Below are 57671 nucleotides of genomic sequence, written 5' to 3' on the forward strand. Positions count from 1 at the left end.
CTCACGCGCGATACCGCGGTCGCGAGCATATTGACCGAGAGAGCGCACACTCACAAAGCTATATTCGCCTACTTCCTTTTCCTCTTTCGGATGATCGCTAAAGGATACATTTTCCTTGAATAGGGCACCAAAAAGGGATTCCAGGAAATAGATCCTGATTTTTGTTCCCTTGAAACCATTTTCCTTCAAAAAGACTTGCGCGTCGGCTCGTGAACTGATCTGAAGACCTCTTAGCTTTGCCTCCGCGCTCGCCATAACCTCCAAAATGAACTGGTTGGAGTTAATGAATCGGGTGGAAAATGGATAAGCGATCATGCTGTAATTCTTGTCAGCAAAGGCTAGATACGCCTTATTCACCATTTGCTGCCTAAACGCGTCTTCATAGGCCGCATGAAAAGTCAAAATGCTGGTATCATAACTAAACGGATCATCCAGAAAGAACTTCAACAAGCCCTCATCATAAACGGCCGCGGTGTCTTTACCACAATGATTCAGCATATGGGTGAATTGCCATTTATCAGTCTTGGTATTCTTCCAGACTATACCAGCGTGAGTGTATTTGAGCCCTTTTCCACTTATGTCACTACCAACCCGACCAACCACCGCAAGTTTAATCTGCTTGGTTTCCAGTTCTTGGAGCAAACGCGCAGCCTGCTTTCCTCCGTTTGTGAGTTGAGCTGAAGATAAGATTTTCTTCTCACACCGCCCGCTGCCATCAGCTTGCACAGGTGCGATATACATTAGCCCAGCCATTGCGACTGTGATGAGGGTTCTAAACATCATACCCTCCTAACTTTCCGCATCCAGAATAAGTTGTTTACCAAGCGAATTTGGTGCAATGGCAATTGCAATTTCGTCTTTTTCGAGCACATGCCCAAACTCGGTCGCCTTTGCCAGAATTCTATCACCAGGCTGCAAGTTTAGTTTTTCCGCGAGCTTTTTTGGAACGGCGACGCCCCACTTCAAAGACTTGTCTAAATCTTCAATCATTAATTCACTCACTTCACCTGAGGCTTCCACACTGGCAACAATAAGTTCAGCAGTTCCGGTTGACATAAACAATGCCGCCCCAACAGGCGCTGATACCACCGCCAGAGATAAGATAGACATTTCAGATGAATTTCTTTGATCCGCATTACTGATTGATAAACAAGACATTAACAATCCGCTTGTCACCAACACACCCATCAAACCGTTTGCAATTTTATTTCTCATCTCTTTTCTCCTTGAAGTTTTCGAAAGCCCTCTGGCCACGTTTGATAAAACCTAAGCACAATTCTGGTTTCTCGACGTTGTAAGCCGCATCAAAAGTCACCCCGACCTTCTTATTCTTTTGTTGTTTCCGCATAATATTTTCTGCCAAATCAACAAGATCTTCACTGGCAACATCCAATTCGATTTCCAGATAATATGCAATGGCACTACTATTGGCTTTGCGCGCCATGAAATCCTGAACATTCGTAGATTCTGCCATTAGATAAATGGTAACTTCCAAACAGTTCAGTGCACCTGCCTTGTCACCCGTGACCGTTATCTGCTTGGGCTCAGCCAAAGCAAAGTTCGACAAAACCGAAATCACCAACGCAATTACAGAAATCTTCGGGATTTTCTCGCTGACACTCTGCATTGTGCATTCCAATTATTCGAATGATGCCGTCTCAATGCCGCGACCTTCGAACATGTATCCGATAACCGCGTCCTCAAATGCAGAAGTCAGCATGTAAATGCCTTCCTGAAACATCTGATTCATATGTGACAAAAACCCCTGCACGCCGATCGTATGGGCGAGTGCAATGCCACCTAAACCTATCACCGCTGTAATTGTTGCCGTTTTAATTTTTTCACTGGTAAACATCTGGGTCACCTTTTTTCAAGATTTGAACTTTACCAACAAATGATCATTGATTAATTAAAGTATGGACAAGCTCCATATTTGTCAACAAATTAATTGATCATTGATTATTTGAATGCGTAAACGGCTAATTTCCAACAAACTCAAAATTAAAATTTCCCGATATGCGATTGAATTATCTAAACTATTTACGCTGTATTTTTTAATTACCAGAGGTACAAATTTCAAAATTGGCAAAAACAAGCTCTTTGAAATTAAAATTATAAAGTATTATTGCATGATCTAATCTACCCAGATTTTACAATTCCAAATTCAAAACTGTATGTAGAACCCCCTAGTGAACATCGATCAATTGATGTACAAACATTTACAAATCCCCCAACAGAGGTTTTCTCATGGCAAGAAGATACGACCACAGCCGAGACGAACTGCGCCAAATGATTTTGGATGAAACCGCCAACCAGATTAAATTGGTCGGTGTTCAAAAAATCTCAGCACGGAAAATCGCTAAAGAAATCGGTTATACGATTGGGACACTGTATAATTTTTTTAGGGATCTTGATGACTTGATCATGCAGCTGAACGGCATCACGTTAGACCGGTTGCACACACATCTTAATAACGTTGAACTCAACGGCACAGTCGAAGAACAGCTGACAGAACTTGCTGATGCCTATATTGCCTTCACTCGTAACAACTTGAACCTTTGGAACAGCGTTTTTGAATACCGCTTGGTCCCAGGGAAAGAGCAGCCTGACTGGTACCAAGAGAAAATCGAACTCCTACTCCGCTTGATCGAACAAGTCATTTCACCCCTTTTCACACATTTAGACCCCAAAGAATGTCATCAATCTGCGTGGGTATTATGGTGCTCATTTCACGGAATTTGCACATTATCGAACGCAGAAAAAAATAACGAAATTGCAATGGAGCAAGCGCGAACCCTGAGCCGTATGTTGATTGAAAACTATTTAAGTGGCTTAAAGCCAAGGATAGGTGAGGCAGACAGTGAACCACACTGATTTAGCGTTTTTTGCTAAAATAAATTCACCCTACTATCAAAAAATACTATTGTTAGATACTAAGCGATACCGTTCAAAGTTGGATTACATTGATAGAGTTATTTTTTATCGTAAAAACCCTCCATATCCTGAGCGCTTCAATTCTCTTTGGAACAGGGATAGGAATTGCCTTTTTCCTCTTTGCATCACACGTAAAAGGGGCTAGCCAGGAAAAATTTTTCAATGCAAAGATTACAGTGCTCGCAGATTTTGTCTTCACGCTACCTGCAGTATTACTCCAACCCTTAACCGGGTTATGGCTTATTTATGAAGGAGGTTACAATTACACGGAATTATGGCTGCTAATAACATATGGCCTCTATTTTCTAATGGTCATAAGCTGGATACCTGTCGTGTTCATTCAGATTAAACTCAAGAACATTCTACAAGAAGCGCAGGCTAATAACTCAACACCGCACCCCTCTTATGACCGACTTATAAAAATATGGTTTTTTCTTGGGTGGCCAGCATTCGTTTCCATTTTTGTAATATTCTATTTGATGATAGCTAGACCGGTATGAGCGATAAAAAGTTCAAAGAATCAGAACAAGCAGTCTGGTTTATCTACGATGGCGAATGTCCTATTTGCAATATTGCTGCGAATGGATTTGCGATAAAGAAAGCAGTTGGGAACCTGAAACTCTTAAATGCGAGAGAGAACATGGATCACCCATTAATCCAAGAAATCAGCGATCGCAATCTAGACTTGGATGAAAGTATGGTGATCAAGATGGGCAAACAGTTTTATCAAGGTCCCGACGCTCTCCAATTAATGGCATTGTTGGGTACAAACAAAGGATGGTTTAATCAACTAATTTATATCCTTTTCAGAAGCCCCTCTCTTTCCCAAATTGGCTACCCCCTTTTAAGGAATGTCCGAAACCTTCTCATTCGATTGAAAAATCAAAACAAAATTCAAAACCTGAAACATGCTCAAACGGATGGAATTATTTTTAGAAGCATTCTTGGAGCGGATTGGGAGCAACTACCACCAGCTTTAAAACTACATTATAAAAACAAAGCCTTCAGTTCTGAAGTCACCAAGATGCAGGGACACCTAACTGTTCACACCTCTTTATACTCAAAATTTCTTTCACCGGCATTCCGCATTGTAGGCGCATTAGTTCCGAAAAGTGGTACTAAAATACCGGTTACGGTTTACGCTAGGAGTAACCCACATAACGCCAATTACATTTTAGATCGCGAATTTAATTATTTAGATGGAACAAAACTTCGTTTTCGATCCTCATTAGAAGCAAGTGGACACAATCAGCTCACCGAATTTATGCGTTTTGGTATCGGCTGGCGATCTTCGTTTTCTTGGGATGGCGAGCATATTCGATTGTTACATCTTGGCTATGTTTTGCGCCTCTTCCGACTAAACATACCGCTTCCTGTGTCTTGGGTCATAGGAAAAGGCTATGCCTACGAGAAACCGATATCCGACACCGAATTCAAAATGTATATGGAAATCAGGCATTTTCTTTTTGGTAAAATCTACGGGTATGATGGTCGCTTTAGGGTGGCAGCCAAATGACGCGCATCCTCATCATCGGTGGATATGGAAATTTCGGAACTTACATATCCAAGAAGCTGGCTACTCAAGTAAATTTTCAAGTAATTGTTGCCGGCAGAAATGAGACAAAAGCCAAAGAATTAGCCACCCAAATTAACGCCGAATGGGCGGTGCTGGACATCACTAAGAATTTGGATGAAATCCTTATACATTTCGCTCCAAATATTGTTATTCACACCTCAGGCCCCTATCAGGGTCAGAGTTATCATGTTGCAGAAGCCTGTATTAAGCATGGCTGCCATTACCTTGACCTCGCTGACGCCAGAGGCTTTGTATCCCAGATCACCCAACTTGATGCGAAGGCTAAAGCTGCAAACATTTCAATTATTTCGGGAGCCAGTTCGGTACCGTGTTTATCTTCGGCAGTAATTAACAAGTTCAAACCACTATTCAAAAGCCTGAATGCCATCGACTATGGCATCGCTACCGCGCAGCAAACTAATCAGGGTCTCGCAACAACAAGCTCAATACTAACATATACTGGCAAACCTTTTCAGACACTCCAGAATGGCACCTCGAAAACAATATATGGTTGGCAGGATCTACATTTGGAAAAATACCCAAGCTTAGGGAAAAGATGGCTCAGCAACTGTGACGTCCCCGACTTATCCATATTCCCGGAAATCTATCCCGAAATCAAAACAATCCGTTTTTTTGCCGGCGCAGAAATACCACTAGCTCATATTGGGTTATGGGTCCTATCCTGGCTACCAAGATTAAAAATAATCAAGACGCTGTCTTCATTCGACCGCTTTTTATTATTCTTGGCAAAAAAGCTGGACATCCTGGGAACCGGTAACAGTGCTTTTCACATGCATATGAATGGAAAAAGCAGCGAGGGAAAACCCTTGAAAAAGTCATTCTATATCTTGGCTTTTGATGGAGATGGTCCCTTAATCCCTTGTATCCCGGCAATTCTTCTAACTAAGAAACTGGCAACCGAAAAAAACATACCAACTGGAGCTTTCTCAAGCGCAGGCCTACTTACACTCCAGGAATATATAGAAGGTTTAGAAGGGCTCAAAATTAGGTACATTGAGAGCTAGAAAGCCTGCTGATGAATTTCTCATTGGAAATCTTTCCATTTGTTGAACTCCGCAATGAGTTTAGGGATGCGCTTCATAGCTTTATCAAAAAATAGCTTAACAATTAGCCAGACACACTTCACAGATAGATACAAAGAATGTGTCCAAACAGTCTCTTTATGAAAGGCAAATTACCCAAAACTGGACTCACCTATAGACCAAATTGCAAGTAAACATTTGACCGCAATAATTAGAAAACAGCCTTCAATCAAATAAAAGGTACCAGCTTTTATATTTATAAAACAATCACCACAAACACCTTATGTATAATGTTTTCAACAATGTCATAAAATGCAGTATTTACGTTCTGGTTCATATTTCAAAGGAAGAGGGCGTCACAACTCAAACGCGATAAAATCAAAGAACTCAGCTAATGTTTGTCAAGTTAACTCCATTCCGGGAAATTTTCTTCTTTCATGATTTTTTGGAAATATGCGATCAAGTCGGTCATAAAAGTCTTCTCGGACTTGTAGTAACTCAGATAATCACCGACAACAACATCACAACAAAATGGCAGCGGTATCCGCGCTCCCTTAGGAAAATTTTCCCAATCCGTGTAGCAACACCGGGTAAACACGCAAATTTTGCCGTTTCTCGGCTAAAATTTGGACTCCACGCTTGAATTCGCCCAACCCTTTTTCAGGTTCTCCACGACTACCTTCAGGAAATAAAATCAAAATATCACCACTATCAATTGCTTCAAAACACCCCTCCAAAGGACTACCTGATTCCCCGTTACGATGAATTGGAATAATACCAATGATGTTGGTCGCAAACCATTTTGTGAAAAAGTTTGCAAAGAAATAATCTGCAGCAGCAACAGGCCGCAATCTAGGTAGAGACGAAAGCGGGAACAATGACATCAGTACCAATGTATCTAAATGTGAATTGTGATTTGCAACAAGAATAGCAGGGCCATTGCGAGGCAATTTTTGCCAATCCCTAACATTTAGACCTAGTAGTACGTATACGACCGGCCTTACGATAATGGCAAAAAAGAGCCTTTGAAGGATTCTATTCATCACTTGACGGTCCTCATCTTCTGCGCCGCAAACGCCTCACACAACCGAAATTGATTTAGCAAATCAAGTGCAATAGTCATATAGGGGCGCTTTACCCTGTGACTCCTGACTGCATCTATTGTTTCTAAGGCCTGATCCTTAGTGTAATTGTTTGCCATGAGCCATGCACTTACAGCCAATACGCTTCGAGACATACCAAGAGCACAGTGAACATATACGTTCCCGTGCTGGCGAAGCGTTTCTATATGCATCGCAATCTCATGTAATTTTGATGGTTCTGGAATCGTCATATCAAGCAACGGAATGTGCGAGTATAGAATACCTTCCGGACAATCAGTTGACAGCTCAGGAGCCAAATCGAGAACGACAGCAATTTCGTTGTTTCTTAGTATTTGCCAGTCAGCAGCGCCAGGTTTCAGCCCTAACCAGACACCAGGAACAATTTCATCCATAAGGTTCAATTTTTTTCGCCAATAAAGCCAATTGAGCCAGCTACCTATTAAATATGGCCAAAAGAGTGCCCATGTTAGCAATCCGTGTTTTCCATCTGTTTTTTTTAAGAAATCACTCAAGCCCAAGCAATAGCTTGCAGCGACAAAAAGAAGGCTAACAGCTATCCAGGCTGTCAAAACTGATGCTTCCGGTATATTAAATGCAGCCACAGTAAAGATGACAGCCAAAATCATGTAGCGTAAAGCTAAATGTAGGTGCCTTGGTGTAACAAAATTCAGCTTAAGCAAACCTGAACCATGACTTGGCACGAGTTTATGAACAATATATACAACCAATATACCACCAACGATGTCTATTGAATGATGTTGAAAAACCAAAACAGTCGAAGCTGCAATTAGTAGGAACCAGATGGTAACGAGAAACTGCCAGAATTGCCCCACTTGAGAGTGTATGACCCGCCAACAAATATATCCCAAACTGATGTGCAATGAGGGTAGTTGGTTGTAAGGCTGGTCTAGACTTAACACATCAAACCACATCGCCGTCCAACCTGAAACTATCGGTCGCTCAAAGTCAAACTGTAGAGGGAAAATTAAGAAAACAATAGAAGAAATCACGATGGCCAATGCGCATCTGACCCCAAGTTTCTGTATAGAAATCCTGGTCGGCGCCATCAAAAAGGCTACGACAAAAATAATATCAGAGGACATATAAGGAACAATAAGTTCTGGCACAAAAGGAATATGCTTTTCCCAATCCAAATAAAGACTTGGATGTGGTCCTGTTAAAAAACTGATGTGGTTTGTACTTCCGTAGACCAGAAAGAAAAAACCTCCGATCAGGGTCGTCCATAGCACACGCTCTTTAAACAATGGTTTTGCTTCAGGAGCTGCATTAAACTGCCTATTGGGAAAGGTGTCGGTCATGACAGAATATGGCCACCATAACAGAAATAGAAAACATAGTGAAAAAAGACAGGTGCGCTGTAGGTCATACTATCCACACGATCCAAGATACCTCCATGACCCGGTATTAAATTACTGCTATTTTTGACCCCCATATCTCTTTTGAATGCGGATACTGTGATATCACCCAAAAACCCGGATATCGCGATGACAACTCCAACCACATATACATGAATTCCTTCAAATGGTGTCAGATATGGCGCGATGAAATACCCTGCGACAGCGGTCGTTGCCACCCCACCAAGGAATCCTGCCCAGGTCTTACCAGGACTTACTTTAGGGACAATCTTCGGACCACCTAGACTGCGCCCCCAAATATACTGGGCAACATCATTTACCTGCGTAAGTATGACGAGAAACATTAACAAACCCACGCTGCCGGCTGCCGGGTTATTAAATTTCGGCAAGGACAACATATAAGCCGCATGGCTGAGACTAAAGACGGTTAGCATTAATCCCCAGTGTAGTGTACCCGTTGCTCTCAAAAAACCATCCGTACTCCCCGCAAAAAGCGTGCGCACAGGCAATATCAAAAAGCTCCATACGGGAATAAAGACAATGAACACCCCATACCAATATTCATAAACCCAGAAAAATTGGAGCGGAATTGTAAGATAGGCATAAAATAGAACTGGCCGATCAATACGGCGGGTTGGAACGAGAGAAATAAACTCTTTAAAGGCGAGAAAGCTGACAAAACCTAAAAAAATGATTGCGGCAGGTCGGTCGAGAAAAACCGCGAAAGAGAATAACGTAATGATCAACCACCATGACTTGACCCGCCGTACCAGTTCTTCATGGTCATCCGCTTTAAAAAATACACCTTTTAAGATTACTGAGATCGTTGCGGCAAAAAGAACAGCATAAATTGCTATAACGGTCGTGAAGACGTTTGACGGAATGTTTTCAAACCACATCATTCTTCTCGGCCAAAGCGCTCTTTGCGCGATTGAAGATCGTTACTAAAGAGAGCAAAATCAGAAGCCCAAAAATCCAGGGTAAAAAATTCTGAATAGGTATCTCAAACCCCAAAAACATCGCTAGCAAACCAAAGACAAACGCTCTATCACTCTTACCGAAAGGACCATCATACCGACGTGATGCCCCTATTTGAACGGCAACGACTCCTATCATTTCAATCATTATAGCCAGCATTACAACACTCATGACGCCCCACACAGGCACACCCGGCAGCAAATAAAATGGCGCATATAACGCTATATCAGAGATCACATCCCCAAGTTCGTTCAACACCGCGCCAAGATCACTCTCCATACTGTACTCGCGCGCCAACATCCCATCGATAGCATTCAAAGCCATTCGAACAAATAAGATCAAAGGAACAAGCAACAAAGGCCACAACTTTGTCGGAAATAAGGCAATAAATGTGCCACCAAGCAAAGATATAACTATGGCAAATATCGTCACTTGATTAGCCGTGACGCCTATTTTAGCAAGTCTATCGACAACTGGACGCAGTAAATTTTGAAATTTCGTCTTTAACTCATAAACGCTTGGCAAATTCTCCCCCTACCTGATTTCGCCCCGCACACCCTAATCTAATTCTTCATGAAATTCAGACCCCTAATTTGGTCAGCCGCCAAATAACCCTTAGTTAGCTTTTCTTTTAATTGATCGTGGATAGTGCCCTTATTTTTCTATTTTCAAGCTAACTGTATAAATACCTCGCAAACTTGACTTCACCAAGAGAATAACTTCGACAAAGTTTTACTCATTCACTTTCTCAGCACCTTTTTTAAAGACAGACATTTCACCATTTTAACGTGATTACCTATAGAAAAATGGCAGAAGCAACTCTTCTTCCCGAAGAACACCATTAGCCTTAAGATAGACTGGCTCATCGGTTCCAAGATTTACCTTGCGAAGACAGATTGTGAGGATGCCCTATGTACAGATTGTGATTGCCTCTAGAAATTTTGGAACGCCCGCGTAAACTTTTACTATAAAAAGTGCTTTTTCGGGCCACATGCAGTAATCGTCTAATTTTGGAAAGGCTCACTATACAACCCTCAGCCAATCTTGGAGAAAACTTTCACGATGTTATTTCTCACATACATCTAATGCTAGAATTCACACCATAAATTTTTCGTCACCACCTAAGATAAACGAAAACTCTAAAATCTATTTTTGCGCTCTACTTCGAATTCCCTGAAAATAGTTTAAAATAAGATTGTTTGTGAATTCCTCGGCTGTCTCGATAGCGATCTTGTCATTCCGCTCAACATAGGCAATCGAACAGATCCCGTGAAAAGATGACCATAAAACCCACGCTGAAGCCATTTTGGCCTTGTCTCCATGATCACCAAACAATGGCTCAATAATATTAGCGATAAGTGACAATAAAAGTGCTATCTTTTCCCGATACCAATCCGGTCGTTTATTTTCATCTGGAAGCCTAAACTCAAACACACAGTTCCAAAGATTCTGATTTTTTCTGGTATAGAGAATATAAGCATGAGCTAACATTTCAAGCCTCTGCTCAGGTGTTTCAATGTTCGCTAGGTCGACTCTTTGCAAATTCTCCAGCAACGCATTCATTGTTTGGGCATTTAGATGCATAATCAAATCATCAAAATCCTTGAAGAAATTGTACAATGTACCCACGGAGTAACCTATCTCCCGAGCAATTTTACGGGCAGAAACGGATCTGATACCCACCTCAATAACTTGTTTTCTCGCCTCCTGAAGAATCATCTTGTGAAGCTCTTCCCTACTATGATCATATCGTCTCGCCATACTACACCTGGAAATTTATTTAAACACTGATCAATTAATTATTGACAACTGAATTTTCACCCTATATTACAATTGAACATCGCTCAATAAAAAAATTTGCATACCCCGATAAGGTACAGGATTTTTTTGAACAACTTAATGAACATTGTTCATTTAATACATGGGAGAGAAAAATGATTGCGAAGAAACATCTATTGGTCGCACTGACAATTTTAGGGCTGATTGCAGCACATGCTCTTGGCTCTATGCAACTTGTTCAACAAGTCATTCACATCGCTCAAACTACATACAATTCAATAGCGAACAATTTCGAGGAAGCAATACTTGGCTACCTCTACGATGGCCGTAGTATCTTGCGGGCTTCATTCTAGCTTATATTAATGGGGGACTGGAAAATGGAAATTCTGGAACAGCACTTCACAAGCCATGACGGCGCAGAATTATTCTATCGCCATTGGCAGCCTGATTATAAATCAGAAAAAGCTGTAATCCTGTTTCATCGCGGACATGAACATTCAGCCAGATGGCAAGACCTAATAGAAAAACTCAACCTGAAGGGCTTTAACTTCTTCGCTTGGGATGCAAGAGGACATGGTCACTCACCGGGAGAACGAGGTTACGCTGAATCATTTGATGTGCTGGTTCAGGATGTTGATTGTTTCGTTCGCCATATTAGTGAAACATACGAAATTGACCCGCAAAATATCGTTATCCTAGCACATAGCGTTGGCAGTGTTCTGACCAGCACTTGGGTGCATGATTATGCCCCTAAGATCCGCGGACTTGTATTAGGAAGCCCTGCGCTTCGAGTGCGCCTATATGCCCCATTCGCGATACCGGCGCTCAGGCTGCTGAACAAAATCCGCAAAAAATCGTTCATCTCTAGCTATGTAAAAGGACGGCTTCTCACTCGTGACCCTGCTAAAATTGATGATTACAATAATGACCCGCTCATTACACCGCAAATTGCAGTCAACATATTGCTAGGTCTATATGATGCGGGGACTCGTTTGATAAAGGATGCCGCCGCGATAACAACTCCCACCTTAATTCTGACATCAGGCAACGACTTTGTTGTTAAGCAGTCTGCACAAAAAAAATTCTATGATCGCCTCTCAAACCCAAGAAAAGAAATGCAGACTTATGAAGCTTCCTACACGACACCTTTAATGAAGCCGAAAACCATCTTCCAATTGCCAAAGCGCGAATGTTCATTACTGATCTATTTGAAAGAGAGTTCCAATCCGCCAAACTGATAAATGCTGATAAGAAGGGCTTTACTAAGAAAGAACATGAAGAGCTTTCCAAGACTTTACCCTGGTGGTCGCCGAAAAAATGGCAGTTTGCCATCGCCCGTTTTGGGTTATCTACATTTGGCAGGTTGAGCAAAGGTATCCGCGTTGGTTGGAAGGAAGGTTTTGATTCTGGGTCTATGCTGGATTATGTCTACGAAAATGAAGCTAAGGGCTTTTCACCCATTGGCAAGTTCATCGACAGGCAGTTCTTAAACAGTCCAGGCTGGAGAGGCATTCGCAAACGTAAGGCCAATCTGCAAAAACTTTTAAGTGAACAGATAGAAGACAGGCTTGATAACGCTGAACATGTACGTGTAGTAGATATTGCTGCGGGTCATGGGCGATATGTTCTGGATACGTTGCAAAGATACGACAACAATAAAATTTCTGCAGTTCTACGCGACTACAGCGATATTAATATTCGGGCCGGCGAGGCGTTCGCCGCAAAAAAACATCTGAAAAACGTGACTTATGTAAAAGGTAACGCCTTTGACCTCACAAGCCTCGCAGAGATTAGTAACGCACCAAATATCGCTATCGTGTCAGGGCTATATGAACTATTTTGCGATAATGACATGATACTGACCTCTTTAAAGGGGCTCTTTGAAGCCTTGGAGCCAGGCGCTTCGTTGATCTACACAAATCAACCTTGGCATCCACAGCTTGAATTCATTGCGCGTGTCTTAACTAGCCATCGTGATGGTAATGCTTGGATTATGCGTCGCAGGACTCAACAGGAAATGGATCAACTGGTCGAAGCAGCAGGCTTTATCAAAGAAACCCAAGAAATTGACGATCAAGGTATCTTCACCGTCTCTCTCGCCAGGAAACCGCGTACCTAATTTCAAATTTTAGAGGGAATAAAAAGCGAGAAGAGTACTGCCTGTCTGCCAGCTCCTATACCAAACGAAAATTTCAAACGTACCAACAGATAGCTCAAGCAAGATTGCTTAGCCTTAACTTCAGTCAACCACTCTTCAGTTTGTTTTCCGTAACTGGACCTTTGTTTCGGTGTTTCAAAGGGCCAAGATCCAAGGCAAATCTGGAGCGGCCCAGATCATCATATTGCGGATAGGCAATCCGCGAATCTCGGAAACTTTTTAGTGGCTGCCCCAACCCCATAAGCCCTTCTTCGCGAGTGCGCCTAACAAGCCCCAGATCCAAGACAACGGGAATACATTCAGCGCCCCTTCCTGCTTGATAGATTACATTCCCTTCGGGGCCAAAAACGGCGGACTGGCCATATCCTAATTTCCCCGTATTGTTAATATCGACAAAATATGACTGGTTGATTCCGGCTGTTGCCCGTCCTATCGACATTTCAAATTCCCGATCAATGGTATTTGTAAGGTTGGATGCAGGATCACTTCAGCACCAAGGCTTACGAGAGCTCTCGACGTTTCGGGAAACCAGCTATCATAACATATAGATACGCCAAACCGACCGACATTCGGCACATCAAATACAGTATGCTCAAGGCCTCCTTCAACCCCCTCTTCATAAGGTTGAAACGGATATATCTTTCTATGTCTGGTGACTACGTTCCCACTCGGATCAATAACAGGTGACGTATTATAAATCTTATCATCTAAAAGCTCATACATGGAGCCGGGGATCAACCAGATTCCATGTTTTCGCGCCAAAGAGCAAAAATGCTCTTCTGCTGGCCCTGGCATCGACTGAGCGGCCTGAAGGCTCGGACCAAATGCACAAAGCTCACCAAACATAATCATTTCAACCCAAGGAAAGCGAGCCATGACAATGTCGATTTCGCGGCTCATTGCATCGAGATTATCCCCAAAAGGAGCTTCCATCTGAATGCCGGCGACGGCGAATGTTGTCATTGTGTTATCTCCCCAGAATTCGGATGATGACAGGATACTTTTCTCGAGCTGTCAAAGTCTGTTAGTTTTGGTTTTGTTGTCAGGCAGGTTTGGGATTTCTTATCACAGCGGCCTGCAAAAGCGCATCCCACTGGCAGATTGATGGGGCTGGGAACTTCTCCGACAGGAGCGGTCAGTCTATCCCTATCATCTGGATCAAGAGAGGGGATCGCATCTAGCAAGGTCATCGTGTAAGGATGCCTCGGTGCCCTGAAAACTGCTGAAACCTGACCTGCTTCAACTATTCTACCCAAATACATTACCATCACGCGATCCGCGATATATTCCACCGTTGCAAGGTCATGAGAAATAAACAGGAAACTTAACTTGTGTTTGGCCTGTAACTTCTTAAGCAGATTTAACACCTGTGCCTGAACGGAGACATCCAACGCAGCAGTCGGTTCGTCCAATATCAGCATCTTCGGCTCTAGCGCCAAGGCCCTCGCGATAGCAATTCTCTGTCGCTGTCCACCTGAAAATTCATGAGGATAACGGCGCAGATGCTCAGGCCCCAACCCAACATCCTTTAAATGCTGTTCTACACGCTCATTCAGTTCTCTTCCTTTAAGCCCTGCGATAGTTTTTAAGGGCTCCCCCACAATGTCACGAACTTGCATTTTGGGGTTGAGTGACGAATAGGGGTTTTGGAATACAATGCTCAGGTTTCTGCGGATCGCCTTGCGTTCACGATCAGACATATCAGTAAAGTCATGCCCATCGAAAATGACTTTACCGCCATTCGTTTCGATCAACTGCAGTAGTGATAGAGCTATAGTGCTTTTCCCGCAGCCGCTTTCGCCAACCAGCGCCACCGTCTCGCCTGGCAAAATGTCAAAGGAAACGTCATCAACAGCCTGAACTAGCCCTGCCTTGGTTGAGAAAGTTTTGGTGAGTTTTTGGACTGAAAGCAACGCCATCATGCCGCCCCCTCACTGTTTGCTTCAACTAGCGCCAAATCCCCTTCAACATGATGACATATCGCAAAATGTGTATCGGTCGAGCGTCTCATCGCAGGCATCTGATCCCGGCATATATCTGTGGCATTGTCACATCTTGAAGCAAATGCGCATCCCTTGATCGAAACCGACATATCCGGCACCTGACCTGGAATGTAATTTAGGTGAACATCAGTTCTTCCGACCTCTGGTACAGTTTGCATCAAGTTACGTGTGTAAGGATGCATAGGTTGTTTCAAAACTTGCCGCACATCTCCAGTTTCAATAATCTGCCCGGCATACATGACTGCTACGCGATCGCAAAGAGATGCAATTACTCCCAAATCATGAGTGATGAAAAGGATGCTGAGCTTCTTCTTCACCGCGAGCTCTCTCAACAGAAGTATGATCTGTGCCTGAACCGTGACATCAAGTGCAGTCGTCGGTTCATCTGCGATAAGAAGATCGGGGCCACAGGAAAGCGCCATGGCGATCATCACTCTTTGGAGCTGCCCTCCAGACATCTGATGCGGATATTTTTCAAACGCAATTTCAGGATCAGGCAATCTTACGTCTTCAAATGATTTAAGGGCGATTATTTTCGCTTCTCGCTTGCAGCAGTGCTGATTAATCACAATGGCATCAGTTAACTGCCGGCCAACTTTCAGGAAAGGGTTAAGGGCTGTAAGCGGGTTTTGAAAAATCATGGCGGCGCTTGATCCCCTAATACCTTCCAACTCCGCATCGGTGCGCCCGACCACTTCGCGACCACTTAAGAGAATACTTCCGCTAATGAGGGTACTCTTTTCAAGTAAGCCAAGTGCAGCCATACTCGTGACCGATTTCCCGCTCCCTGATTCACCAACCAGTCCTAAAATTTCTCCCTGCCTAATATTGAAGCTGCACCCTCGGATCGCATGCACAACTTTGTCCAGCGACGGGAAGGCAATATTCAAATTTGTGATCGAAAGAACATTCTCGGTCATCGATCACTCCTGTGTTTTGGGTCTAGAATATCCCGAATGCCATCACCCAACAGGTTCACAGCAAGAACCGTAAGGAAGATTGCAAGGCCCGGAAATGCCGCTGTCCACCAGAAGTCCAGAAATTTTGAGCGGGATAAAGCTACCATTAGACCCCATTCGATAGTTGGTGGCTTTGCCCCTATACCAATAAAGCTCAGAGAAGCTGCAGCCAGGATCGTATAACCAAAATCCATAGACGCCTGGACAATGGCTGGCGTCCAGCTATTTGGCAAAGCATGCCTAAACATAATGCGAATGGATCCCACACCCATGGCACGGGCAGCATCAATATAAAGCTCTTCGCGAATTGCCATAACGGACCCTCGTACAATTCGCGCATACCAAGGGAACCAGGATATTGCGAGGGCCAGCATTGCATTAAACAAACCAGCACCCAACGCTGCTGTAATGGTGATAGGAAGCAACAATGGAGGGAAGGCCAGAAAAACATCTGATATCCGCATCAAAAACATGTCGATACGACCACCGAAATATCCTGCGGCAAGTCCGATCGGCACCCCAATCGCCATCGCGATCGCAAGAACGGTAAAGCCAATAACGAGCGACGTTTGAGCACCATAAACGACACGGGAAAATATATCTCTGCCTAAGGCATCGGTACCCATAAGATGCTCAAGGCTTGGCGCTTCCAACTTGTCGCTGAAGTTCATTTTGTTTGGTTCAAACGGTACTATCCAGGGCGCTAACACAGCCACCAGAACGATCGCTAGAAAAATACCACCACCAACCACCAGCAATGTGTTAGCCGACATAAATGCGCTGATTTTTGCTGTAATGCTTGGCTTGATTTGGGCGGCCTGTATCTTAAAAAGATTACTCATACTGCCCTCAAGCGTGGGTCTGCCACATAATATAAGAGATCAATTATGAAATTGATGAGCAGATATGCCGTAGACAGGAAAAGTGTCACTCCCATTACAGCGGGAAAATCGTTCTTCACTATTGCTCCAACCACATATCCGCCTAACCCGGGCCAGTCGAATACATACTCGACAATCACCGAATTCCCGAGCATAAATCCATAGGTCAAGCCAACCACTGTCATCATCGGGATCAGCGTCGCCCTTAAGGCATAGCCAAAGTAGATTTTGTTTTTGGGAAGACCGTATGCCTTTGCTGTACGGACAAAATCTTCCCCTAGTGCTTCGACCATTGTATTGCGTGTGATACGCGTAACCACGGCCATAGCAGCCAGCGTTAATGTCAAAACTGGTAGCACTAAATGAGCAGCGGCACTTTTGAATGCCACCCATTCACCAGCCAGCAATGTGTCGATCAAGTAGAAGCCGGTTACGCGAGCAAACTCATAATCAAGAAGCACTTCGCTATTCATGCGCCCTTGTAAAGGAAACCAGGCAAGCTTCCCATAGAAAAGCATCTGCAACATCATTCCGACCAGAAACACTGGTAAAGCCATACCAGCAATAGAAAAGCTTCGAGCTCCATGATCTGAAATCGAATTTTGTTTTACTGCGGATATCACGCCAATCGGGATACCAATCAGAATTATCAAGATGACTGCGATCGTTGTGAGTTCCAGCGTTGCAGTCATACGTTCAACAACATCGTCCAATACTGGCTGACCAGTTCTAAGGCTCTTTCCAAAGTCACCCTGAACCATATCCCCGACATAATAGGCAAACTGGATTGGGATCGACTTATCAAGGTGTAGTTCCGCCTTCGCCAAATCGATTTGCTCCTGAGTGGGGCGATGTCCCAACATCATCTCGACAGGTGATCCGGGAAGGATGCGACTCAACGCAAATGTAATGACAAGCACACCGCAAAGGATAACAATCATCATTAAAAGTCGTTGAGCCACATATTTTACCATCTTCTAATCCTAATTCCGCCTATTTACGAGACAACTTATGGAAGAAGACGGCGGCATATGCAGGGTTGGTTTCCAGCCCTTCAATATTAGAACGACGTGCTGTCCGTCCTTTGATATCTGCATAGAAGATGGCAACAGCATCATCCATCAGTATCTGCTGAGCTTCCGCATATTTGGTAATTGCTTTTTTGCGATCCATCCCTTCCAAAGCAACACCTTCGTCCAGAACTTTGTCATAAGCCGGATTTGTATAGTGAGACAGATTGAAAAGCGCTTTCTCTTCAGTTCTGAAAAGGCCTATCATCCAATCATTTGGTGTTGGATATGTTGGCCACCAAGTCATAGACTGCATATTCGGAGCTGTTTCCAGGTTTTTAGCTTTATCCCAGATAACACCCCACTCACCTGGCATCAGTTCAACCTCAATGCCTACCTGTCGAGCATTTTCCTGAAACAGAAGTACTGAGTTTTTGTAGGCTTCAGAAGTACCGATATAAGCAATAGAGATTTTTCTCTGATCCACAGGCACGCCGGACTCTTCGATAAGCTTTTTCGCCATATCCAAATCGAACTTTGGTGCCTTGATAGAGGAGTCATGCCCCCACATAGTCGCAGGAATAACACCACGCGCTACATCTGCATAACCAGCATAAATATCATTTACAACAGTATCATAATCCCAAATATGGGTCAGTGCCTGACGAAATTTCTTGTTATCCGTAGGCGCTTTCTGGGTGTTGATCAGGAACTGAGAGTTTTTCCATGAAGGCACCGCATAGGCGCTGATACCTTCTTCTTTATTCAGACTATCCACGACATCAGCTGGTACCAACGAAATAAAGTCTGCCTCACCCGCTTTTAGCATCTGAACCTGAGTTGCATTTTCAGTAACAACTTTCAAAATGACGCGATCAAAATTCTTATCGCTCCATCCACCGTGGAAATCGGCATTTTTTTCAAGTACAATCTGTTGTCCCTTCGCCCATTGGCGTACCTTGTATGGTCCTGTACCAGCAGCATTTCCCTGATTGAACCAATCAGTACCCTTCTCAGCGGCTTTGGGTGAAAACATATATGCACCATACTGCGAAGAGGCAATTAGATCGATTGGCTGGGGGGATTTAGTCTTGATCACTAAAGTCGTGTCATCCAAAGCTTCAATGCTGTCTACAGATGCCCAAATGTACCATGCTCCTTTTTTCATGCTCTTAGTGCGCTCGATGGCTGCCTTTGCCGCCGCAGCATTAAAAGATTCACCGTCATGGAACTTAACACCTTCACGCAACTTAAATGTCCAGCTAAGGCCATCTTCACTAACAGACCAACTGGTAGCCAAAGCTGGTGTGAATTGCTCTTCACTACCTGGCGGGTTATACCAAAGAAGTGGCTCATACACATTCGCGAGCATCATAACTTCCAGTGAAAAAGCAATGGAAGGGTCCCAATCCTTTACATCGCCATACATAGCATAGGTCACAGTGTTTGATTTGGCTTGTACCCCCGGTGCTGTAGCTACCAAAGAAACAACCGCTATCATAATAACTGCCCACACCATCTTCATGAGTGACTTCATTTTACTACCTCCTTGCAGTCGCGGTTTAGTTTGTACTTATTCGCGCCTATATGGCTCAGCAAATGTCATGCCAATTAATCAATTTTATTTTTATTTTACTTTTCAAAAACTTAATCACAATTTTGGATTTGAAGAATTATTCAAAACTGAATAAATCGGAAAAAATATTCACAAATGAATAGAACTTGGTGTCAACCCATGTCGCTTAAGTAGCCTTTGCACAGTCGGTTGAGATACCCCTAAGTCCGCCGCAATATCTACCTGACGGTGGTGCCGAGCACAGGATTTTTTGAGGTAATGATATTCAACTTCGGCCAAAGCCGCCTGCAATGTCAGTGGCGTGTCTGCCACGTGTCTAACAGGCACCGTTTGATTAAGCACTTCCTCAGGCAAATGCTGAGCTGCGATTACGTCACTGCCGGCACTTAATACAAAGGCACGCTCCAATATATTCTCGAGCTCCCTGACATTGCCAGGAAAAGCATAACGCCCAAGCAAATTTACTGCTTCGGAGTCCAAACGACGGCTTGATCCGTGACGATCATTTAGTCGGCCAACAAATTGTTGAACCAACTGTGGCAAGTCTTCCCGCCTTTCTGTTAGTGAAGGCATTCTGAGAGGCACAATGTTTAGACGAAACCATAAATCTTCACGAAACTTCCCTTCGTCCACCAAGGCTCTTAGATCCTTGTTCGTTGCAACAACCAACCTCACATCAACTTGACGTACACGTCGATCCCCTACAGCAATGAATCCTTTTGTATCAAGGAATGTCAGTAATTTAACCTGCGCTTCCAGTGGAAACGCATCTATTTCATCTAGAAACAGAGTACCTTCATGGGCTGCCTCGATCAGCCCGGTTTTTCCTTTCTCCAAGGCTCCTGTAAAAGCCCCCCCCACATAGCCAAACAATTCCGCTTCTAGCAGCGTGGGTGGAATCGCACCACAATTCAAGGAGAGAAATGATTTCTCCCGCCGGGGGGAGCCATCGTGAATAACGCGGGCAATCATACTCTTACCTGAACCCGAGGCCCATTCAGTAGCACGGTCGTGTCAAAGTCTGCCACTCGAAAGACCGTGTCCATTACTTGTTTCATAGCGTCACTAACGGCGATAATTTCCTGGGTTTTAAGATCACGGAGTTTCATAGCCAGAAGTTCAGTGTGGATTCGTGAATGAAGCTGTTGCTTCTTCTCCAGTTCACCTCGAAGCAGATTAAGTTCAGTCAGATCCCTCTCGCTCCCCACCACAAGAGAGACTTCGCCTGACTCATCAAAAACAGGCACACCATTCACGAGCAACACTCTACCAGACTTTACTTTTTGAATAATCGCGACCGGCTTTTTGGTTCTGAGAACTTCATGGGTTACGTCATTGTCGAAATTTCCCTGACCAAACAATTCCTGTACGGTTTTTCCGCACACGTCTTCCCGCCTGATATCATTGAGCTCTTCGCACGCACTGTTAATCCACAATAATTTCGGAGTCGCATCACATACCCAAACGCCATCTGTCATTGCTTCCAACACCGACGGCCACTGCTTTTCAAACATTAAACACCCAATTCAGCTATATTATTCATTCTTGAATAATATAGCTGAATTATCTGGGTGTGAATATACGTTGAATTACCAATACAATTGGGAAGCCGATTTACGTAAAGTACTTAAAGCTAACGACACTGAAAATTTCCCAGAAAAAGCACCCAGAATATATGGATGCTTATTGAGCAACGCTTTAATTTTGCGGATGCTCCCCATAAATATCCCAGCAATCACCACGGCTTATAGCCCAATTAGACGCTTCAGTTGGATAAAGACAAAGCAAGTGTCTAAACAGACTCTATTTAAGAACACCTGAATACTAACCTAAATTATTGATATATTTAGAAAAAATGGTGCCGCTGGCGTGACTCGAACACGCGACCTACGCATTACGAATGCAAACGGATATCAATAATTTCAATAGCTTAGAGTGTCTAAAAATCGGAAAATGGCCCAAATTTACCCATTTTGGGGCCGGAATTGTCTAAATTCTAAACGATGACAATAGTGCTAAGCTATATGGGCTCACTCAATTGTACTCTGCAACCCCCTGTTTAAAGTGCGGGCCCAGGCATTCAGTTTTTGGGCGATTAAGCGCGATGATTTCAACGGCATCACGCCGTTCGGTCAGAACTTCGGTGTATGTCATGTTTCTCTCTTTATTATTATTATGAGAGCCTAATTTGATCCCATATTCCCACACGGGTTAAGAGAAATCCCCAAAAACCAGCCAAACGAGAAAAGGAGCCCCTTACAGAGCTCCTTTTTCGAGTTCATATACAATGTCGAATATCTATTGCCAGTTTGCTGTGAGAACTGAATCTAGGCTGTCATATTGTGGATCGGACAGATCTGTTTCCGACCCGGATGGTGGACTGAATGAAGCCATTGCCTCCACCAGATTAAAGACATCTGCATTGCTAAGCGTTTTACCATCGCCAGACTGAATGGTTTCAATCTGATTATCAACACCTAAATACCAGTTTTCTACGGTGACGCTATCGCTGGTTCCAATCACACTAATCAATAGATCATCACCGCTTTGCTGCAGCCACAACTGATCATGCGCAATATCTGAAGCTAAGACTAGCTTATCATCAGACCCATCGGAACTCTGATCAGAGATTACATCGTTGTCATCTCCACGATTGAATTCATAGGTATCTGACCCATTACCACCGTCTAACGTATCGTCACCCGCACCACCGATGAGCTGATCATCGCCGGCGCGGCCAAACAATGCGTCAGAAGATCCCGTTCCAATTAGGATGTCATCACCTTGATCACCTGCTAATGATGCTCCGACATCTACCCCAAAGTACCGTTTATAAATCCCGTTACTATCCCCATCCTGCGGAGATTGCCAACTAATTACATATCCACCTCCAGCGAGTGCAGTTATTGAGGGAGTTGTTTGGTTCCCAAGAGCAGTTTCATTCACAATAAACTCGGTATTTAATGCATTAGCAGCTGAGTCATATTCTTGGGCATAAATTCCGTTAGCATCCCCGTCTTGACCTCTAGATTGCCAAGTGACAACAAATCCACCGTTTTCTGTAGCTACAACTCTAGGATTATACTGCAAATCTGAGGTGAATGTGTTTACGATAAAATCTGATACTATTGTATTTCCTGTAGCATCAATTACAGATGCAACTACATCTCTATTCCCATTTAGGGTGGTTTCCCAAACTACGACAAGATTTCCATTTGTTAGCAAATCTACACTCGGGTTTTTCTGATCACCTGATGTTGCAGTGTTGAGTTGAAATTCTGTACCGATCGATGAGCCATTATCATTGTACAACTGGCCAAAAATTCCATACCCGTCGGCTTCGTTGCCGTGCGATTGCCAAATTATTAAAAAAGTACCATTTTCTAAACTAACTACATCAGGAGATGATTGCCCACTTGGTGAAAATGTATTGACTTGGAATTCATTTCCAACTTTTGCTCCACTCACATTAAATATCTGAGCGAAGACACCGTTTGTATTATTGTCGGCCATTTGATCAAACCAGGTAATTAGAAAATTACCATTTGACAACTCCGCCATACGACTGGAGCTCTGGTTAGAAGCCGTTGTTGTATTAACCAAAAATTCCGGACCTAGAAAAGTACCTTGACTAGAAATACGTTGAGCAAAAACACCAGAACTATCTCCATCCTGTCCTACAGAGTCCCAAGTTACAAGAATTTCACCATTCGACAATTGAATTGCTTCAGGGTTTCTTTGCCAATCGGTGACATATGTGTTTATTCTAAACTCAACGCCTTTCAAATTACCCAATGCATCATAGAATTGGCCATACACACCCCCTTTATCACCATCCTGTCCATTTGATGTCCAAAGTACAAGAACGCCTCCATCTTCAAGGCCCAATACCGTAGAAGAAGTCTGAGATCCGATAGTATAAGTATTTACTTGCTGTTCTTCGTTTAGATGAAGCTCATGATCATAAACATCAATAGTCATCGTAGCAGAAGTCTCCAAACCGCTCTCGTCCCTTGCTGAATACTGGAAACTATCTGCCCCAACATAACCAGCATTGTACATAGGTGAAAGAGCCGTCCGAATTTAACGTTACCTCTCCGTTTGTAGCGTTTGTAACACGAGTAAATGTTAAATTTTCACGGGCGGTATAGTCGTCTACTGCCTGCAAAGTAGCTGACACATTCATATTACTCTCTACCGCTAACAAACCACCTAATGAATTTGGTGGTTCGTTTTCTTTAATAACGGTTAGCACAAAAGTATCCTCTTTTGTTAAACCGTATGAATCTGTTCCAATGACTTTAATTCTATACTCCCCAACATCTTCAGCATTGGGAACACCCTCTAATGTATTGGTTTCATCCCTATATGCGAGCCACAAAGGGAGAGTGGATCCATTCTCTAGGAAAAAGCTGAGCTCTAGTGTATCCCCCAAATCTGCGTCACTAAACATAGTGCTAGGTATCAAGTAGCCAAAACTTTCGCCCGCAACAAACGAAACATCTTCTATAGGCGTAACTAATTCTGGTGCATCTGGAATCTGATCAACTATTATGTCAAATTCAACACTTACAAAAGAACCTTCTTTATCTGTAGCAGTGACTGTAACGTTATAAATACCCTCATCAGCACTTGATGGCGTCATCCCGTCAGTTGACTTTAGTATGCCATCAACCAAATCAAGCCACGCAGGTTTTTCACTGTTGTCAGTCATCTTTAAGGAAAACGTTAATTCATCGTCAGCATCCACATCCTTAAAGACTTTGTTTTCACCGATATCAAATGAGAACTCTTCATCAAAATCAACTAAGTATTCACCCATACCCTGGTCAATTTGCGGATCATCATTCACATTGGCCACTGTCACGCGAACTATATTTGTCGCTCTATTGCCAAAATAATCTGTTGCAGTAACCTCTAATTCAATGAGACCAACATGCTCATTTAATGGTGTCCCAACTAAGGTAAGAGTGTCGTCAACCACCGCTAATTGCAGCCATGAAGGTAGACTCTCCCCAGTGATTTGCCTTACTTCAAACTCCAGCTCATCGCCAATCACACTATCATTGTCTATAAATAATGAACCAAATTCATTAAATACAAACTCTGTGTCTTCAACAGCTGAAGCTTCAACCATTCCGGTAGAAGCGGGAATACTTGAATTATCTAATGATACAACCTTGTCTGAAAATTGCAGAAATTCAACGTTTTCTAGTACATCTACGCCGTCACTGCCTGAATTTTTATGAGTTACTGTCCATTGTAGTGTTGTAGTATTAAATACAACTTCGTAGGAATCCACCACATCAGTATAAATAGCGACATCTTGTCCATCACCACCAAAAAGGCTGTCATTGCCTTCTAAACCAAACAATGTATCATCCCCGTCAAAGCCATAGAGCTTATTATTTGCACTATCTCCTTGTAGGTGATCTCTCCAAGTAGAGCCGTTTATATTTTCGCCGTTTGTGTATGCATAAAACTCTATAATTCCGATCGCGTCATAACTTGAAGCAACAGCACCTCCAACGGAATAAGTAAAATAAGCGCCCTGAAGAGTATTACTTTGTGGTGTGTTATATGAAATAGTGCCGTCTGAAATCAAATTTATGATCGCATTTGGATCTTCTTGTCCGAGCAATTGGTAACTCAAGTCATCTACAGAGTTATCATTAAGAAGCGATGAGAGAGAAGCTGATAATCCTGCCTCATTACTGAATACAAACCGACCTGAATGGCTAATCGAGTAAGTATTAAGCTCTTCGAAGCTCGATTGCATTTGGATTTGCTCAATAGAGCTAAGAATATCTGTTTCACCTGATTGGTTGTTTTCTACGGCTATTCGTCCTTCCATGAACTTGAAACTGTAATCAGCGAGCTCACCAGATAAAATTACTGTATCAAATCCTAGACCTCCAAATAAGTGATCGGATCCAATACCACCATCCAATGTATCATTCCCTATTCCACCATCTAGGACATCATCTCCTTCTCCACCAGAAAGTGCATCTTGACCAGAGCCGGAGCTAATTAGGTCATCACCGCTTTCACCGTAAATTGTATCGTCCCCAGCATATGAAATGATAAAGTCTTTTGTGTTTCGGCCATAAACTTCTGCATCTTCGAATTGCCCTTCAACAAATGAGTTATCACTGAGATCTACAATTTCACCATCAAAAAACTCAAGAATCTCTATGCGATTATGTGCTATTCGCCAGTTTTTTATTTCAACGCGATTTTCTGTTTCAAATGCCTGAAGATCGTCGTCAAATTGGTCACGAATTCCAATTATTAGGTCATCACCTCGCAATGAAAATACCAAGTTTTCTTTAGTTATACCTGAGCTAAAAGTGATCTTGTCACTATCACCCGCACTAAATTGTTTAAGTTGAGTGTCATAGCCATAAGAAAACTTCAGTTGATTGTCCTGTTCATAATACACTGGCTGACCACCGACATGCTCAGCCCAATAATTATCATAAATGACATCAATACCGCTTTGGGTCGAAATCTCGTATACATCGTCACCGGCTCCACCTTCTAAGTAATCAGCCCCGATGCCTCCACTCAAAGTGTCATCACCTTCACCAGCCACTAGAAAGTCTGAACCATTTGTTCCTATGAGATGATCATCATTTGAAGATCCTATCAGTTCAGATAGAGAAATTTGTGCTGAACTACCATTCAACTGATCGACACCATTGATCGAAATATTTTCAATACGATTAGCAGAATTATACCAATCTTTGAGCAAAACTGTTGTATCAAGCTCGCTGATTGACTGGCCGTCCAAAAGCTCACCAACACCAATTAACAGTCCATCTTTTGTAAATTCATAATGCAGAGTTGTATCTGGAGATGGATCTCCACTTTCAGTAGATACAACAAAATTTAGGGTGTCTTGCCCCCCATCAACTTGGTACTGACGATAATCAAACCTCTGTTCAAAGTCATCAATAGCACCTGACTCACTCCTTACAAAGTACCCTTCACCATCATAAACATCATAGCTGTACTGATAAACTTTTCGGACATCTGTTTTTGTTTTCTCGTCGATCCAATGGTTGTCAAAAATAATTGAATGCCCATCACCAATGGTTACGTCAAATTGGTCGTTACCCGTAGTGCCCTCTAGCAGTTTAACACCCTGCAAATGAGCGCTTGATTGGGAAATATAATCCTCTAAAGCGATTTCAGTGCCATCATCGAAGCGTAATTTTTCAACTCTCGAGTTTTTGTCAACCCAATTTTCTATCACGACTTTATCGACTAATTCATGGATTGTAGCGTCCGGGAAAAGAGTATTTCGAATTGCAATTATCAGATCTGAACCATCGAACTGAATTAACAAATCATCTATTGTAAGATCGGATCCAATGTAAAGCCGATCTTCAACGCCGCCATTCCCACGAACTCCTAGGGTACTTTCCTTAGTAGTAATATTTAGCGTTCGTTCTTTTAACTCAGGTTGATAACCAGTTACTTCGACATATCGTTCTAACAGCGTATCCGCTAGCCCACCCAAATACGGATCTATAATACCGCGCTCTATGATACGATCGGAGCCAGAACCAAGTTGCAAGAAATAAGAATCATTCCCTTCCCCGCCTTCCAACAAATCATCTCCACTGCCACCGATGAGTGTATCTTCTCCCTTGCCACCCAGCAATGTATCGCCACCACTATCTCCTGACAAAAGATCATTGTCGTCCTGACCAGACAAGTAGTCATTGCCGTCGCCACCGAAAAGATTGTCATCACCGTCGCTGGCTTTTATGGTGTCATGCCCTGAACCACCTTCAACTTGGTCGTTACCATAACCAGAATTTATACTATCATTCCCATCCCCGCCGAATACAGTATCATCTCCATTTTTTGAAGCGATATAGTCATCTCCGCCGTTGCCTTCAAAGAGGTTGTTCCACTCATCACCGACAAGCGTATCAGCACCGTCGGCACCAGCAACCCCTTCGATGTGATCCAGGGTATCTGTGAAATTATAATCACCCGATATGGTTGCAGTCCCAGCATCCAGATCAGCATTAACCGTATAGCTGATTGTTTCGCGGGTATCGTCTTCCACATCTGCAATGGAGGCATAATCGACAATATCTGTGCCATCCCCCCCTTTCAGGGTATCCACGCCGGTACCACCAACAAAACGGTCTGAGCCGATGCCTCCATCATACAGGTCATCACACGCACCACCGGCAAGGGTATCGTCGCCCGCGTCACCAAAGAGGCTATCTGCGCCAGCGCCGCCGAGCAAAATATCCTGCCCTTCACCGCCGATCAGACTGTCAGCAGCGTCACCGCCATCAAGCAAATCACTTCCATCTCCGCCTACGAGGGTATCTGCACCCCCTTCACCCAGCAGTTCGTTACTGGCATCATCTCCGGTAATATAATCTGCATATGACGTTGCTTTGATGGCCTCTATCCCGTCAAAACTGTCACCTGCCGCGTGACCACCGGAAGCGGTATTTTCCTCCAGATCAATTGTTACACCCGCATTTGATCCGTCATAGGAGACCACATCCTGACCGTCGCCGCCGATATATGTGTCACCGCCAGCACCACCTTCGAAATAGTCGCTGCCAGATGAACCTGACAGAGTGTCCGCGTGGGACGATCCTACAATTTTTTCAAAGCCACTGATTTCTTTTACAGTGCCATCACCCTCAGTTGCAGTCCCTTCTGACAGATCTACAGAAATGCCTGCACCAAGCCCTGCAAAACTGAGAGTGTCCTCTCCGCTTCCGCCATCAAGGGTGTCAGCACCGGCATTCCCAATGATCAGATCATCACCAGAACCGCCATAAATCTTGTTACCCGAAGCAGCGTTATCACCAATCAGTGTGTCTGCATATGACGAACCAATTACATTTTCAAAACTGTCGAGCACGTCGTCGTCAGCGTCGAAACCTGTGGCAGTCTGATTAAGAAGATCGACAGTAACGCCCGCATCGATATCAGCGCCGGTGAGGGTTACGCCTTCGTATACAACCTCATCATCCGCACCATCCGCACCTTCGATGGTCTCTTTCGTAACAGACTGATAGGACACCGTATCCAGCCCATCACCACCGAGGAGGCTATCTGCACCAAGCCCACCCTCGATAAAGTCATCACCGTCGCCGCCGACCAGCGTATCAGCACCCGCATCGCCAAATAGCGCGTCATCACCGAGACCACCTTCGATGCTGTCATCACCGCCGAGCCCGACCAGGCCGTTATCCTGATCATCACCAACAAGTGTATCTGCACCCGCATCAGAGCCAACCAGGTTTTCAAATCCTGCAAGCGTATCACCAGCAGCATCACCACCCGACGCAGTTCCTGCTCCAAGGTCAACAGAAACTGCTGCGGTGGATCCTTCATATGACGCTGTATCAATTCCTTCACCGCCATCCAGAAGATCTGCACCTGCACCGCCTTCAAAACGGTTTGTCTCTTCGCCGCCGGTTAGCGTATCCGTATAAGCACTACCAATAACGTTTTCAACGCTAACCAGATGATCTCCCTCAGCATCCCCGCCGGCGCCAATAACAGTATCTGCGGACAGATCGACAGTGATTGCCGCCGCAGAGTTCGAATAATCGGCTGTATCCTGACCAGAGCCACCATCGAGGGTATCGGCACCATCACCACCGAGCAGCAGATCGTCACCGGATCCACCATAAATCTCCGCATTTATCGCTGTACCGGAGGACAATGTATCATCACCGTATCCACCAATGGCAATTTCCGCATTAACATCGGCCAAATCCAGGGCAACCCCGTTTTCGCTATCGATAACGACGGTATCCTCACCTGCCCCTGCGTCAACAAAGGCGAGATCATCATCACCATCAACATAGAGAATGTCATCCCCGGCGCCCGCATCCATGGCATCAACACCAAGACCACCTTGCAGAACGTCGTTTCCATCACCGCCGAGAAGACTGTCCGCACCCGCTTCACCGATCAATTGATCGGCGCCGGCCGTACCCACCAACGTATCATCACCAATACCACCGGAAAGATTGACATTACTGTCACCGCTACTAAACAGGTAATCATCCCCGTCGCCACCAACGAAACCTTCGGCATTGAACGCATTAATATCAAGATTCAGATCCGCGGTACCGGAAAACAGGATCAGGTCCTCTCCGTAGCCAGCATCCACACGTCCATGCAACAAATCTGCCTCATCAATATTCAGCAGATCATCGCCGGCACCACCAATTAGCGTATCACGGCCTAAACCACCTGTGAGGGTATCATCTCCATGCCCACCATAAATGTAATCATTACCAGCTTCTACATCGATCATGAAACCAGTGGTTTCATCGCTTGCAATATTTATTGTGTCGTCACCTAAGCCAGTTGTTAAGAACGACCCTAACTCAGATGTAAGTTCAATATTGGCACCGTTATGATCATACTCGTCATTGGCAAACAGTACGTTATCTTTATCTTGAAATACAAACCGGCCGAAACCAAATGCACCTTCAATGGTGTCCTCAACAAGCATGCCGTAATCATAATCGAGATAAATTCCGTATGCGGCGCCTTCCTGATCTGTTGTCTCCCCGATTTGCGTAATCTCGTTTTGCGTGACAACTTCATTGCCTTCTAGATAGCGGCTGCCAAAATCATCATTCAGGTCTATTTCGGTAATACCATATCGATGCAGGGACTTGATCTCCCCAAGATCAGTCTCCCCATCCTGATTGAGGTCCTGCCAAATCCGCACAGAGTCAAAATCAGCATCATTGGCATTAAAAATTCCATTCCCGTCCGTATCGAGGCTAGCAAGAGAAGCGGCTTGTCCAACAAGTGAAGCAGGGCCATAAAAAGCCGAAAACATTTCTGTGATACCATTAATGCGGCCATCATTATTCCGGTCCATAACCAGAATGCCATCCTCTGCACCGATCCAGCCAGTTTGGTCTTTATAACCGTCCTCGTTCATATCAAAGAGAACACTGCTCTCTTCCAGAGAAATGAGATCAATACCGTCTCGGTTCAAATCCACAGCAAATATGCTATTGCCACGGTCACCCCCAAACAGCTTTTCCAGAATCTTTGATTGGTCTAGAACTGTTGTTGGATGATCAACAAACTCTATGCGCTCCACACGATTAAATTCTGCACCCCAGTCACGGATAATCACCTGTTCATCAGCGCTATTTTCAACACCCAAAACACTTATAACAAGATCGTTACCTACCAAGCCGAAAGAAAGATCACTTTCGCTTATGCCGGTGCCAAACAGGACGGTATCATTATCACCCGCATTAACCTCTTCGTATTTTACGTGGGTATGCAATTCGCTATTGTATACATGAACATCTTCAGTCACCGTTTCATATGTAGGTGTTTCATTTCCCCAATCATCCACAATCACCCCATTTTCAAACTGTCTTGTTTGAGTGGTGAGATGGTGGTAACGGACGTTGACTGTGTCTACAACACGATCCCATCTAGTATCAAAAATTAACGTTTCTTCATTACCGCGCTCAAAAAGATAAACATCATCACCGCCCCCCCCTAAAAGAGTATCATTACTGCCCAATACAGACAGCTGTTCACTAGCGTCAGTACCATTTACGATACTTCCGATGGAATCTGGGAGTTCTTCATAAAATACCGGTGCAACCGCATCGTTAAAGACATCCAACGTAGCCGCTTGCAAGATGATTTCTTGCCCTCTATCAATTTCAAGGATAGATGACATGTCAAATTCTTGACCGCTCTTGAAACGCAATGTATCAAACTGGTTCCATCTTATATGCCAGTCCTCTACCAAAAACTTTTCAATATATTCAGCTGTCTCTCCTTCTGGTATTTGCGGCGATATGACTTCGATATGCAAATCATTACCAGACAGCTTAAAACTCAGTTGAGTTGAATAAATCCCAAACTCAACTGTTAATATATCTTTCCCATCGATATTGAGTTCTCTGTAAGACTCGGCACCCTCATAGGAGGTTCTCGTCATCCAACCGTCAACGAATGCTGGATCGGCCCCTTTTCCGCCATTATGAATTTCAAAGTCACCTTGGATCCATTTAGTGCGCTCAACAAGAATGTCCGAATTGAAATTTCCTTCACGCAAATACGTATCGGAATCATGCACTATGTTCAGCTCAAGTACAGACTCCGCGCGAAGTTTATCAGCCTCCCAATCAGACACTTCCCAATCTGGCAATTTATCCAAAAATAGTGCCTGATTGTCCATATACTCACCGTACCTTACGGCAATAGCCAAATCCTCAGACATCTCATCGACTGTTTCAGCATCAGTATGGGCGAGCGCACGCTTCATATACAGATCACCGCCCTCAATCTGAATTTCCTTGAAGACCCGTGTCACTTCAGCGTCGATCAAATCCTGAACTGTGTCATACTGCTTATTGTCAGTACCAACAAATCGATTTCCCCGATATCCGAACTTAACAACTTCGTCATAGTCAAGTGCGCGCCCACCGACGACCTCCAAAAATGCGTTCAATGCGTTCGCGCCCGCCTGTCCGATATTTCGGGCATAATCGCGATCCCCACCATTAATTGACGTTCCATCAACAATGAAAAAGCCCTCATCACCCAAACGAAAGCCCAACTCTGCAAAAGTCGTGGCCGTCGGTTTGCCTGGATCCCCACCAAATAAACCGCCAAATGCAGCACCAACAAACGCACCGATAAAAGCACCAACAGCGGCTCCGAACGGTCCACCCAGAGGAGCACCTGCTTGCGCTCCCCATACAGCTCCGGCAGACGCTCCGATTGCACCTCCTATAGCCTGCCCTTGAGGGTTTCCATCAAAGATTGCCATTGCGAATTGAGTGCCCAGCATACCGCCAATAGCACCGCCAACCGAGTTTGCTGCACTGAACTCTGCCGCCCCAAAAATTTGGGTAGTATCCTTGGCCAATGTTGCAGCTGTATATCTAACTGCTTCACCACCAATTGCTCCCAACATAGAACCGGCTAAGTCACCTGCAGCTCCGAAAGGTTCAAGTAACTCGCCTACCAAAGTGCTAGTAATGAGACTGCCTACTCCAGCGGCTATACTCGAGCCCACACCGGTAACGAACCCTTCACCAAAAGTATAACCACCACCAGCAACTGCGGAGCCAATTGTTTTACCCAACTCACTAAATGTTGTTCCTATGACCGCGCCAGCAACAAGTTGAACGGCCTTATTGTCGCCCGCAAATCGAGCCGCAAGCTGGTTCCCAATTGCAGAACCAATCGCACCACCAATTTCTGTATATCGCTGTTGATCTGCGTAAGCTCTGAGTTGCTCTTCATACGCTTGACGTTGATCCTCCGTCTCCTGAATTATATTGTCTACAAATTTCCTTTTTCCAGCATCAAGTTTTGACAATTGCTCGTCTGTGATGTCTCCCTTAAGGTAAGCAGCGCGAATTTGCTGCCTTTGTAATTCAGTACCGTAATCAACATCAAAAGGGGAATCTGTTGCGGCGGCGTTATGAACATCAATAATATCGCCTAAATCAACGTTTTTTGTGAGTAAGTAAGAATAGCTCCCTCCAACAGCTAGCACATTATAGATTGCGCGCGTGTAAATGCTGTCATTGATTCCCTTTAAAGCGAAAGGGTCTGATGTAAACAAATAGTCGTCACTCTCGTAACTAACATCTGCCCATGGATTATCCTTTTTTAATATTCTTGGGGAATTTACATCTACTCTAAACTTACGATTGACTTCCAAATATAGTTCAAATAACTCAGGAGAGATTTCGTTTAAATGTTTTTCTAAGTTTAGATTGATTTGGTACGAGCTCTCACTTGGATCAAGAGAACTAGACAGTGAAGCATCTTCAAGCGAACCATTAGCAAGAATCTCATAATCTAATTTAGCGAGAATTTCATTTACAAATTCTTGCTGATCTACTGTCGGAAACTCGAAAAAATTAAAACCATCCTGAGATGGCCTTACGGAAGGGTAGCCCCCCTCTGCTTCTAAAGTCTTACGAAGGTTATAAAAATCTGCGGCCTCGGTACCATAAACTGGCTCATGACCATACCGGCTTATATAATCTGTTTCGCTTATTTTTTCGAAAAGCTTGATACCCCAGCGATTTAGCGGAATACCTTGGGGGTACTGCTGGTCGGCTCCCAAAAAAGCTTTTAGAGCGGCCCGCATTTGGTCAAATTCAAAAGCATCTCTACGTAAATCAGGATTAGTTATCCAGCCTTGATGCAGAAAATCTATTGGCTCAAAGCCCAATTGACCCAAAAAACCAAAATCTAAACTCGGTGCTCCCACAAAACTGTAATTAACATATTGGTCAAAAAAAAGCGCGCCTAACTGTCGCCCTTCTCTTAAAAAATCTAAATCATTTCGTTCAGCAATGTAAGCAATCTTGTCATTGCTATCTTTTACCACTATCAAATCTTTATCAACTAATTCAATGGTAAAGCTAGGGTCTAAAGTTTCAAAATCACCGTTATTTACTCTTACAAAATCACTCAATCTATTGCCCAAAGACCACACAGCAATTGGAGTGCCTTCCGTAACCATGGATCCAAGTGCCTTCGCAAAAGTTTTTGACGCAAACTCACCCAATGTCGAAAAGTTTTGTAAATTTCCGGGAAAATAGGGTCCCATCTCCAGCGAGTCCCAGACACGCCTATCGAGTTGCTGCATTTGCTCATCTGACACGACACCAGATGTAGAATTAAACTCAGGAGTCGCACCACCGTTCACCTGAACATCAATTTCCTCTAACAACGACCAAGCAATTTGGTCAGAAAAATTATCTAGTGTAAGATTATAGCTTTCTAAATTATTGAGTTTTGCGACATAATTACCAATTAATGCCACACTTCCAGCAAAACCACTATATGTTGAAATTTGAGCCTGAAATAACGCTTGTCGACTACCAGTTAACTTGTAGTATTCAAAATAGAAGCCCCCCCTGTCTCGTCGTTCTAGAAATCCCTGAAGATGATCCACATCTTGTGAAGTCAAAAATTCCTTGGTTTCCACATTAATCTCCATCTATTCCTGAACGATAACACAGTTGAGATACCGAGAAACCATATCCTCAACTTGATTAAATTTTAGGTCTTTAGGCTGCCCTCTAAACAACACGAGTAACTTGTCGCCAATTAATAAATAGACGCTGCAACCAATAAGCGTCGGATTATCGTATGCGTGAGCACAAATAGCCTTTGAAAGGAAGGAATCCGCCTCCCTGATATAGTCATGCCTAAATTCCTTATGCCCTTCACCAAAATCCTTAGAGAAAGAAAAAATTGTCCTGCCAAATTTCTCTCCTCTTGGCGTCACGATTACATCCTGAAGCCCAATACTATTTTCGTAAGCGTCACTCATCATCCAGCCGAAATTCTGTGAATCTGGTATGGCAACCAATCTCATACGGAAAACAAGATCTGGAAATAACCCGCTTTCACGCCTCATCGACTTCCGCACTTCTTCATAGAAATTTGACTTATGGCCTAAAATTTTGCCGTTATAATTTGATCCGTGAACAAGCAGTTGAACTCCTGTCTCACCAAGGTATGAATCAGGGTAACCTACAGAAGTATCACTAAATCTGCGAGACAACGAAAATATAGATTCAAAATCTTCATTGGGAACTAAAAGGCCAAACCCAAACCCAGATACTCGAGGTTCTATGTAGCTCCAAGGAACATCTAAATTCAGTCCCACCTTTTCCTTTAGACAGTTTTTGGCAACTGTGAGACGATCTGATTGATTGAGCCAAATTTCAAAATGCAATACCCAAGGCCAAACGAAATGGTAAGAAAGAAAAAGGAAGCTTACGCAACACGCCGACCAAAAAGCATAAATGGTTCTCTTTCTCGATTGAAAGAAATAAAACCCACCAATCATTATTGTGATAAACAACAGCAAAAATAAAATTAAGAAAATAACCGCCAATGGCGAAATTCCAATCCAAAAAGCTGTCAACTCACCACTCCACGACAGCCATGCCCTTGCCATCTGGGGCGGGTTGGAGGGTTTTGATTTTTTTATCTTTGAAGACTTTTTCTTTAAGTTCTTTGGCGGCTTCCTGTTGCCACCGAAGGGGACGATCAGGTCCATCAGCCACAAACGATCCCCAGAGTTCCAGTCGGCGGGGCCCAGTTTTCGAACCCCTTGCATCATGCGCTGCTCCGCCTCTTCCGACAGGTAAGCCCAACTGGCGAAGCCACCGGCACATGACCGCGATGCCAGAAATAACATTGCCCCAGTGAAATCGGTGCTCACACGCCCATTCCATGTCAGTCACAAACAGATGCTTGTGAGTTTTGGAATGCATCATCAACCAGACCGCGTTTCCAAAAGCGGCGATTTTCTCCGCCGATGAGGGCAGCTTTTTCTGCTCTTTCGCCTCAGCCGCTCTGGCAGCATTCAGAGCTTCTTCGCTCACGGAACCGGTTGCCGCTTTCAAATCCTCAGCCGCTTTTTTAATGGCATCGGCTTTGCCTGCACCGTTCGTGGCACCCGCAGAAGTCGCAGTGGATTTTTGAGCAGATTTTCCAGATTTAGGGGTTTTTGACATGATACTTTCCCGACTTTTTAATACATCGCATGAAACGCCTGATTAAAAAAACGGGAAAAATAATTATACTTCAGTTACTTAAACAGCCAAAAGCCTGCCACTCTATGCAGCAAACTGATTGCCCCCCGACAATTCAATCAACCGAAACAGACTTTTACTAATGGTTAATTTACTCTTAATTATAATTGTTTCCACCATTAGTGGCAAGCGTAAAAGTTGTTCAGTTCCAAATTTCCCTCACGCATTTTGTAAACGCTGCTGCTCGCGCACCTGTGCCATCAGCTCGCATGTGTGGCAAACTCCGCATTCTGCGACAGTGCCGTCTTCTTTTGGAACCGGGCGCCTGCAGGTCCAGCTCAGCTCCACCAGTTCCGCCGGCATACGACGGATCTGCTCCAGCTTGGGGAGAACTTCTCCCAGGTCACGCGATGGGGGCTCGTAAGGTGCGCAAAGTTCGCGAAATAGCTCAACCACATGTTTTTGGCGGTTCGGATCGGCTGTTTCTTCCTTACACCAGCCAATAACCGCTTTTTGAATATCAAAAGCTTGCGTGTCAGAAAAATACCTCACCGATGTGGCAAGTGTATGCAATACGGGCATAATGTCGTATCCGGTGGCATGAAATCCGCGATGATCCAGCGTGGACTCGCTATAGATAAAATCGCGCATATTTTCCCGGCACCATTTAACAATTTTCAGTGTTCTTTCAGCTTCGATTTGCCAGCGCCCATCATCATTGATCAGGTTGATATGGTGCGCTATGACCTGCCTGTCATCGTCTTTTAAAAACCTGTATAATTGATAGACACTGTCTATACCGCCAGAAAGCATGATCAACATCGCGGGTTCGTTTCCGCCAGTCGACTTGCTACCAGACTTCTGCTCTTTACTTCGTGCTTTTTCACCGCGGCAGGATTTGCAATACCCACATTCAGCGAATAGTCCTTCGCCCGCAATTACAGGTCGCTCGCAGTTCCAAGTCATTGCCTTCAGCTCGGGTGGAAGTGATTGCTCTTGTGCCGGGGGACTACCGGTTGCAATTTTAGGAGCCGGATAGGGAAACGCATAAGCATTAGCGATCACCTGAAAAGACGGGATCCTGTCACTTTCATCCTCTGTGCTTTCACTTCCGATAAGCGCCTGAAGCAGCGGGCGGGCATGTTTCAGATGAAAATTTCCACCAATGAGGCCAATTTCCGCACTGATTGCCTGCAACTTATCCGCATGATAGGCGAGCCCTTTGTAATCTGCGACTGACTCCGAATAGGCGAAGTCGCGTGTGTTTTGGCGCAACCATTCAACAATTTTCTTACAGCTATGAGATTGAGCGATATGTTCACTAAAAGGCGAGGTGTAGTGAACATGATGCACCAAGACGATATCATCTGTGTTTTTTAACAGATCATATAAAATCGCGGTGCTTTTTGCGCCTCCGGAAAGCATGACAAGGGTTGATTTGCGAGCATATCGAATCTGCGCCTTATCACCTTTAATCTGAACAATACTCATGCTGACCTATCGCTCCTTCAAGCTTTCATTTTTATATTTCAGTAAGGGCGTGAGCACGTATTCGAGCACGCGGCGGTCTCCGGTTTTCACCTCGACGGTTGTGGCCATGCCCGGCGCGATATTGACCATGCGCTGATCCACCTGGATCTGATGCGCGCCCATTTCGATCCGCGCGTCATAGACGAGGCCAAGTTGCTCATCTTCGATGGCGTCATTGGATATGGTCAGGACCCGCCCGTTAATCACTCCATATTTTGTATAAGGAAAGGCCTCCAGTTTAATTTCAGCCTCCTGATCGACTTTGACAAAGCCGATATCCTTATTGAGAATTTTCGCATTTACTACCAGTTTGCTGTTATCCGGAACAACAACCATGAGGGGTTTCGCCGCCTCGACAACGCCGCCAATGGTATGAATGGCCAACTGCTGCACCACACCGCTCACAGGGGCGGTCAGCTTTCGTAAAACATCCCGTCGCTCGGCTTTGAGCAGTTCCTGATCGATGGCATCAATCTGACGCTGAACCTCATTAAGTTCCTCAAGGCGGGTTTTGCGGATTTCATTTTCCTCACGCAATTGTTCCTGAAGCAAGGCAGAAATAGACGCCTTTACTTCCGCGACACCTGCTTTTTCCGTGAGGATATCTTTTTCATTTTCCACCTGGGTCTGCTGCAACTCCAACAGGCGAAGTCGCGCCGCATACCCTTTTCGCTCCAACTCGGCAATGGCGTCCACCTGCTCTTTTATGAAGGGCAGTGAGGCTTCCAGCTTTTCAATTCTGGCGTTGGCTACTTTAAGCTGCGCATGACGGCGAGCCCCTTCTTCACGGTAATACCGCATCCGGGCGGCCTGCTCAGCCAGTTCATTCTCAATACGTTGCATTTGCAGGCGCACCCGAAGAGGGTCGGCCCCTTCTGGCGGGGAAAACGCCTCCCTCGCCTTTTCAGGCTCTACCAGAAGGGCTTGCAGACGCGCCAACTCCAGTGACGCGGTCATCCGTTCCTGCAATAGACGATCTCGGTCTGCCTCACTATCGGTGGGATCCAGCTCGATAAGGATATCCCCCGCTTTTACATGTTGACCATCTGTCACATGGATAGCTCTTACAACTCCAATTTCGGAGGCCTGAATATATTTGACATGATCGGCGGGGATCACTTTTCCCGACGCTGTCGCAACCACATCAATCTTTCCAAACCATGCCCACAAAGCGGCAATGGTCAGGAAGGCCCCGATGCTCAGCATTACCCCTCGCCCAACAGGCGAGGCCGGAGTTTCCATCACTTCGATCACAGCGGGCAGAAACTCATATTCACTTTTACGGCGTTTGATTTTGGGGCGCTCTTTATCCGCTTTTTTAGCCTCTTTCCATACGGAGGCGGTTCGCTTCATACCCTCAAGCATCCTCAAGCCCCCCAAGCTGTTTGTCATACAGACTTCTGAAAAGACCGTTTTGCTTCAGAAGCTCCTTTGGCGGCCCATCTTCTACAATCCGCCCCCCTTCCATGGAGATAATGCGGGTGGCATCGCGAAGAGCGGACATACGATGGGCAATGATGAAGGTTGTACGCCCCTTCACAATCTGCGCCATGTTCTGCTGAATGATTTCTTCACTTTCCGCATCCAGCGCACTTGTTGCTTCATCGAAAATGAGAATACGTGGTGAGTTTACAAGTGCGCGAGCAATGGCAATGCGCTGACGCTGGCCACCAGAGAGGTTTAACCCACGTTCTTCAATTTCGGTATCGTAACCTTCCGCCAACTCCAGAATAAAGTCATGGGCACCGGCCAGTTTCGCGGCGGCAATCACTCTTTCCATGGGGATTGTCGGATCACTGAGCGCAATGTTATCCCGCACCGACCGACTGAACAGGATGTTTTCCTGAGGCACCACTCCCACCTGTCGCCTGAGCCAGGCCGGATCAACCATGGATACATCTGTCCCGTCAATCAATGTGCGACCGGTTTCCGGCACATAAAGGCGCTGCAGTAGCTTGGCGAGGGTGCTTTTACCAGACCCGGAGCGCCCTACTATTCCAACGACCTCACCCGGCTGCACATCCATAACAAGAGAGTTCAGAACTGGCGGCCGATCCGGGCGATAGCGAAAGCTCACATGATCGAAACTTACCCGCCCTTCAATTGAGGGTGGGCGGACCCGGCCTGGGCGATACGCAGGTTCCGCCGGTGTGTTGATGATGTCCCCCAAACGCTCCACAGATACGCGCACCTGCTGAAAATCCTGCCACATTTGCGACAGCCGCAAAATGGGCTGTGTCAAGCGGTTGGCCAGCATGTTGAAAGCGATGAATTGCCCAACTGAAATATCACCGTCAATGACAAGCTGGGCGCCGAACCAAAGTGTTGCGGCAGTTGTCAGCTTGTTAATCAGTTGGATGGATTGACTGCCAATATTCGCCAACCAGTTTACACGAAAACCCGCCCCGACATAGCCAGCAAGCTGCTCTTCCCAGCGGCGCTGCATTTGTGGCTCCACCGCCATGGATTTGATTGTTTCAACACCGGAAATGCTTTCCACCAGAAACGCCTGATTTTCCGCACCGCGCGCAAACTTTTCCAGCAGGCGTTTTCGCAAAATTGGCGTTATGGCAATTGTGACAGCAATGTAGAAAGGGAAAGAGGCGATCACGACCCAGGTCAAAGTGCTCGAATAAAAATACATTACCCCCAAAAACACAAAGGCAAAGAGCAGGTCCATTACAATACTCAATGCATGACCGGTCAGAAACTCCCGTATGCTTTCAAGTTCACGGACCCGCGCGACAGTGAGACCAACTCTTCGAGACTGAAAGTATGCAATTGGCAATGCCAAGACATGGCGAAAGAGTTTTGCACCCAGTTCGACATCCATTCGATTGGTGGTATGTGCAAGCACATAGGTCCGAAGCCCCCCCATCAATACTTCAAAAATCGTAACTGTAATTAGCCCAAAGACAAGCACATCCAATGTCGAAAGGCCCTTGTGCACCAGAACTTTGTCAATGACCACCTGAAAAAACATCGGTGTAATCAATGCGAAAATCTGAATAAAGAAGGACGCAATCAGTACTTCGCCAAACAACCGCCGAAAACGAACGATGGAGGGGATAAACCAGGTAAAATCAAAGCGGCGATCCTCCCCCACTTCCTGCGCACGGGTCGTCAAAAGAATTAGCCGCCCTGACCAGCTTGCTTCAAACTCTTCACGGGTTAATGTCGTAGGCCGTCCCTCTTGCGGATCCTGAATTAAAACCTGATCTTCGGCCACTTTCGCCAAAATGACATATTCACCAGCATGATTTTCTGCAATGGCCGGAAGATGAATTTTCTCCAACCGGCTCCATTTGGTTTTTGTGGATCGCGCTTTTACACCAAGCTGCTTTGCACAACGAAGAATGTCGGTCCGGGAAAGAGGCTCCCCTGCTTTAGAATATTGATGCCGAACCTGTTCAGGATCAACCGCAATTCCAAGGTATTTCAGCAACAAAACAAGACACGCCAACCCTGTATCCGGCGCACTAACAGGTGCAACTTCTTCGGACATTCTACCCCACCCAACTTAAGCAAGGTAGAACTTAATGCCAGCCTAGTGCGCGGTCAATATTTAGTTAAGAATTTCCTAACCTCTTTCGTTTTGCCAGCTTTGTCAGAGAAAAACTATTAAGTAGTGATAATAGATAGGATGCTATTTTTTAGGTGGCAAGTTGCCGCCATTCTGCAGGGGCTACTTCACGTTTTAACTCGAAGTTTTGCAGCTGTTGAGATACCGTTCCTGATTGAAATGGTTGTGGATTGAAGATTGGATCGAGGCAAATTTCTCTAATGATTTTACGCTTCGGAATTTGATCATCGCTTGTTCCCGTCGTCGGAACGGTTGGTGAGAGTTTTCTGCTCTATTTTTCGGCCAACGACCAGTCTCCTGGCGGCTTTCATTTCCGACCATCATCATTGGCGCTTTAAAAGAGCGAAGTTTATCCTTTACGATCACTTTTGGATTGCAATGCCGCTTCATAATTTTCTTCAGAAACGTCAGTGCAACTCTCCGATCTCGCCTCTTTATCACGAACGCTTCGAGAACCTCTCCTTCGTGATCTACGGTTCGCCATAGATAATGTAATTCACCGTTAATCCTGACGAAAACTTAATCCAAATGCCATTTCCATTGAGATAAACGAGGAGAAGACACCGCTCGTATCTTCCTGATTTCGGCTGCAAAAACTGGCCCGAAACGGTTCCACCAAGAACGTACCGTCTCATAACTGATATCGACCTTCGCTCATGGAGCAAATCTTCAACTTGTCGCAATGACAGCGGGTATTGAACATACATCATCACGGCCAGGCGGATGATCTCAGGTGACGTTTTGAAATAGCGAAACGGGTTCTGGTTAATCATACTCGGAGCTAGTAGACGAAAAAATAGCAATCAAGCGGTTTTCTTCTGACAGCGCCAACCTGTCTACTCACCGTATCCCAAAATAACAATTCCTTGACCACAAAGGTTACATACACTAAATATACTGATGCAATTACATCATGGTTGACAATATTGTAGCTAATGCCTCTTATTTTGTGAGCGCAGCGTTATGACACTACAGCAACAAGCAATTGAAGTAGATGATAAAGCCATCCTGGCCAAAGCCGCCAAGAATGCCGCCTCCAATCTTGGGATCCCGCTTGAGGAACTAGCCAAGATCATTGGACGGGACCGGACAGCCATCAATCGCGGTATTGACCCCGCGACAAAGGCTGGGGAGCTGGCGCTTCTCTTTGTCCGCTGCTATCGCGCCCTGCATACGCTGGTCGGCGGGGATCCCAAAAACATGAAGCACTGGTTTGGAACACGCAACAAACATCTGAATGGTGTTCCAAGAGAGCTGGTAAAGTCCGTACAGGGACTGAATAGCGTCCTCATTTACCTGGACGGTATGCGTGGAAAAATCTGAATGGAAAGAGGTTCTGGCTCAGGTTCAACCGGAGACCCTAACTGGTCTCTTATGGCGCGTTGTTGAAGACCAGTCAGAGATTGCCACTATGGAGCTGGTTGAAACCCTCAATGAGCAAATGCGTCTTGAAGAGCTACTGGACGCAACCAAGCCTTCCTATCCAGAAACGGCACCGGATGATTACTTACTGGCCACCCCATTCAGGTATCCACCGCTAAAATGGGGATCGCGCTTTGGAGTCCGACATGAGATGTCCATCTTCTATGGATCTCTTATGCAGGAAACAGCGGCGGCTGAACTGGCCTATTACCGGTTCGTATTTCTAGAAGGCGTCGAAGAAGAGTTCCCCAACCCGGTGATCCGGGCAAGCTATGATCTCTTTTCGGCTCGGTTCAAGTGTGAGCCTGGTCTCGATCTGACTAAAGCGCCCTTTACCGCCTATACAGGCACCCTGCAACACAAAGCCAACTATCAGCCAACCCAGGTGCTCGGCAGTGAGCTAAGAGCAGCCGAGATCCAGGGGATTACCTATCAGTCCGCGCGCTGCCCCAAGGCCGGCTTGAACATCGCCATTTTTGAGCCGGCAGGGTTAATCTCAAAAAAACCTGTTCAACTGCTCAAATGTTATTGCGAGACCACTCGAAGCCGGGTGGTCCTCAAACTTGACCGAACCCAATTTCTGGAATTTCCAAGGGATCTGTTTTTAATAGATGGAAATCTTCCTGAACCCGCCTGAGCTCACGCGGTCACAACGCTAATCTTGTATCCCCGTCAATCGATGACTGACCCCCATAAATATTGCGACGCACTACAAACACTTCATAAGAGCTTAATTGATCTCAGAAATGCATCACTTAAAATTTAAGCGATAAAGACTGGAGACGTTTATGACCGACCTGCATCATGACCCGGGAATGCCCACTTCAGAGGGGATTGAATTTACCCTTGCAAAAACACAAGCCATGCAGCGGGCCATTCTCAAGCTCCTCGCGCTCTGGAAGGTCAATACGGATCTGTTGGTCCAGAAACCCTAATCCGCATGTCCAATCTGATCGGGATACACAAATGCCTTCGACGTCTCTTCAGCGATCCAGAGCGGGCTTACGACTGGATCAAGAGGCGCAATACTGTTTTTGACGGACGGTCCGCCTTAGAGGTAATGCTGAAAGGCCACTTAACCGACATCATCGTTGTCCGACGCCATCTGTTCGCAGAATGTGAGACATGATCCTTAGGCAAAATCCAAAAACATCGTTTCGCTCTTGTGATATTCAAGAGCTGGATTTTAATACGCCCCAGACCTGTAACGGGACTGCAAAGCGTAACGATTGCTGTTGCCACACGAGACAGGGTCCACATGAGCTGCTAGGGAAATAACCCACTAGAAACCTTGATCAGGCAAACACCCCTGCATCAATCGGCACCTAAACATTTTGACACCTCTGGAACAGGGTATCTACGCTCCATTATCCGACAGACCGAGTCACGTTTAAAATCTTCACTGAAACTGGCGTTGCCCATAGCAACCTCCCTGCCTCATCATTAGCCAAAAAGGTGTCTGCAAATTTAGAAGTATCTGAAAGTATAGCAATGTATAACAAGGTATAAGGTTTTTTCTTATCCTTTGTTATACAAGGTTATAAATGGTTATACTTAAAAGAATTTTGAGACGGATAAATCCGCTTCTTTTGGGTTTCAGCAGCAAACAGTGGGAGAAATTTGTTCCTCTAATACTGAACTGTTTCATGGCAGATATCTATATCTCGTTGATGGAGCAGGGCTTCTACATTGCAACGTAAAAGAAGAAATCTGACATACATCATCACAGCCAAGCGGATAACCTCCGGTCAGGTTATCAAATAACGAAATAGATTAGGAATTTTCATTCCGATATTTAAGGTGAATACCCTAGCTCAATCAAAACGAAATTTAATCTGACAGTCCCGGCATTGTACCGTTCCTTAAAGGGAAGAAAGAGTCATTAAAAAAAGTGTCGGCGAAGTACCGAAGCACATAAATCAATTGAATTATACACATCACGTGATATATATATTTGCATCACATGACGCGAGCAAAGGATACTCTAAATGTCTGCCCAAGCATTTATGAACATTGAAAATCCCTACAGGTCTCTTGGATTACGCAGCAAAAATCCTAGTCCAATCGATGTCGTAAAGGCCGTGGAGAGCGGTTTTACTCTCAGAAACATCAAAGCAATTGCTCGATATTGCCTTCTAGAAGACAACCCTAAATCAATTGAAAGCTTTATCTCTCGTTCCACTGTTGATCGATTAAAACGCACTCCAACAAAACGGGTCTCCAAAGAAATCAGTGAAAACTTATATGCTGTATGGAAAGTAGCTGTAGAGACTAGAAAGATTTATGGAGATGATGTTGAAAAATCCAAGCGCTTTCTCAACAAACCACATCCAATGCTGGATGGGAAATCTCCATTGCAACTGGCAATCTCTTCGAATGCTGGCGCAGATATGGTGGTAGATTTACTTAAAAGAACTCAGGCGGGTCTTTCTGTTTAATGAACAACCATCGTACTTTAGACAATCACTTGAAAGCCTATCGTATCGGTGATGTCGAAGGGCAGTATAAAATTTTTTCAGATGGCGGCTCTTTAGTAATGGACGGTCGTTGGCATGTCGCAGGTCAGGGAGTAATTTACACAAGTGCCAATTACTCTACAGCCATGCTTGAAAAACTAGCCCATCACAATGGCGAGATGCCCGCTAAACAGCATTATGTAGAAATAAAAATACCATCAGGAACAAGCTATGAAGTGTTCAATGAAGCCCACACTCCAGATTGGCATACCCAAAACTGTATGGGCTCCAGAGCTTTTGGCGCAAAATGGTTTAGAGAGAAAAGGTCGTGTATATTGCTCGTTCCATCGGTAGTGGCCAGAATGGAGCAAAACATAATCATAAATGCAACTCATAATGATTTTGCAGGCATCTCAGCAGGCCTAGAGACACCTGTATGGTGGGACGATAGGCTTTTTATATAATTCTTCCAATTTTATTTATCTAGCTCGACTAAGAACATTTGCTGGAATTTTCAAGGGAACTGTTTTTGATCGATGGGAACCTTCCAGAACCAGCTTGATATCACGCTGTCTTCATCTTGAAACTCTCGATCAAAGGCTCTAAAACAGGATCAGTTAAATGCAAATCCAACACATTTGATTTCTAGATTATTTAACCTTTTCTCGAATGCCTATACAGAGAGGGTTTTCTATGTGGGAGATAAGGTAACCCAGCAAGCAAGACCCCAGTTTGAGCCTTAAAGGAAATGACCCGCTAAAACCCGGATTAGGCAAACACCCCGGCATCAACGGCCTGTAGATATGAATAGAGTTCCTCAGCCTTTCCAGCCTGAACTAATTGCATCGCTGTCCACCCCGCAAAGCCAGCAAGCGGTTCTGATCGGTACCAAGCATAGCCATGAGGGGCGATCCAAACCGAGGCGTCAGGATCAGGAGCGCATCCACAAGGTCGCGAAGGCGTCTTTGGGAATTTGGAGCGTGACGAGAGGATTGGCGTTTCAAGACACTCTCATCGAGCCCAATCGTCCAGGCAATCTCCTTTAAATCGGTCCGCAGGAGTTTTGCCAGCTTACCCGGGACGACCAGCTCTCCCTCTATGACATCTTCAAGCTGCATTCTGTAAATCCACTTCATTTGTGAACAGCTTTAACACCGTAGCATGATACCAGAAATGTGATGCTGAGTGAAAAGTATCTTTGACCATCATTCTCAGTCATCAAGATCACAGTAACCAAATATAGGGTATACCATGTAGACCAAAATTTTCCCGTATGGTGGCGCAAATGCACCAAGGATTTTGATGCTCTAAAACTAGGCCTCAATTAAACTATCTTCAGCTAGTGAATAATGAGACTTTGAATGATTTCACACACAGTATAGTCTTTAATAAAATTCTACTGGCGATGTGCCTTTCGTCTCATCATGCGGATCTTTTTCTCTGCCTCTGATCCACGAAGGCCTGATTTCTGTTTCGTGAATGCTGACGGAGCACAGGCTCATTTACTTCGTGAAAAATCAGCCCTGATAAAATCATGCCATTGCCATAGCGATCTGCGGCTTCCTGATCTTTGATCATTCTATGCATGGACTCCCAAAGAAGTGGAACGTTTATCGGTTGCTTTTCCAGTGAGGTTTTCCAGGCTTTCTGGCCGTCCTCAATCTGACCAAGATGCCCGTAGGCAGACGCCAAAACACGGTGGCTTGCGGCGTTATTTGGATAGCGGTCAATTGAAATTTTTGCGCATTCTATGGCTTCTTCATAGCGTTCGGCCATGATGTGGATAATGCCCATATTCGTATAAGCCCAATGCACATACAGATCACGTGGACCAAGCCGAATGCCTTCTTCTATTCTGCTAATCGCATCCAAGGAACTCCCAATACCCGCATAACCAAGGATTGCACCATGCATCGTAATGCCAAGCGCGTAATTTGGATTGATATTGACGGAAGTCTCAATGGCTTTGAGCGCTTGGTCATGCTGGCCGAGTAACAAGAACAACGTGCTTAAGTTCAAATAAGCGCGCTCATTGGCCGGATCCAATATGATCGCTTGTTCTGCAGATTTTATGGCCTGTTCGACATGTTGCTGAGGATCAACTACATTCCACCCATAAACCAACTCCCAGGTATAGGCCAAGCTGATCTGGGCATGGGCTGTTGCGATGTTATGATTTTCAGCAAGTAAATCGGCGCAGATTTCTTTCCCAATTTTCGTATCCTGCGCAGACATTTGAAACAGATGCCAGTCTGCTTTCATCATACGCTGCCAAGCACTTAAATCTCGGTGACGACGGCCCAATGATTTCGTTATTTCCTGCTGATTTATCTCACTTTCAACGATCCCAGCGACTTGCAGAACGATCTGATCCTGAACATCAAACAAATCGATGCCCTGAAAATCAAACCTTTCGGACCAGACTGTTTGGCTTTTGTGGGTATCTACGAGTTGAACGGATATCCTGTATCGATTGGCATTTGCACGAATGCTTCCTTCCAGAACATACTGCACGCCCAGTTCAGTTGCTGCCTCGCGCGCCGTGATACTTTTATTTCGATACGCGCGGGTCGTGGAACTGGAAATAACAAAAAGCGCATAACATCTGGATAACGCCATTATGATATCTTCGACAATTCCGTCTGCTATGAAATCATCAATTTCCCCGCCTGCTGAATATTGTAAGGGCAGGACTGCAACCGATGGCTTTTCAGGCAGTTCATATTTCTTTTCCAAACTTGCCAAGCGCGCTTTTCCTTCGCCGCCGCTCCAAAACCAGACATGTATCGCTTCAGGTACGTTTTTGAGCTTTTGTCCTCCGCCTGCGATCCAGTCTAGACCATGCTTGCCAGCGACTAGGCGATAGACATTTTCACTAATACATATGCCGCCTTCTGGTGCCAAAGGTTCCAGCCGCGCCGCGATATTTACCCCCTCGCCCAATATGTCAGCATCATCCAACATGACATCACCAAGATGAATGCCCGCCCGAAATACCAGTTTTCGATTTTGCACTCGAGAGGTACTCAATCCTTCAGCAACATGATGTGCCTCAACCGCAAAAGACACAGCATCATTTACACTGAAAAATTCGAAAAAGAGGCCGTCGCCAGCCTGATTGACCAATCTTCCCTGATAACCTTCCAGAGTTTTTAGAAACCGCTGTCTGATCAATTGAATGTCAGACATTGTTTCAGCCTCATCCTCAGCCATCATGCGCGTGAAACCTACCAGATCCATAAACAGGATCGCAGATAATCGCCGCTGTAATTTCTGACCCGTCATGCCGCTTTCACTCCGGCACCCCAATCTCGCGGTATGTTCTGAATAGCAACTCTTTATATGGTGGATGAAGGGCTTTCAGGATATTATTGAGAAAATTGATACTGAGGCGGGGCGCGATTTTGTGAGCCTCAGCTAGCGCTTTTTGTGCGGCATCCATCTCCCCATTTAGATGATGGGCACAAGCCAGCATTAAATTTGGCCAAAAGGAATCCTTCTTGGCACGGACGGCTTTGTTGCCATAGATGATCGCCCTTTCATACGCCTGTGTTTGAATGCCAGCATTACAAAGCCCTAAATAAAAGGCCCAAAGAAGTGGATCATGGGGGCTTAGATGAATGGCTTTAAGCACTAGGGAACTGACGCGTTCTGCATAGCCAAACCAGAAGCAGGCGACGCCTAAGCCATAATATCCTTGTGCAAAATTGGGGTTTAATTCCAGACAGGTTTCCAGTGACGGAATGGCACGATTTTCATCGCCATAAGTGGTGGCAAGCCTTCCTAGTACATAGAAATGAAAACTATCCCGGTCATCTAAGGCGATCGCCTTCTCAGCCCTCTCAATACCCAGTTCCAACCCAGGTAGAGGATTCTCCACCATTCCAAGAGCAGCCTGCACATCTTCGACATAAGCAAGCGCCGCCCATGCATTCGCATAGTCAGGATCACGCTCTATGGATTGCTCAAAATAACCACGCGCTTTCTTCGCGCCATCTTTATTGAGTTGATAAAGATGCCACATGCCTCTTTGAAAGAGATCCCAGGCCGTCAAATCAGCTTTCTGCTTGTTTCGGGCAACAATCCGTTCGTTTAATGCCATCTCAGCATTAATGCTGGCGGCAATTGCTTCGGTGAGTTCATCCTGCAATTCAAAAATATCATGCAGCTCCCGATCATACCGACTCGACCAGATATGTTTGCCCGAATGCGCATCCACCAACTGCGCACTCACACGAATATGGGGGCCTGAGGTTCGAAGACTACCGGTCAGCAAATAGGTGACGCCCAGCTTTTGTCGAATGACATCCAGATCAAAGCTGGATGCATTAAAGCGAAAACTGCTCCCTCTTGAGATGACATCGAGCCATCGATTACAGGACAGGCCCGACAGAATATCCTCCGCTACCCCTTCCGAGAAGTAATCCTGCGCGGCCTCCCCACTTAGGTTTTCAAATGGAAGGACCGCAATCACTGGTTTTGTCGGCTTAGGCGAAATAGTATTTTTAATTTCAGTAATTTCTGTTGTCCTTCGCCAATGCCAAACTCTCATAGGTTCAGGAATATTCTTGAGAGATTGCTTGTCGCCATCGCGCCATTTTGAAGCTGTTTTTCCGCTTAGCTGACGGTAGGCATCATCGCTGATACAAATCCCGTTGGCTTCAGCCAGGGGTTCAATTCTTGCAGCAATATTGACGCCATCTCCGTAAAGATCCACACCATCAACGATCACGTCCCCCAGATGAATGCCGACGCGATATTGTAAATGCAATCCTTCAGGCTGCGCTCTGTAGCGATCTAAGATTGCGGCTTGGAATTTACTCATGCATTCCGCGGCCATTACTACAGACGCGAATTCAATCAGCAAACCATCTCCGACCTCTTTGAAGACCCGCCCCTCATATTCTTTGAGCAAAGGAAAAATTAGCTTGCTCTGAAGTGCTCGGATCTCAGCCAAGACTGCCTCTTCATCCTTGGCCATCAAAGCAGAATAGCCAACGATATCAGCGACAACGATCGCAGCAAGTTTTCGGATTGTCACTTTCTTCATTAGGATACATCGTATAGGCTTATTAGAATTACGTAATGATAAGTTTGTTTTTGCTTTGAACCAACAAATAAAATTCTATGATGTTCGAGGCCTAGCTAGGCAGTTGAACCAACCTCAAAAGAATAAATTATTATTCAAACATGAGGAAAACCGATTATTTTTTAAACGCCTCAATTTTTGTAGTATTTCTTAAGAGATTTAAGGCGAGAGATTTTTTTGATATGCTACTCCCTTGAATATAGAGTATGTTAAGTTATTGATAATTAATATATTAATATCTGATCTATATATTCATTCTGAATATATAGCCTTTGGTGTCGGTAAAGGTAACAGCCAGCTCTCTTGGTGATAGATCTGAACGTTCCAGGGCCATCTCAATGACCTGATTATGTATCTTTGTTGGAATGCGGTTCCCTACCCGATTGGGCCAAGACGGCTTATCTTCCAAGCTTCAGGGCCGCCTTCAATATACCGATCATAACAGCGAAAAAAGGTCCGGCGGACTATACCCAACCGGTCCAGTGTTTGTTTAGCGGGTAAATGGGATCCTTCAACCAGTTTAATAACCTCAAGTTTATCGGAACCAAAGTACCTCATTCGATATCCTCCCCAGCCGCGATCATGCTTTTTTTGAGCAAGCGAAGTTCCAGCGTTTGCTCTGCCACCACTTCTTTAAGGTCACGGGCTTCTCGCCGAAGGTCTTTAACCACTTCAGCATTAGCCGCGCACGACCTCAAGCACGATCCGTATCTATTCTTCTGCGCTATATTGTTTGCGAGTTGCACTACGGATGTCTTTAACCACCCGATTTGCTGAAGCTTTTGAAGTCTTTTGTTTTGCTTTCATTTTCGTTCCTTACGTCACTACGATGAAACCAAAACACTCACATGTTCACAACATCTATTCTGTGCCATAGGCTCTGACGGGGAACACGTCTACATTGTTGCAGATTATCACCATTAAAACTGTAACATTATTTTTTAATCGAAATACGTACTATCAGCCATACCCTCTATTCTTAATTATTAGAATAATATAAAATATCAAAATAGCACTAGCGTTGAGGGATCAGTGTTATGACAAGGGATCTATTTGATAGACGCTTAGCAGCAATAGTTATCGCAGATGTAGTTGGATATTCCAGATTGATTGCTGCCGACGAAATAGGAACTTTGAAGCGGATAAGAGAGCTTCAAGTAAAGATATTTCAGCCAGAAATTGAAAGTTTTCAAGGCCGCCTGGTTAAAACTATGGGAGACGGATTTTTACTGGAATTTCCCTCCGCAGTTGCGGCGGTGAAATGCATTGTGAATATTCAAGAAAGCTTGCTGGTACATGAAGAAAATATTCCTAAAAACAAGCGAATAGATTTCCGTGTTGGCATTAATGTGGGGGATATTGTTGTTGATGGTGATGATATTCAGGGAGATGGTGTCAATGTTGCTGCGAGACTAGAAGGAATTGCAAATCCCGGAAGTATTCTTGTTTCAAACACTGTCTATGAACAAGTACGCGACAAATTGCAGATTGGTTTTACTGACTTGGGAAAGGTTGAGGTTAAAAATATACCAAGACCAATTCAGATTTTTGAAGTCGATAATGATAAAAAAATTAGAGATAAACAACCTGTAAAACAAAACAGGTCTTTGCGGTCGCCTATGATAATTGCAGCTATCTTATTGGTAATTGGCATAGGTTTTATTGGATGGTCTGTGCCCAGTTCAGATTTTGAACCTTTAGATCCGACAAAGTTAGCTTATAAGATACCTGATAAACCATCTATCGCTGTCCTACCTTTTGAAAATCTTACAGGGGAAATCTCTCAGAATTTTATTGCTGATGGTTTAGTTGAGAATATCATTCATGTTTTAGCCAGTACGCCAGATATTTTCATCGTCTCTCCCAAAAGTGTATTTGCTTTCAAAGGCAAAAACTATGAACTTAAAGACGCAGCCGAAAAATTTGCTGTTCAATACCTGCTGACTGGAAGTGTTCAACATTCCAATGAACACATTCGCGCAAATATTAAATTACAAGATGCCTTAAATGGTAGTTTGGTATGGTCTGGAAAATTCGATAAAAAAACAGAGGACTTGCTTAGCCTACAGGACGACATTGCGCGAGAAGTCTTAGTTCAAATGCAAGCCCATTTAACTGTAGGTTTATCAGTTCACCCAATGGCACAAGCATTTGGTAAAGATATTGAAAGTTATCAAAAATACCTGCGGGGCTTAAAACTCTTTCAAGAGTTTAGCAAAAAAAGCCACATTACCTCAGAAAAAATCTTTGAAGATATGCATAAGGCGGATCCAAATAATTTTGTCGTTGTTGGAATGCTCTCTTGGATCCAATGGCAGAAAGTATCTCTACTCCTAACGAAAAACATTTCTATGACAATGAAAAAAGCAAGGAAATTGGCTGAATGGTCAATTCAACTGAATCCTGATCCAGAGATCGAATACGAAGGGCGCGCCCTTTTGGCAGTTTTGGATTTATATGAACTAAAATGCGAAAGCGCGATATCTAACGCGAATACCGCTCTTGATAATGCTCCTTCAACTGCACAAGCAATCGCTCTGGCAGGTTTCGTGAAAGGTAGATGCGGTCAGCTTGAAGAAGGCATAAGAACACTAAAACATGCAATGCGCGTGGAACCTGATTATGCTCACTGGATTCCACTCAGCCTGATGAGTTTTTTAGTGGAAAATGGAAAATTAGAAGAAGCAGAACAGATTGCAATAGGGGTTTTATCTTCTAAATCTGACGATGTTCGTAGTCAACCTAGGACGTATCAGTTGCTTGCCTTAATCGCATATAAAAAAGGAGAGAAAGATAAAGCCCGCCGCCATATTAACGAGGTACTTAATCTAGATAAAGAGTTCTCAATCGCTACATATAAAAACCGGATGTACGTTGTGAAGAATCAAAACTGGATTGAGCAAAATGTGAAAATTTATCGTGAATTAGGAGTGCCTATGAGCTCACCCAACAATTGAAAATAATCAATAAGGGAAGGGTTAATCATGCTCCTATGAGGTTCTTATCATTATTAGAAAGTGAACTTTGGCGCTCAATTAGAAACAGCCTACCCCTGCAGATGGTGTTACGCCCATATGAGGGCTTAGGATGTTCCCCGTCAGAGCCTATGGCACAGAATAGATGTTGTGAACATGTGAGTGTTTTGGTTTCATCGTAGTGACCTAAGGAACGAAGATGAAAGCAAAACAAAAGACTTCAAAAGCTTCAGCAAATCGGGTGGTTAAAGACATCCGTAGTGCAACTTGCAAACAATATAGCGCAGAAGAATAGATACGGATCATGCTTGAGGGCTTGCGCGGTGACGATAGCATAGCTGAGCTATGTCGACGAGAAGGCATCGTCCAAGCCGTTTATTATAAATGGTCGAAAGACTTCATGGAAGTCGGCAAAAAGCGCCTGGCCGGTGATACAGCCCAGTCTGCAAATTTTGATGAAGTTAAGGAGCTTCGACGTGAAACGCGCGACCTGAAAGAAGTGGTAGCGGAGCAGACACTGGAGCTTCGATTGCTCAAAAAAAGCATGCTCGGAGATGGGGGTGTGAGGTCTATAGCGCCACCGGTTCAAGCGAATGGCCAAACCACGAATGAGGTATCCCGCATCTGAAAAGCTGGAGATTATCAAACTGGTTGAGCAATCCCATCTACCGGCCAAACAAACATTGGACCGATTGGGCATAGCGCGGCGGACAATTTACCGTTGGTATGATCGTTATCTTGAGGGTGGCCCCGAAGCCCTGGAGGATAAACCGTCTCGTCCCAACAGGATATGGAACCGTATCCCATCAAAGATACAGGATCAAATCATCGAGATGGCATTGGAACGATCGGAACTGTCCCCAAGAGAGCTGGCGGTTACCTTTACCGACACCAAAGGCTATTTTATATCAGAATCCAGTGTTTACAGACTTCTTAAGGCCCATGACCTGATCACAAGTCCAGCCTTTGTAGTGATCAAGGCAGCCAATGAGTTTAAGGATAAAACCACACGTCCCAATGAAATGTGGCAATCAGATTTTACCTATTTAAAGATCATTGGTTGGGGCTGGTACTACCTCTCAACCATTCTGGATGATTGTAGCCGCTGCATCATCAGCTGGAAGCTATGTACATCCATGAAGGCAAGCGATGTGACCGATACTCTTGAGTTGGCTCTAGAAGCGTCCGGCTGTGATAGTGCCTAGGTCATTCATAAACCACGTCTGCTGTCTGACAATGGCCCCAGCTATGTCGCAGAAGAACTGGCTGACTGGCTCGGCAATAACCAAATGGACCATATCAGAGGGGCGCCTTTCCATCCGCAGACGCAAAGGAAGATCGAGAGATGGCACCAAACTCTGAAAAACCGCATCCTGCTGGAAAACCATTATTTACCCGGTGATTTGGAAACGCAGATTAAAATGTTCATCGATAATTACAATAACCACCGATATCATGAGAGCTTCAATAACGTAACACCTGCTGATGCTTACTTTGGCAGAGCAGAAACAATCTTGAAACGAAGAGAAAGGATCAAACAAAACACTATCAATAAACGGCGCTTGCAACATCAACAGCAAGCCGCCCAATATCAACCTAGGATGAGCCAAACACTCACATCATAAACCACTCAGTCTGAGACAAATGTTCTGGCAATCTCTTCTGCGTCGGTCCGCAGGAGTTTGGCCAGTTTGCCAGGGGCGACCATTTCTCCCTCTGCGATATCCGCAAGCTGCATTCCGTCCATCTACTTCATTTGTGAAATTCAAAAATAGTCAACTTACTCATTGAAAATATTCAACGGTCGTAATGTCAGTGGAAAACAACTGGTGCCTTCAATACGCACTTTGAAAGTTGTCCATTATTATCTCCCGCTCACAACTTACAAGAATATTAAAATTTATACATTTGGACACATAGCTCTAGCCTCGTTTCATCGAGAATATGTAAAACCGCTTGAAAGCGACAAGTGCTTCTTGTAGTATTTTTCTAGGTTGCAACCCAATAATTTTGTGACCAAAATTAGTATCAAAGATCAAATTGACGTTATTTTATAAGAATGTCTGAAATTTAGCTGATTTAATAAATCTATTAAAATCAATTAGTTAAATACTTCATATATTTATGATATTCTTTATATAAATTCTGGTTGATACTCCGAAGGCAGAAGTTTTTAAGACGGGTAAATCCATTTCTTGCGTATTTTGATCGCAGATGCCGGAAAGGATTTTGCATTCAGATACGATAGAAAGTCGGTCTCAAACCAACTCACGTTAATTTCCTCTGGCACTGCCCGGGACGCGGCAGGGGCGACCATAGCGCGGACCATTGCCAATGTGCAGATCCGCTGTCAACGCGTTGATCGTGCAGATATCTGCCGCGCCAATCGCGTTCTGAACACCATCTTTATCAACAAATAGCTCGGGTCTCACGTTGAAGGAAAATGTGCTAGCTGGGTAGCTACAGGGGCGGGTTGAGGTCACACGCCCGTCGGCAATCCACTTATCATAACCACCGTCCAGAACAGACACATTGTCGAACCCGAGCCACCGCAACATCCACCAAAATCTCGTCTCTCATTGTGGGCTTTTACGGCTATACAAAACGACCCGTTTGCCGTCACTGACAACGGGCTCTGCGAAAGCAGCCGCCGTTTCCGCTGCCGACGGGAGTGTAAAGCGGAAGGGGCTGTCGGCTACAGAAAAGTCCTTTTGTAGATCGAAATATCCATCGCCAGGAGTATGGCCCTTGTCGTAAACAGCTTGCCCGCTTTGAATCGTGTAAGGTCGGTTTGGTCCCTCATTAGGGATTAGTCCTTCAGTCCTATTTGTTCAGGCTTGCAACACCTTCTCGCTCATCGAAAAAAAGGCTGGAGAAAATTGCAGGATCCGGAGTAAACGGTGGGAGATCACCCGCTTAGTAAAGATCGAAGGGACTGAAAATGGGGGTACAGATTGTGGAGTGCTGGCACGACCTAGTAACCCGAAGAGGGATCTTGCGGAAGGGCGGGCATAGCGCCGCACACCTTCGTAAACCATACTCCGTGCATTCTATGGCTGTATTATCTGCATTAGACTAGTGCTTCTAGCAAACGTATGTTAATCGGAATCATTTGTTTGAGGATACTAAAAATTGGTCAAAACTCTTGCTGAGAGTAAGTATTTCTTATGCTGCCATAATTTTCAAATAGTACCTCAAGGGAAAACAAACTATACATTATTCTAATTTAGATTATACTCATTTTAAAATCTATTTTTATATTGGTCAGCAATTCAAAGGAGTTATTCCGATTGAATACAAGAGCTTTATTGAGTATTCTCCTTCTCACCTACTTTTTGTTAATACCTCTCTCAGCTGAAGCGTTTTTTCACAATGACGATTTACGTTGCTCAGAACTCGTAAGCCTAACTGACGATGATAAAGTATTAAGCCCAAAACTAAAGGCAACCGCAGAGGCACTGTTCAAGAGTTTTGCCAATATTGAAGCCGAGATAGGATTAACCTACAAGAGAGTTAGGAAGGGTTTGATTGATAGCATACCTGACAACGACAAGAGAGAAGCCTTTTTATGGCATCAGGTCCTTCATATGCAGTGTAATCTAATCTCTTCTGCTGATCTGAGCGCAGATCAAAAAATAGAAAGAGTTAACAATCTTTTCAGATTACTTAGAACTTCTCCACCAAAGGTAGAAAGTAAGGGGCGTCAAACCGAGCGATTAGTAACTGCTGCTACTGCAGGGCATATTTCCAGGATTCAAGAGCTCGCAACTAATGATGCCGATCTAAATAATGCGGACGATACTGGGGTTACACCACTTGGCGCAGCGTTGGACAACAAAAAAGTTGAGACTGCGATGAGGCTGCTGAGTCTTGGCGCTCAACCCAATACAAAGAGTGTTACTATGTCCCAACAAGGAAAGTGGTTAACACCCCTCCGTATTGCCATTCTTCATCGCCTTACAACTGTGTGCAGAAAGCTTGTTTACCATCCCGACTTAAAGATCCATGCGACTGACGATACTGACAAATCCGCTTTTGATTATGCCGTGGAGAGAAATGCTATTGGATGCGGCGTAGCTATTTTGGAGATAGATAATTCTTCAAAGAAAAGCAAAGTCAAAAAAACGCTAAACTTGCTCAAAAGTTTCCACAAAACTCAATATTCTGAAGAGATTACAGACTTGTTTAGAGACCTGGAACCCGAAACAACAAAACAGCTAAAGGCCTTCTTCATGGAAGGGAAAGGGAATAAGCAATATACCCCAATCCTATTGAAACTTGACAACCACGGATTTGACATTGTGTCTGAGATGTTAAGATCAAACGACGATGTTCTACAGGCAGATGCTTCTGTTATCGTAAATGAGCTTTCTGACAGTGGAGTGGATACTTCTTCTATTGCACCAGACCTGATAGCTGCACTCAAAAACAGAGGGATTTCGAATACGCGAACAAGACTGTCAGTCTCAATCACTTTAGGTAACACCAAACTACAGCCAAGATTAGCCGTACCAGCATTAATCACGGCGCTTGACGATGAACAGCAGCCAGAGATTAGAACTCAAATAATATGGGCACTAGGTCAATACTCTCAATATGCCTGCGATGCACTGGAGAAAGTAAGATTTTGGATAACTAATGGGGGGCACTTTCCCTCCCTTCGAGAAGAAGCTAA

General features: G+C 44.6%; 41 protein-coding genes and 6 pseudogenes (2 of these 47 running past the window's edge). 15 read left to right on the forward strand and 32 right to left on the reverse strand.

Annotation, left to right across the window (positions count from 1 at the left end):
* The 4 genes in view from JCM23214_RS01460 to JCM23214_RS01475 are tightly spaced (at most 12 nt apart) and all read right to left on the reverse strand, a layout consistent with a single transcriptional unit that may run on beyond the window.
* Positions 1-783, reverse strand: partial view of a DUF2145 domain-containing protein gene (locus JCM23214_RS01460; protein ID WP_084264493.1) — the 5' portion only. Its footprint begins 42 nt before the window's first position; only the first 783 of its 825 coding nucleotides appear in the window; the start codon lies at positions 781-783; the stop codon falls past the left edge of the window.
* Between the two features lie 6 nt (positions 784-789).
* Entirely contained in the window at positions 790-1215 is a 426-nt protein-coding gene (locus tag JCM23214_RS01465; protein ID WP_025897147.1) for an AbrB/MazE/SpoVT family DNA-binding domain-containing protein, read from the reverse strand.
* On the reverse strand, positions 1205-1627 hold the full coding sequence (locus JCM23214_RS01470; protein WP_025897149.1) for a hypothetical protein: 423 nt from the start codon (positions 1625-1627) through the stop codon (positions 1205-1207). The genes JCM23214_RS01465 and JCM23214_RS01470 overlap by 11 nt, the downstream gene beginning before the upstream one ends.
* A gap of 12 nt (positions 1628-1639) precedes the next feature.
* A complete protein-coding gene (locus JCM23214_RS01475; protein ID WP_025897151.1) occupies positions 1640-1855 on the reverse strand; it encodes a hypothetical protein in 216 nt (71 codons plus the stop codon).
* Between the two features lie 434 nt (positions 1856-2289).
* On the opposite strand from JCM23214_RS01475, the gene JCM23214_RS01485 reads away from it, so the two are divergent.
* The 4 genes from JCM23214_RS01485 (at position 2290) to JCM23214_RS01500 (ending at position 5535) form a co-directional block, all read left to right on the forward strand.
* A complete protein-coding gene (locus tag JCM23214_RS01485; protein ID WP_159104277.1) occupies positions 2290-2874 on the forward strand; it encodes a TetR/AcrR family transcriptional regulator in 585 nt (194 codons plus the stop codon).
* Positions 2875-2963: 89 nt separating this feature from the next.
* A complete protein-coding gene (locus JCM23214_RS26380) occupies positions 2964-3434 on the forward strand; it encodes a DUF2269 family protein (RefSeq protein ID WP_199899207.1) in 471 nt (156 codons plus the stop codon).
* Positions 3431-4450, forward strand: coding sequence for a DUF4166 domain-containing protein (locus JCM23214_RS21900; protein ID WP_025897155.1), 1020 nt, complete (start codon positions 3431-3433; stop codon positions 4448-4450). The genes JCM23214_RS26380 and JCM23214_RS21900 overlap by 4 nt, the downstream gene beginning before the upstream one ends.
* A complete protein-coding gene (locus tag JCM23214_RS01500) occupies positions 4447-5535 on the forward strand; it encodes a saccharopine dehydrogenase family protein (RefSeq protein ID WP_025897156.1) in 1089 nt (362 codons plus the stop codon). Before JCM23214_RS21900 ends, JCM23214_RS01500 begins: the two co-directional genes overlap by 4 nt.
* Positions 5536-6107: 572 nt before the next feature.
* Here the strand turns inward: JCM23214_RS01500 and JCM23214_RS18550 are convergent.
* From JCM23214_RS18550 to JCM23214_RS21905, 5 genes are all read right to left on the reverse strand, one after another.
* Complete coding sequence (locus JCM23214_RS18550) at positions 6108-6596, reverse strand: lysophospholipid acyltransferase family protein (RefSeq protein WP_199899208.1); 489 nt, start codon at positions 6594-6596, stop codon at positions 6108-6110.
* Positions 6596-7975, reverse strand: a complete 1380-nt coding sequence (locus JCM23214_RS01510) for a dual specificity protein phosphatase family protein (protein ID WP_025897158.1) — start codon at positions 7973-7975, stop codon at positions 6596-6598. The genes JCM23214_RS18550 and JCM23214_RS01510 overlap by 1 nt, the downstream gene beginning before the upstream one ends.
* Positions 7972-8934 (reverse strand): phosphatidate cytidylyltransferase, encoded by a 963-nt coding sequence (locus tag JCM23214_RS01515; RefSeq protein WP_025897159.1) that lies wholly within the window; start codon positions 8932-8934, stop codon positions 7972-7974. Before JCM23214_RS01515 ends, JCM23214_RS01510 begins: the two co-directional genes overlap by 4 nt.
* Positions 8921-9535 carry a CDP-alcohol phosphatidyltransferase family protein gene (locus JCM23214_RS01520; RefSeq protein WP_025897160.1) on the reverse strand — a complete coding sequence of 205 codons (615 nt, stop codon included), beginning with the start codon at positions 9533-9535 and terminating at the stop codon, positions 8921-8923. Before JCM23214_RS01520 ends, JCM23214_RS01515 begins: the two co-directional genes overlap by 14 nt.
* Before the next feature lie 621 nt (positions 9536-10156).
* Positions 10157-10771, reverse strand: a complete 615-nt coding sequence (locus JCM23214_RS21905; RefSeq protein WP_025897161.1) for a TetR/AcrR family transcriptional regulator — start codon at positions 10769-10771, stop codon at positions 10157-10159.
* Positions 10772-10944: 173 nt separating this feature from the next.
* On the opposite strand from JCM23214_RS21905, the gene JCM23214_RS23240 reads away from it, so the two are divergent.
* Both JCM23214_RS23240 and JCM23214_RS26385 read left to right on the forward strand, forming a co-directional pair.
* Positions 10945-11142 carry a hypothetical protein gene (locus JCM23214_RS23240; protein WP_148301736.1) on the forward strand — a complete coding sequence of 66 codons (198 nt, stop codon included), beginning with the start codon at positions 10945-10947 and terminating at the stop codon, positions 11140-11142.
* Between the two features lie 24 nt (positions 11143-11166).
* Positions 11167-12908, forward strand: a pseudogene (locus JCM23214_RS26385) (bifunctional alpha/beta hydrolase/class I SAM-dependent methyltransferase).
* A gap of 124 nt (positions 12909-13032) precedes the next feature.
* Here the strand turns inward: JCM23214_RS26385 and JCM23214_RS25765 are convergent.
* From JCM23214_RS25765 to JCM23214_RS26395, 17 genes and pseudogenes are all read right to left on the reverse strand, one after another.
* Positions 13033-13386: a nitrilase-related carbon-nitrogen hydrolase gene (locus tag JCM23214_RS25765; RefSeq protein ID WP_199899211.1), complete on the reverse strand. Its 354-nt coding sequence runs from the start codon at positions 13384-13386 to the stop codon at positions 13033-13035.
* Positions 13377-13910 carry a carbon-nitrogen hydrolase family protein gene (locus JCM23214_RS25770; protein ID WP_199899212.1) on the reverse strand — a complete coding sequence of 178 codons (534 nt, stop codon included), beginning with the start codon at positions 13908-13910 and terminating at the stop codon, positions 13377-13379. The genes JCM23214_RS25765 and JCM23214_RS25770 overlap by 10 nt, the downstream gene beginning before the upstream one ends.
* On the reverse strand, positions 13907-14869 hold the full coding sequence (locus tag JCM23214_RS01545; protein ID WP_025897163.1) for an ABC transporter ATP-binding protein: 963 nt from the start codon (positions 14867-14869) through the stop codon (positions 13907-13909). The genes JCM23214_RS25770 and JCM23214_RS01545 overlap by 4 nt, the downstream gene beginning before the upstream one ends.
* Complete coding sequence (locus JCM23214_RS01550; RefSeq protein ID WP_025897164.1) at positions 14866-15870, reverse strand: ABC transporter ATP-binding protein; 1005 nt, start codon at positions 15868-15870, stop codon at positions 14866-14868. Before JCM23214_RS01550 ends, JCM23214_RS01545 begins: the two co-directional genes overlap by 4 nt.
* On the reverse strand, positions 15867-16751 hold the full coding sequence (locus JCM23214_RS01555; protein ID WP_025897165.1) for an ABC transporter permease: 885 nt from the start codon (positions 16749-16751) through the stop codon (positions 15867-15869). The genes JCM23214_RS01550 and JCM23214_RS01555 overlap by 4 nt, the downstream gene beginning before the upstream one ends.
* On the reverse strand, positions 16748-17764 hold the full coding sequence (locus JCM23214_RS01560; protein ID WP_025897166.1) for an ABC transporter permease: 1017 nt from the start codon (positions 17762-17764) through the stop codon (positions 16748-16750). The genes JCM23214_RS01555 and JCM23214_RS01560 overlap by 4 nt, the downstream gene beginning before the upstream one ends.
* Before the next feature lie 19 nt (positions 17765-17783).
* Entirely contained in the window at positions 17784-19337 is a 1554-nt protein-coding gene (locus JCM23214_RS01565; protein ID WP_025897168.1) for an ABC transporter substrate-binding protein, read from the reverse strand.
* Between the two features lie 168 nt (positions 19338-19505).
* Positions 19506-20348, reverse strand: a complete 843-nt coding sequence (locus JCM23214_RS21910; RefSeq protein ID WP_051547980.1) for a sigma 54-interacting transcriptional regulator — start codon at positions 20346-20348, stop codon at positions 19506-19508.
* Positions 20345-20890: a PAS domain-containing protein gene (locus JCM23214_RS21915; protein ID WP_051547981.1), complete on the reverse strand. Its 546-nt coding sequence runs from the start codon at positions 20888-20890 to the stop codon at positions 20345-20347. Before JCM23214_RS21915 ends, JCM23214_RS21910 begins: the two co-directional genes overlap by 4 nt.
* Before the next feature lie 784 nt (positions 20891-21674).
* Positions 21675-23357, reverse strand: a complete 1683-nt coding sequence (locus JCM23214_RS21920; protein ID WP_159104278.1) for a calcium-binding protein — start codon at positions 23355-23357, stop codon at positions 21675-21677.
* Positions 23358-23406: 49 nt separating this feature from the next.
* Entirely contained in the window at positions 23407-34380 is a 10974-nt protein-coding gene (locus JCM23214_RS01590; RefSeq protein ID WP_159104279.1) for an SPM autocatalytic domain-containing protein, read from the reverse strand.
* A gap of 12 nt (positions 34381-34392) precedes the next feature.
* A complete protein-coding gene (locus JCM23214_RS01595; RefSeq protein WP_025897172.1) occupies positions 34393-35328 on the reverse strand; it encodes a hypothetical protein in 936 nt (311 codons plus the stop codon).
* A gap of 129 nt (positions 35329-35457) precedes the next feature.
* Positions 35458-35604: pseudogene (locus JCM23214_RS26390) on the reverse strand (toxin-activating lysine-acyltransferase); the annotation flags it as partial.
* A 556-nt stretch (positions 35605-36160) separates the two neighbouring features.
* Entirely contained in the window at positions 36161-37432 is a 1272-nt protein-coding gene (locus tag JCM23214_RS01605) for an adenine nucleotide alpha hydrolase family protein (RefSeq protein WP_025897175.1), read from the reverse strand.
* A 6-nt stretch (positions 37433-37438) separates the two neighbouring features.
* The gene (locus JCM23214_RS01610) at positions 37439-38863 is read right to left on the reverse strand and encodes an HlyD family type I secretion periplasmic adaptor subunit (RefSeq protein ID WP_037492552.1); all 1425 of its coding nucleotides are present in this window, start codon (positions 38861-38863) and stop codon (positions 37439-37441) included.
* Positions 38829-40976 (reverse strand): type I secretion system permease/ATPase, encoded by a 2148-nt coding sequence (locus tag JCM23214_RS01615; RefSeq protein ID WP_025897178.1) that lies wholly within the window; start codon positions 40974-40976, stop codon positions 38829-38831. Before JCM23214_RS01615 ends, JCM23214_RS01610 begins: the two co-directional genes overlap by 35 nt.
* 148 nt (positions 40977-41124) lie before the next feature.
* Positions 41125-41827: pseudogene (locus JCM23214_RS26395) on the reverse strand (IS6 family transposase).
* A 190-nt stretch (positions 41828-42017) separates the two neighbouring features.
* Here JCM23214_RS26395 and JCM23214_RS01625 point away from each other — a divergent pair.
* The 4 genes from JCM23214_RS01625 to JCM23214_RS26400 all read left to right on the forward strand — a co-directional run bounded on the left by JCM23214_RS01625 (position 42018) and on the right by JCM23214_RS26400 (position 43605).
* Positions 42018-42377 carry an MbcA/ParS/Xre antitoxin family protein gene (locus tag JCM23214_RS01625; RefSeq protein ID WP_025897179.1) on the forward strand — a complete coding sequence of 120 codons (360 nt, stop codon included), beginning with the start codon at positions 42018-42020 and terminating at the stop codon, positions 42375-42377.
* Complete coding sequence (locus tag JCM23214_RS01630; RefSeq protein ID WP_025897180.1) at positions 42364-43113, forward strand: RES family NAD+ phosphorylase; 750 nt, start codon at positions 42364-42366, stop codon at positions 43111-43113. The genes JCM23214_RS01625 and JCM23214_RS01630 overlap by 14 nt, the downstream gene beginning before the upstream one ends.
* Positions 43114-43264: 151 nt before the next feature.
* The gene (locus JCM23214_RS23390) at positions 43265-43411 is read left to right on the forward strand and encodes a hypothetical protein (protein WP_159104280.1); all 147 of its coding nucleotides are present in this window, start codon (positions 43265-43267) and stop codon (positions 43409-43411) included.
* A 5-nt stretch (positions 43412-43416) separates the two neighbouring features.
* Positions 43417-43605, forward strand: coding sequence for an MbcA/ParS/Xre antitoxin family protein (locus JCM23214_RS26400; protein WP_148301738.1), 189 nt, complete (start codon positions 43417-43419; stop codon positions 43603-43605).
* Between the two features lie 502 nt (positions 43606-44107).
* On the opposite strand, the pseudogene JCM23214_RS26900 reads toward JCM23214_RS26400, so the two are convergent.
* Positions 44108-44200 (reverse strand): annotated as a pseudogene (locus tag JCM23214_RS26900) (IS6 family transposase); the annotation flags it as partial.
* Between the two features lie 264 nt (positions 44201-44464).
* Here JCM23214_RS26900 and JCM23214_RS01645 point away from each other — a divergent pair.
* Positions 44465-44914: an antitoxin Xre/MbcA/ParS toxin-binding domain-containing protein gene (locus JCM23214_RS01645; RefSeq protein ID WP_025897182.1), complete on the forward strand. Its 450-nt coding sequence runs from the start codon at positions 44465-44467 to the stop codon at positions 44912-44914.
* Positions 44914-45396, forward strand: coding sequence for an RES family NAD+ phosphorylase (locus tag JCM23214_RS01650; protein WP_025897184.1), 483 nt, complete (start codon positions 44914-44916; stop codon positions 45394-45396). The genes JCM23214_RS01645 and JCM23214_RS01650 overlap by 1 nt, the downstream gene beginning before the upstream one ends.
* 372 nt (positions 45397-45768) lie before the next feature.
* Here the strand turns inward: JCM23214_RS01650 and JCM23214_RS18580 are convergent, their stop codons facing one another.
* The 4 genes and pseudogenes from JCM23214_RS18580 to JCM23214_RS25200 form a co-directional block, all read right to left on the reverse strand.
* Entirely contained in the window at positions 45769-46050 is a 282-nt protein-coding gene (locus JCM23214_RS18580; RefSeq protein WP_199899213.1) for a hypothetical protein, read from the reverse strand.
* A gap of 304 nt (positions 46051-46354) precedes the next feature.
* The gene (locus tag JCM23214_RS01660) at positions 46355-48217 is read right to left on the reverse strand and encodes an adenylate/guanylate cyclase domain-containing protein (RefSeq protein ID WP_025897185.1); all 1863 of its coding nucleotides are present in this window, start codon (positions 48215-48217) and stop codon (positions 46355-46357) included.
* Positions 48218-48224: 7 nt separating this feature from the next.
* Positions 48225-49982, reverse strand: coding sequence for an adenylate/guanylate cyclase domain-containing protein (locus tag JCM23214_RS01665; RefSeq protein ID WP_025897188.1), 1758 nt, complete (start codon positions 49980-49982; stop codon positions 48225-48227).
* Between the two features lie 304 nt (positions 49983-50286).
* A pseudogene (locus JCM23214_RS25200) lies at positions 50287-50828 on the reverse strand (IS3 family transposase); the annotation flags it as partial.
* A gap of 230 nt (positions 50829-51058) precedes the next feature.
* Here JCM23214_RS25200 and JCM23214_RS01685 point away from each other — a divergent pair.
* Together JCM23214_RS01685 and JCM23214_RS22970 are read left to right on the forward strand one after the other, a co-directional pair.
* Positions 51059-52978 carry an adenylate/guanylate cyclase domain-containing protein gene (locus tag JCM23214_RS01685; protein ID WP_025897191.1) on the forward strand — a complete coding sequence of 640 codons (1920 nt, stop codon included), beginning with the start codon at positions 51059-51061 and terminating at the stop codon, positions 52976-52978.
* Between the two features lie 217 nt (positions 52979-53195).
* A pseudogene (locus JCM23214_RS22970) lies at positions 53196-54621 on the forward strand (IS3 family transposase).
* A gap of 648 nt (positions 54622-55269) precedes the next feature.
* On the opposite strand, the gene JCM23214_RS21925 reads toward JCM23214_RS22970, so the two are convergent.
* A complete protein-coding gene (locus tag JCM23214_RS21925; RefSeq protein WP_025897193.1) occupies positions 55270-55554 on the reverse strand; it encodes a sulfurtransferase in 285 nt (94 codons plus the stop codon).
* A gap of 732 nt (positions 55555-56286) precedes the next feature.
* On the opposite strand from JCM23214_RS21925, the gene JCM23214_RS01710 reads away from it, so the two are divergent.
* Positions 56287-57671, forward strand: partial view of an ankyrin repeat domain-containing protein gene (locus tag JCM23214_RS01710; RefSeq protein WP_148301740.1) — the 5' portion only. It continues 37 nt past the right edge of the window; 1385 of the gene's 1422 nt are visible here — the first part of the coding sequence; its start codon is at positions 56287-56289; the stop codon falls past the right edge of the window.

Source organism: Sneathiella glossodoripedis JCM 23214, assembly GCF_000616095.1.
In the GTDB taxonomy this organism is placed as follows: Bacteria; Pseudomonadota; Alphaproteobacteria; order Sneathiellales; family Sneathiellaceae; genus Sneathiella; species Sneathiella glossodoripedis.

Bases quoted from the DNA above. Each gene is read 5' to 3' on its own strand.
- JCM23214_RS01610 (WP_037492552.1), bottom strand. From the start codon at position 38,863: ATGACAAACAGCTTGGGGGGCTTGAGGATGCTTGAGGGTATGAAGCGA.
- JCM23214_RS01615 (WP_025897178.1), bottom strand. From the start codon at position 40,976: ATGTCCGAAGAAGTTGCACCTGTTAGTGCGCCGGATACAGGGTTGGCG.
- JCM23214_RS26400 (WP_148301738.1), top strand. From the start codon at position 43,417: ATGTCCAATCTGATCGGGATACACAAATGCCTTCGACGTCTCTTCAGC.
- JCM23214_RS01650 (WP_025897184.1), top strand. From the start codon at position 44,914: ATGAACAACCATCGTACTTTAGACAATCACTTGAAAGCCTATCGTATC.
- JCM23214_RS18580 (WP_199899213.1), bottom strand. From the start codon at position 46,050: ATGCAGCTTGAAGATGTCATAGAGGGAGAGCTGGTCGTCCCGGGTAAG.
- JCM23214_RS01555 (WP_025897165.1), bottom strand. From the start codon at position 16,751: ATGAGTAATCTTTTTAAGATACAGGCCGCCCAAATCAAGCCAAGCATT.
- JCM23214_RS01660 (WP_025897185.1), bottom strand. From the start codon at position 48,217: ATGACGGGTCAGAAATTACAGCGGCGATTATCTGCGATCCTGTTTATG.
- JCM23214_RS01665 (WP_025897188.1), bottom strand. From the start codon at position 49,982: ATGAAGAAAGTGACAATCCGAAAACTTGCTGCGATCGTTGTCGCTGAT.
- JCM23214_RS21920 (WP_159104278.1), bottom strand. From the start codon at position 23,357: ATGACTATTGATGTTTATGATCATGAGCTTCATCTAAACGAAGAACAG.
- JCM23214_RS01470 (WP_025897149.1), bottom strand. From the start codon at position 1,627: ATGCAGAGTGTCAGCGAGAAAATCCCGAAGATTTCTGTAATTGCGTTG.
- JCM23214_RS21910 (WP_051547980.1), bottom strand. From the start codon at position 20,348: ATGATTGCCCGCGTTATTCACGATGGCTCCCCCCGGCGGGAGAAATCA.
- JCM23214_RS21925 (WP_025897193.1), bottom strand. From the start codon at position 55,554: ATGTTGCGGTGGCTCGGGTTCGACAATGTGTCTGTTCTGGACGGTGGT.
- JCM23214_RS25770 (WP_199899212.1), bottom strand. From the start codon at position 13,910: ATGACAACATTCGCCGTCGCCGGCATTCAGATGGAAGCTCCTTTTGGG.
- JCM23214_RS01645 (WP_025897182.1), top strand. From the start codon at position 44,465: ATGTCTGCCCAAGCATTTATGAACATTGAAAATCCCTACAGGTCTCTT.
- JCM23214_RS21915 (WP_051547981.1), bottom strand. From the start codon at position 20,890: ATGTTTGAAAAGCAGTGGCCGTCGGTGTTGGAAGCAATGACAGATGGC.
- JCM23214_RS18550 (WP_199899208.1), bottom strand. From the start codon at position 6,596: ATGAATAGAATCCTTCAAAGGCTCTTTTTTGCCATTATCGTAAGGCCG.
- JCM23214_RS01685 (WP_025897191.1), top strand. From the start codon at position 51,059: ATGACAAGGGATCTATTTGATAGACGCTTAGCAGCAATAGTTATCGCA.
- JCM23214_RS01605 (WP_025897175.1), bottom strand. From the start codon at position 37,432: ATGAGTATTGTTCAGATTAAAGGTGATAAGGCGCAGATTCGATATGCT.
- JCM23214_RS01560 (WP_025897166.1), bottom strand. From the start codon at position 17,764: ATGGTAAAATATGTGGCTCAACGACTTTTAATGATGATTGTTATCCTT.
- JCM23214_RS01475 (WP_025897151.1), bottom strand. From the start codon at position 1,855: ATGTTTACCAGTGAAAAAATTAAAACGGCAACAATTACAGCGGTGATA.
- JCM23214_RS01485 (WP_159104277.1), top strand. From the start codon at position 2,290: ATGATTTTGGATGAAACCGCCAACCAGATTAAATTGGTCGGTGTTCAA.
- JCM23214_RS01515 (WP_025897159.1), bottom strand. From the start codon at position 8,934: ATGATGTGGTTTGAAAACATTCCGTCAAACGTCTTCACGACCGTTATA.
- JCM23214_RS01510 (WP_025897158.1), bottom strand. From the start codon at position 7,975: ATGACCGACACCTTTCCCAATAGGCAGTTTAATGCAGCTCCTGAAGCA.
- JCM23214_RS21900 (WP_025897155.1), top strand. From the start codon at position 3,431: ATGAGCGATAAAAAGTTCAAAGAATCAGAACAAGCAGTCTGGTTTATC.
- JCM23214_RS21905 (WP_025897161.1), bottom strand. From the start codon at position 10,771: ATGGCGAGACGATATGATCATAGTAGGGAAGAGCTTCACAAGATGATT.
- JCM23214_RS01625 (WP_025897179.1), top strand. From the start codon at position 42,018: ATGACACTACAGCAACAAGCAATTGAAGTAGATGATAAAGCCATCCTG.
- JCM23214_RS01500 (WP_025897156.1), top strand. From the start codon at position 4,447: ATGACGCGCATCCTCATCATCGGTGGATATGGAAATTTCGGAACTTAC.
- JCM23214_RS01545 (WP_025897163.1), bottom strand. From the start codon at position 14,869: ATGATGGCGTTGCTTTCAGTCCAAAAACTCACCAAAACTTTCTCAACC.
- JCM23214_RS23390 (WP_159104280.1), top strand. From the start codon at position 43,265: ATGACCGACCTGCATCATGACCCGGGAATGCCCACTTCAGAGGGGATT.
- JCM23214_RS01550 (WP_025897164.1), bottom strand. From the start codon at position 15,870: ATGACCGAGAATGTTCTTTCGATCACAAATTTGAATATTGCCTTCCCG.
- JCM23214_RS25765 (WP_199899211.1), bottom strand. From the start codon at position 13,386: ATGTCGATAGGACGGGCAACAGCCGGAATCAACCAGTCATATTTTGTC.
- JCM23214_RS01465 (WP_025897147.1), bottom strand. From the start codon at position 1,215: ATGAGAAATAAAATTGCAAACGGTTTGATGGGTGTGTTGGTGACAAGC.
- JCM23214_RS23240 (WP_148301736.1), top strand. From the start codon at position 10,945: ATGATTGCGAAGAAACATCTATTGGTCGCACTGACAATTTTAGGGCTG.
- JCM23214_RS01565 (WP_025897168.1), bottom strand. From the start codon at position 19,337: ATGAAGTCACTCATGAAGATGGTGTGGGCAGTTATTATGATAGCGGTT.